Annotated in this window: 59 protein-coding genes (2 of these 59 running past the window's edge); 30 read left to right on the top strand and 29 right to left on the bottom strand. The window is 68.1% G+C overall.

What is annotated here, in order from left to right; all coding sequences use genetic code 11:
- Window position 1, bottom strand: a 1-nt sliver of a protein-coding gene (locus SKC41_RS24200; RefSeq protein ID WP_330980236.1) for an acyl-CoA dehydrogenase family protein. Its footprint begins 1265 nt before the window's first position; just 1 of its 1266 coding nucleotides falls inside the window; the start codon is cut by the window's left edge — 1 of its three bases falls inside, at window position 1; its stop codon lies off the left edge, out of view.
- A 37-nt stretch (window positions 2–38) separates the two neighbouring features.
- Window positions 39–1229, bottom strand: a complete 1191-nt coding sequence (locus SKC41_RS24195) for a lipid-transfer protein (RefSeq protein WP_330980235.1) — start codon at window positions 1227–1229, stop codon at window positions 39–41.
- Between the two features lie 176 nt (window positions 1230–1405).
- Here SKC41_RS24195 and SKC41_RS24190 point away from each other — a divergent pair, with 176 nt between their 5' ends.
- On the top strand, window positions 1406–2206 hold the full coding sequence (locus tag SKC41_RS24190) for an SHOCT domain-containing protein (protein ID WP_330980234.1): 801 nt from the start codon (window positions 1406–1408) through the stop codon (window positions 2204–2206).
- 45 nt (window positions 2207–2251) lie between these two features.
- Here the strand turns inward: SKC41_RS24190 and truB are convergent, their stop codons facing one another.
- The 3 genes from truB to SKC41_RS24175 are packed head-to-tail and all read right to left on the bottom strand — an operon-like array spanning window position 2252 to window position 4829.
- Window positions 2252–3160, bottom strand: coding sequence for a tRNA pseudouridine(55) synthase TruB (gene truB, locus SKC41_RS24185; protein ID WP_330980233.1), 909 nt, complete (start codon window positions 3158–3160; stop codon window positions 2252–2254).
- On the bottom strand, window positions 3157–3843 hold the full coding sequence (pptT, locus tag SKC41_RS24180; protein ID WP_330980232.1) for a 4'-phosphopantetheinyl transferase PptT: 687 nt from the start codon (window positions 3841–3843) through the stop codon (window positions 3157–3159). The genes truB and pptT overlap by 4 nt, the downstream gene beginning before the upstream one ends.
- Complete coding sequence (locus tag SKC41_RS24175) at window positions 3840–4829, bottom strand: metallophosphoesterase family protein (RefSeq protein WP_330980231.1); 990 nt, start codon at window positions 4827–4829, stop codon at window positions 3840–3842. Before SKC41_RS24175 ends, pptT begins: the two co-directional genes overlap by 4 nt.
- 183 nt (window positions 4830–5012) lie before the next feature.
- Between SKC41_RS24175 and SKC41_RS24170 the strand changes: the two genes are divergently transcribed.
- Window positions 5013–5591, top strand: a complete 579-nt coding sequence (locus SKC41_RS24170) for a DUF3558 domain-containing protein (RefSeq protein WP_330980230.1) — start codon at window positions 5013–5015, stop codon at window positions 5589–5591.
- Between the two features lie 94 nt (window positions 5592–5685).
- Window positions 5686–7401: a CocE/NonD family hydrolase gene (locus SKC41_RS24165; RefSeq protein WP_330980229.1), complete on the top strand. Its 1716-nt coding sequence runs from the start codon at window positions 5686–5688 to the stop codon at window positions 7399–7401.
- On the opposite strand, the gene SKC41_RS24160 is transcribed toward SKC41_RS24165, so the two are convergent.
- Both SKC41_RS24160 and SKC41_RS24155 read right to left on the bottom strand, forming a co-directional pair.
- Window positions 7360–7932 carry a DUF1802 family protein gene (locus SKC41_RS24160; protein ID WP_330980228.1) on the bottom strand — a complete coding sequence of 191 codons (573 nt, stop codon included), beginning with the start codon at window positions 7930–7932 and terminating at the stop codon, window positions 7360–7362. The genes SKC41_RS24165 and SKC41_RS24160 overlap by 42 nt on opposite strands.
- 7 nt (window positions 7933–7939) lie before the next feature.
- Window positions 7940–8209, bottom strand: coding sequence for a DUF2277 domain-containing protein (locus SKC41_RS24155; RefSeq protein WP_330980227.1), 270 nt, complete (start codon window positions 8207–8209; stop codon window positions 7940–7942).
- A 43-nt stretch (window positions 8210–8252) separates the two neighbouring features.
- Between SKC41_RS24155 and SKC41_RS24150 the strand changes: the two genes are divergently transcribed.
- Genes SKC41_RS24150 through SKC41_RS24140 form a run of 3 tightly spaced genes read left to right on the top strand, consistent with a single transcriptional unit; the run spans window position 8253 to window position 9786 of the window.
- The gene (locus SKC41_RS24150; protein ID WP_330980226.1) at window positions 8253–9002 is read left to right on the top strand and encodes an enoyl-CoA hydratase; all 750 of its coding nucleotides are present in this window, start codon (window positions 8253–8255) and stop codon (window positions 9000–9002) included.
- Window positions 9003–9009: 7 nt separating this feature from the next.
- Window positions 9010–9150: a hypothetical protein gene (locus tag SKC41_RS24145; protein ID WP_330980225.1), complete on the top strand. Its 141-nt coding sequence runs from the start codon at window positions 9010–9012 to the stop codon at window positions 9148–9150.
- 54 nt (window positions 9151–9204) lie between these two features.
- The gene (locus SKC41_RS24140) at window positions 9205–9786 is read left to right on the top strand and encodes a hypothetical protein (RefSeq protein WP_330980224.1); all 582 of its coding nucleotides are present in this window, start codon (window positions 9205–9207) and stop codon (window positions 9784–9786) included.
- Between the two features lie 7 nt (window positions 9787–9793).
- Here the strand turns inward: SKC41_RS24140 and SKC41_RS24135 are convergent, their stop codons facing one another.
- The 6 genes from SKC41_RS24135 to rimP form a co-directional block, all read right to left on the bottom strand.
- Window positions 9794–10804, bottom strand: coding sequence for a DHH family phosphoesterase (locus tag SKC41_RS24135; RefSeq protein ID WP_330980223.1), 1011 nt, complete (start codon window positions 10802–10804; stop codon window positions 9794–9796).
- Window positions 10779–11267, bottom strand: coding sequence for a 30S ribosome-binding factor RbfA (gene rbfA, locus SKC41_RS24130; protein WP_330980222.1), 489 nt, complete (start codon window positions 11265–11267; stop codon window positions 10779–10781). The genes SKC41_RS24135 and rbfA overlap by 26 nt, the downstream gene beginning before the upstream one ends.
- Window positions 11267–14086, bottom strand: coding sequence for a translation initiation factor IF-2 (gene infB / locus SKC41_RS24125; protein WP_330980221.1), 2820 nt, complete (start codon window positions 14084–14086; stop codon window positions 11267–11269). Before infB ends, rbfA begins: the two co-directional genes overlap by 1 nt.
- Window positions 14087–14149: 63 nt before the next feature.
- Complete coding sequence (locus SKC41_RS24120; RefSeq protein ID WP_442931774.1) at window positions 14150–14398, bottom strand: YlxR family protein; 249 nt, start codon at window positions 14396–14398, stop codon at window positions 14150–14152.
- A gap of 186 nt (window positions 14399–14584) precedes the next feature.
- On the bottom strand, window positions 14585–15640 hold the full coding sequence (nusA, locus tag SKC41_RS24115; RefSeq protein ID WP_330980219.1) for a transcription termination factor NusA: 1056 nt from the start codon (window positions 15638–15640) through the stop codon (window positions 14585–14587).
- Window positions 15637–16170: a ribosome maturation factor RimP gene (rimP, locus tag SKC41_RS24110; RefSeq protein ID WP_330980218.1), complete on the bottom strand. Its 534-nt coding sequence runs from the start codon at window positions 16168–16170 to the stop codon at window positions 15637–15639. Before rimP ends, nusA begins: the two co-directional genes overlap by 4 nt.
- 202 nt (window positions 16171–16372) lie before the next feature.
- On the opposite strand from rimP, the gene SKC41_RS24105 reads away from it, so the two are divergent.
- Together SKC41_RS24105 and SKC41_RS24100 are read left to right on the top strand one after the other, a co-directional pair.
- Window positions 16373–16912 carry a hypothetical protein gene (locus SKC41_RS24105; protein WP_330980217.1) on the top strand — a complete coding sequence of 180 codons (540 nt, stop codon included), beginning with the start codon at window positions 16373–16375 and terminating at the stop codon, window positions 16910–16912.
- The gene (locus SKC41_RS24100; protein WP_096286214.1) at window positions 16909–17355 is read left to right on the top strand and encodes a ferritin-like domain-containing protein; all 447 of its coding nucleotides are present in this window, start codon (window positions 16909–16911) and stop codon (window positions 17353–17355) included. Before SKC41_RS24105 ends, SKC41_RS24100 begins: the two co-directional genes overlap by 4 nt.
- A 4-nt stretch (window positions 17356–17359) precedes the next feature.
- Here SKC41_RS24100 and SKC41_RS24095 read toward each other — a convergent pair whose 3' ends face one another.
- From SKC41_RS24095 to mqo, 8 genes are read right to left on the bottom strand one after another with little or no spacing between them, the layout of a single operon-like run.
- Window positions 17360–19108: a proline--tRNA ligase gene (locus tag SKC41_RS24095; RefSeq protein WP_330980216.1), complete on the bottom strand. Its 1749-nt coding sequence runs from the start codon at window positions 19106–19108 to the stop codon at window positions 17360–17362.
- Between the two features lie 58 nt (window positions 19109–19166).
- Window positions 19167–20771, bottom strand: a complete 1605-nt coding sequence (locus SKC41_RS24090) for an MFS transporter (protein ID WP_330980215.1) — start codon at window positions 20769–20771, stop codon at window positions 19167–19169.
- A 33-nt stretch (window positions 20772–20804) separates the two neighbouring features.
- Entirely contained in the window at window positions 20805–22010 is a 1206-nt protein-coding gene (gene cobA / locus SKC41_RS24085; protein ID WP_442931773.1) for a uroporphyrinogen-III C-methyltransferase, read from the bottom strand.
- A gap of 34 nt (window positions 22011–22044) precedes the next feature.
- The gene (locus SKC41_RS24080; RefSeq protein WP_330980214.1) at window positions 22045–23433 is read right to left on the bottom strand and encodes a cobyrinate a,c-diamide synthase; all 1389 of its coding nucleotides are present in this window, start codon (window positions 23431–23433) and stop codon (window positions 22045–22047) included.
- Window positions 23430–24044 carry a cob(I)yrinic acid a,c-diamide adenosyltransferase gene (cobO, locus tag SKC41_RS24075; RefSeq protein WP_330980213.1) on the bottom strand — a complete coding sequence of 205 codons (615 nt, stop codon included), beginning with the start codon at window positions 24042–24044 and terminating at the stop codon, window positions 23430–23432. The genes SKC41_RS24080 and cobO overlap by 4 nt, the downstream gene beginning before the upstream one ends.
- 32 nt (window positions 24045–24076) lie before the next feature.
- Window positions 24077–25915: a magnesium chelatase subunit D family protein gene (locus SKC41_RS24070; protein ID WP_330980212.1), complete on the bottom strand. Its 1839-nt coding sequence runs from the start codon at window positions 25913–25915 to the stop codon at window positions 24077–24079.
- Window positions 25912–26382 carry a GNAT family N-acetyltransferase gene (locus SKC41_RS24065; RefSeq protein WP_330980211.1) on the bottom strand — a complete coding sequence of 157 codons (471 nt, stop codon included), beginning with the start codon at window positions 26380–26382 and terminating at the stop codon, window positions 25912–25914. The genes SKC41_RS24070 and SKC41_RS24065 overlap by 4 nt, the downstream gene beginning before the upstream one ends.
- 48 nt (window positions 26383–26430) lie before the next feature.
- Window positions 26431–27867, bottom strand: a complete 1437-nt coding sequence (mqo, locus tag SKC41_RS24060) for a malate dehydrogenase (quinone) (RefSeq protein ID WP_442931800.1) — start codon at window positions 27865–27867, stop codon at window positions 26431–26433.
- Window positions 27868–28076: 209 nt separating this feature from the next.
- Between mqo and SKC41_RS24055 the strand changes: the two genes are divergently transcribed.
- Complete coding sequence (locus SKC41_RS24055; protein ID WP_330980209.1) at window positions 28077–29096, top strand: alpha/beta hydrolase; 1020 nt, start codon at window positions 28077–28079, stop codon at window positions 29094–29096.
- 4 nt (window positions 29097–29100) lie between these two features.
- Window positions 29101–30480 carry a mycothione reductase gene (gene mtr, locus SKC41_RS24050; protein WP_330980208.1) on the top strand — a complete coding sequence of 460 codons (1380 nt, stop codon included), beginning with the start codon at window positions 29101–29103 and terminating at the stop codon, window positions 30478–30480.
- Between the two features lie 2 nt (window positions 30481–30482).
- Here the strand turns inward: mtr and SKC41_RS24045 are convergent, their stop codons facing one another.
- Entirely contained in the window at window positions 30483–30965 is a 483-nt protein-coding gene (locus tag SKC41_RS24045; protein ID WP_330980207.1) for a Fur family transcriptional regulator, read from the bottom strand.
- Between the two features lie 114 nt (window positions 30966–31079).
- Between SKC41_RS24045 and SKC41_RS24040 the strand changes: the two genes are divergently transcribed.
- The 20 genes from SKC41_RS24040 (at window position 31080) to SKC41_RS23950 (ending at window position 49427) form a co-directional block, all read left to right on the top strand.
- Complete coding sequence (locus SKC41_RS24040; RefSeq protein WP_330980206.1) at window positions 31080–32210, top strand: HoxN/HupN/NixA family nickel/cobalt transporter; 1131 nt, start codon at window positions 31080–31082, stop codon at window positions 32208–32210.
- Between the two features lie 74 nt (window positions 32211–32284).
- Entirely contained in the window at window positions 32285–32620 is a 336-nt protein-coding gene (locus SKC41_RS24035; RefSeq protein WP_330980205.1) for a hydrogenase maturation nickel metallochaperone HypA, read from the top strand.
- A gap of 48 nt (window positions 32621–32668) precedes the next feature.
- On the top strand, window positions 32669–33445 hold the full coding sequence (gene hypB / locus SKC41_RS24030) for a hydrogenase nickel incorporation protein HypB (protein WP_330980204.1): 777 nt from the start codon (window positions 32669–32671) through the stop codon (window positions 33443–33445).
- A gap of 302 nt (window positions 33446–33747) precedes the next feature.
- Window positions 33748–34803, top strand: a complete 1056-nt coding sequence (locus SKC41_RS24025; protein WP_330980203.1) for a hydrogenase expression protein HypE — start codon at window positions 33748–33750, stop codon at window positions 34801–34803.
- Window positions 34804–34875: 72 nt separating this feature from the next.
- Window positions 34876–36675: a nickel-dependent hydrogenase large subunit gene (locus tag SKC41_RS24020; protein ID WP_330980202.1), complete on the top strand. Its 1800-nt coding sequence runs from the start codon at window positions 34876–34878 to the stop codon at window positions 36673–36675.
- Between the two features lie 110 nt (window positions 36676–36785).
- Window positions 36786–37712, top strand: a complete 927-nt coding sequence (locus SKC41_RS24015; RefSeq protein WP_330980201.1) for a NifU family protein — start codon at window positions 36786–36788, stop codon at window positions 37710–37712.
- On the top strand, window positions 37709–38344 hold the full coding sequence (locus tag SKC41_RS24010; RefSeq protein ID WP_330980200.1) for a DUF5947 family protein: 636 nt from the start codon (window positions 37709–37711) through the stop codon (window positions 38342–38344). Before SKC41_RS24015 ends, SKC41_RS24010 begins: the two co-directional genes overlap by 4 nt.
- Window positions 38341–38982, top strand: a complete 642-nt coding sequence (locus tag SKC41_RS24005) for a DUF6084 family protein (protein ID WP_330980199.1) — start codon at window positions 38341–38343, stop codon at window positions 38980–38982. The genes SKC41_RS24010 and SKC41_RS24005 overlap by 4 nt, the downstream gene beginning before the upstream one ends.
- The gene (locus SKC41_RS24000) at window positions 38979–40334 is read left to right on the top strand and encodes a hypothetical protein (RefSeq protein WP_330980198.1); all 1356 of its coding nucleotides are present in this window, start codon (window positions 38979–38981) and stop codon (window positions 40332–40334) included. The genes SKC41_RS24005 and SKC41_RS24000 overlap by 4 nt, the downstream gene beginning before the upstream one ends.
- Window positions 40322–40441, top strand: coding sequence for a DUF6893 family small protein (locus SKC41_RS31890; protein ID WP_090601214.1), 120 nt, complete (start codon window positions 40322–40324; stop codon window positions 40439–40441). The genes SKC41_RS24000 and SKC41_RS31890 overlap by 13 nt, the downstream gene beginning before the upstream one ends.
- 17 nt (window positions 40442–40458) lie before the next feature.
- Window positions 40459–40956 (top strand): hydrogenase maturation protease, encoded by a 498-nt coding sequence (locus SKC41_RS23995; protein ID WP_330980197.1) that lies wholly within the window; start codon window positions 40459–40461, stop codon window positions 40954–40956.
- Between the two features lies 1 nt (window position 40957).
- Window positions 40958–41221: a HypC/HybG/HupF family hydrogenase formation chaperone gene (locus SKC41_RS23990; protein ID WP_330980196.1), complete on the top strand. Its 264-nt coding sequence runs from the start codon at window positions 40958–40960 to the stop codon at window positions 41219–41221.
- A gap of 1 nt (window position 41222) precedes the next feature.
- Window positions 41223–43571 (top strand): carbamoyltransferase HypF, encoded by a 2349-nt coding sequence (gene hypF / locus SKC41_RS23985; RefSeq protein WP_330980195.1) that lies wholly within the window; start codon window positions 41223–41225, stop codon window positions 43569–43571.
- On the top strand, window positions 43568–44308 hold the full coding sequence (locus SKC41_RS23980) for a HypC/HybG/HupF family hydrogenase formation chaperone (protein ID WP_330980194.1): 741 nt from the start codon (window positions 43568–43570) through the stop codon (window positions 44306–44308). The genes hypF and SKC41_RS23980 overlap by 4 nt, the downstream gene beginning before the upstream one ends.
- Window positions 44308–44976 carry a D-sedoheptulose-7-phosphate isomerase gene (locus SKC41_RS23975; protein WP_330980193.1) on the top strand — a complete coding sequence of 223 codons (669 nt, stop codon included), beginning with the start codon at window positions 44308–44310 and terminating at the stop codon, window positions 44974–44976. The genes SKC41_RS23980 and SKC41_RS23975 overlap by 1 nt, the downstream gene beginning before the upstream one ends.
- Entirely contained in the window at window positions 44973–46073 is a 1101-nt protein-coding gene (gene hypE, locus SKC41_RS23970) for a hydrogenase expression/formation protein HypE (protein ID WP_330980192.1), read from the top strand. The genes SKC41_RS23975 and hypE overlap by 4 nt, the downstream gene beginning before the upstream one ends.
- A gap of 20 nt (window positions 46074–46093) precedes the next feature.
- On the top strand, window positions 46094–46366 hold the full coding sequence (locus tag SKC41_RS23965) for a HypC/HybG/HupF family hydrogenase formation chaperone (RefSeq protein ID WP_330980191.1): 273 nt from the start codon (window positions 46094–46096) through the stop codon (window positions 46364–46366).
- Between the two features lie 12 nt (window positions 46367–46378).
- Window positions 46379–47521 (top strand): hydrogenase formation protein HypD, encoded by a 1143-nt coding sequence (gene hypD / locus SKC41_RS23960; RefSeq protein ID WP_330980190.1) that lies wholly within the window; start codon window positions 46379–46381, stop codon window positions 47519–47521.
- Complete coding sequence (locus tag SKC41_RS23955) at window positions 47518–48264, top strand: DUF6390 family protein (protein ID WP_330980189.1); 747 nt, start codon at window positions 47518–47520, stop codon at window positions 48262–48264. The genes hypD and SKC41_RS23955 overlap by 4 nt, the downstream gene beginning before the upstream one ends.
- 17 nt (window positions 48265–48281) lie before the next feature.
- Complete coding sequence (locus tag SKC41_RS23950) at window positions 48282–49427, top strand: alkaline phosphatase family protein (RefSeq protein WP_330980188.1); 1146 nt, start codon at window positions 48282–48284, stop codon at window positions 49425–49427.
- A 70-nt stretch (window positions 49428–49497) separates the two neighbouring features.
- On the opposite strand, the gene SKC41_RS23945 is transcribed toward SKC41_RS23950, so the two are convergent.
- From SKC41_RS23945 to SKC41_RS23915, 7 genes are all read right to left on the bottom strand, one after another.
- Entirely contained in the window at window positions 49498–50244 is a 747-nt protein-coding gene (locus tag SKC41_RS23945) for a gamma-glutamyl-gamma-aminobutyrate hydrolase family protein (protein ID WP_330980187.1), read from the bottom strand.
- Window positions 50245–50310: 66 nt separating this feature from the next.
- Window positions 50311–50865 carry an alpha/beta hydrolase gene (locus SKC41_RS23940; RefSeq protein ID WP_330980591.1) on the bottom strand — a complete coding sequence of 185 codons (555 nt, stop codon included), beginning with the start codon at window positions 50863–50865 and terminating at the stop codon, window positions 50311–50313.
- Window positions 50866–50942: 77 nt separating this feature from the next.
- Window positions 50943–52442, bottom strand: a complete 1500-nt coding sequence (locus SKC41_RS23935) for a cobyric acid synthase (protein WP_330980186.1) — start codon at window positions 52440–52442, stop codon at window positions 50943–50945.
- Between the two features lie 13 nt (window positions 52443–52455).
- Window positions 52456–53313 carry a type I methionyl aminopeptidase gene (gene map / locus SKC41_RS23930; RefSeq protein WP_330980185.1) on the bottom strand — a complete coding sequence of 286 codons (858 nt, stop codon included), beginning with the start codon at window positions 53311–53313 and terminating at the stop codon, window positions 52456–52458.
- 143 nt (window positions 53314–53456) lie between these two features.
- Entirely contained in the window at window positions 53457–54041 is a 585-nt protein-coding gene (locus tag SKC41_RS23925; protein WP_330980184.1) for a DUF1707 SHOCT-like domain-containing protein, read from the bottom strand.
- A gap of 42 nt (window positions 54042–54083) precedes the next feature.
- Window positions 54084–55913, bottom strand: coding sequence for a penicillin-binding transpeptidase domain-containing protein (locus SKC41_RS23920; protein ID WP_330980183.1), 1830 nt, complete (start codon window positions 55911–55913; stop codon window positions 54084–54086).
- A gap of 149 nt (window positions 55914–56062) precedes the next feature.
- Window positions 56063–56417, bottom strand: partial view of a GNAT family N-acetyltransferase gene (locus SKC41_RS23915; protein WP_330980182.1) — the 3' end only. Its footprint extends 500 nt past the window's final position; only the last 355 of its 855 coding nucleotides appear in the window; the start codon falls outside the window, past its right edge; the stop codon is at window positions 56063–56065.

Here is a 56417-nt window from a genome sequence, read left to right as displayed (position 1 = left end):
CGGCTTGTCCCCCTGGGCCGGCCCGCCCGCTGCGCCGCTCAGCGCTCGGCCCGCTGGTATGCGGTGACGACGGCGGCGCCACCCAGCCCGATGTTGTGTTGCAGTGCGGCACTGACGTTGTCGACCTGACGCTTGTCGGCCTGGCCGCGCAGCTGCCAGTTCAGCTCGGCGCACTGCGCCAGCCCGGTCGCGCCCAGCGGATGGCCCTTGGAGATCAGGCCGCCGGACGGGTTGACCACCCAGCGTCCGCCGTAGGTGGTGTCGCCGTTGTCGATCAGCTTCGGCGCTTCGCCCGGTCCGCATAGCCCGAGGGCTTCGTAGAGCAGCAGCTCGTTGGCCGAGAAGCAGTCGTGCAGCTCGATCACCTGGAAGTCCTCCGGGCCAAGCCCGGACTGCTGGTAAACCCGTTGTGCCGCTTGCACATTCATGTCGTAGCCGATCAGGCCCTTGGCACTGCCGTCGAAGGTGGACTTGAAGTCGGTGGTCATCGCCTGCCCGACGATCTCGACCGCCTGGCCGGCCAGCTCGTGGCGGTCGACGAACCCCTCCGAGGCCAGGATCGCCGCGCCCGAGCCGTCCGAGGTCGGCGAGCACTGCAGCTTGGTCAGCGGGTCATAGATCATCTTGGCGGCCAGGATGTCGTCGAGGGTGTACTCGTCCTGGAACTGCGCGAACGGGTTGTTCACCGAGTGCTTGTGGTTCTTGTAGCCGATCTTGGCGAAGTGCTCGGCGGTGCTGCCGTATTGCAACATGTGCTCGCGGCCCGCCGCGCCGAACATCCACGGCGCCGCCGGGAAGGCGAACTCGCTGATCTCGGCCATCGCCTTGACGTGCTTGTCCATCGGGTTGGTCCGGTCTTCGTAGGTCGTCCCCAGCGACCCGGGCTTCATCTTCTCGAACCCCAGCGCGATCGTGCAGTCCGCCAGCCCGCCGCGAATCGCCTGCGCCGCCAAGAACAGCGCGGTGGAGCCGGTCGAACAGTTGTTGTTTACGTTGACGATCGGAATACCGGTCAGGCCCAATTCGTAGAGGGCTCGTTGCCCCGAGGTCGACTCGCCGTACACATAGCCGACGTAGCCCTGCTCGATCTCGCTGTAGTCGATGCCCGCGTCGGTCAGCGCGTTGGTTCCCGACTCGCGCGCCATGTCCGGGTAGTCCCAGCCCTCACGGCGGCCCGGCTTCTCGAACTTCGTCATGCCGACGCCGACGACGTAAACCTTGTTGGACATCACTGTCCCCTTCCGCCCGGTCTGGGTTCTTGACACCTGTCTAGTCGGCAGCTTAGCCGCGTGGGGTTGCCGCTTGAAGCCCCGGGCGCAGACGACCGCCCCGGATTCGTGCCAAGCTCATCGCCCGCGGCTTGCGTAGGCTCGAACCAATACCGAACGACGAAAGAATCATGACCATGAACGCAGCGGTTACCCCCGAAGCCGCCGGCGCCGTCGTCGACATCGCGCAGCGCCACGGCCTGTCCCAAGAAGCAGTGCTGTCCATGCTGTTCGCCCTGCGCGCCGGCGGCGGCACGATGGCTCAGTTCGACATCCCCGAGCTCGGCGGGAGCGGGCAATGGATGCGGGGCGGAATGACGATGGTCGGCAACATGTTCGACAACGCGCTCAAGGCGCGCGTCGACGCGCTGTGCAACGACTTGGTTCAGCTGCTCGCGACCACCACGGTATTCCCACCCGCGACCGCGCACACCCAGCTGGATATCGGCGCGAACAACTGGTGGCCTGCCGACCTCGGCGTCCCGAGCTCGTCGGGCGCGCAGAACGACGTGCGCTACGCGTTCTTCCCCGGCACCCGGCGACTGGCAATCCAGATCGGCGGTGTGACAAGGGTTTTCGATACCGGGGAGCATCACATCGGCGGCGTGCAACAGCAGCAGGGCGGTGGATACGGCTCGGTGGTCTTCACCAGCCAACTCGGCACCTTCGGTGTGTCGAGTTTGCGTGACCTCGGTTCCGCGCCGGCGCCCGAAGCTCATGTCGCGGCGCCGGGAACGCAGTCCCAGTCGCAGTACCAGCATCCCCCGCAGCCGCGGTCGGCACCGGAGACGCCGGCGCCCAAGCCCCCTTCCGCCGCGTCCGGGGGTTCGGCGGAGATCGTCGCCGCCATCGAATCGCTGGCCGGGTTGCACGAGCGGGGCATCCTCTCCGACGAGGAATTCGCCAACAAGAAGGCCGAACTGCTCAGCCGGCTCTGACGGGCTACAGCGTCGCGGGACGCCGTCTGATTGCCCGACTCCTCGTCAGAGCGTGCCGTTCTGCATCGTCGCGGGACGGATCACCACGACCGACTTGGTCCGCGAACCCTCGTCGCGCAGCAGCGCGATCACCCGGCCGGCGTCGTCGCTGGCGGCATAGACGCCGTCGATTCCGGTCGGCGACAACGGCCGGCCGTGACTGCTCGCCTCGGCCTCCTCGGGCGTCAGGACGCGGCGCGGGAACACCAGCAGGCACGCCTCGTCCAACGTCCAGCTCAGCCGTGGCCGCTCGGCGAGTTCGTCGAGCGTAAGCGCCTGGTCCAGCTCGAAGCGCCCGACCCGGCTGCGCCGCAACGCCGTCAGGTGCCCGCCCACCCCGAGCGCCGTGCCGAGGTCGCGGGCCAGCGCGCGGATGTAGGTTCCCGATGAGCAGTCGACGTCGACGTCGAGATCGATCACGTCGCCGCGGCGCCGGGTCGCCGACACCTCGAACCGGTCGATGCGCACCGGGCGGGCCTTGAGCTCCACGGCCTCGCCCTCGCGGACCCGTTGGTATGCGCGCTTGCCGTCGACCTTGATTGCGCTGACCGCCGATGGCACTTGCTCGATGTCGCCACGCAGCCCGGCGATCGCTTCAGCGACGGCCTGGTCCGTCACATGTGAGGCCGAAATAGTTTGCAGCAGTTCGCCTTCGGCGTCCTCGGTGGAGGTGGTCTGACCCAGGCGGATGGTGGCCGCATACGACTTCTCCGATGCAGTCAGCAGGCCGAGGATTTTGGTGGCGCGGTCGACTCCGATCACCAGCACACCGGTGGCCATCGGGTCCAGGGTCCCCGCGTGGCCCACCCGCCGGGTGGAAAAGATTCGTCGGCAGCGCCCCACCACGTCGTGACTGGTCATTCCGGCGGGCTTGTCGACGACGACCAATCCCGGACCGGTGGGGCTTTCGGTCATAGCACGATCGCGGTCAGCACGAGTTCGCGGTCGACCGACCAACGGCCCCGCAGCGCGGTCAGCGGCGGACCCGACAGCGCCCCAGGATCGATCAGGATCTGCGAGACGAACGTGCCGGCCGCCGGGCCGTCGGCCTCGAAGCTGATGTGGGCGTCTTCAAAACCCAGCCATCGCTTGGTCAGCGGGAACCACGCCTTGTACGTTGCTTCCTTGGCGCAGAACAGGATTCGATCCCAATGCAGACCATCCGGCATCGCCTGCGGAATTTCGGCGCGCTCCTCGGCCAGGCTGATCGCGTCCAGCACGCCATTGGGCAACACGTCGTGCGGCTCGGCGTCGATGCCCACCGAGCGCACCGCGGCACTGCGCCCCACCACCGCACCGCGATACCCCGTGCAGTGCGTGAGGCTGCCGACCACGCCCTCGGGCCAGCAGGGTTCGCCCTTGTCGCCCTTGAGGATTGGCGCCGGCGCCACGCCCAGCTCGCTCAGCGCGATCCGCGCACAGTACCTGACGGTGATGAACTCGTTGCGCCGCTTGGCCACCGACTTGGCGATCAGCGGCTCTTCTTCGGGTAGCGGGGTCAGGCCGGGCGGGTCGGAGTACACCTCCGAGTACGCCATCGCATGCGCCGTCTGCGAGGTCGCCGGCAACACCGACGACACCAACATGTCTGCGGTCATCGTGACTGTCGCTGCCGCAACTTTTCCCGGAACTGTTCGGACTGCGCCTTCATCTCGGGGGTGATCGTGAAGTGACCGCCGAAGTCGTTGAGGTAGCCGGGCGCGTATTTCGGATCGGGAAGGATCTGGCGCAGCCAGCTGTACGGCTTGCGGCGCCGCCACTCTCGCGGGTAGCCGACCGAGACTTCCTCGAAGCGCACGTCGTCGTACCACGTGGTCCGCGGGATGTGCAGGTGGCCGTAGACCGAGCAGACGGCGTTGTAACGGGTGTGCCAGTCGGCGGTCTTGGTGGTCCCGCACCACAGCGAGAACTCCGGATAGAACAACGCGTCGCACGGGTCGCGCACCAACGGGAAGTGGTTCACCAGAACGGTCGGTGTCATCCAGTCGAGTTGCTCCAGGCGGGCCCGGGTGATGTCCACCCGCTCCCGACACCACGCGTCGCGGCTGGGGTACGGCTCGCAGGAGAGCAGGAATTCATCGGTGGCCACCACGTTTTGCTGACGCGCGATTTCCAGGCCTTGGGCTTTGCTCAGCGCCCCCTCGGGCAAGAAGGTGTAGTCGTAGAGCAAGAACATCGGCACGATCGTCGCCGGGCCGCCGCGTTCGGTCCACACCGGGAAGGGATGTTCCGGCGTGATCACGCCCATCTCGTCGCACATGTTGACCAGGTAGTCGTAGCGGGCCTTGCCGAAGACCTGGTTGGGATCGCGATTGGTGGTCCACAGCTCGTGGTTGCCCGGCACCCAGATCACCTTGGCGAACCGGCGTCGCAGCAGGTCAAGGGCCCAACGGATCTCGTCGGTGCGCTCGGCGACGTCGCCGGCGACAATCAGCCAGTCATCCGGCGACGACGGATGCAGCGATTCGGTGACCGGCTTATTGCCCATGTGGCCGGTGTGCAAGTCGGAGACCGCCCACAGCGTCGGTTGGGGGGTCGGCTGTCCCCCATTAGTCGAGTCCTGCCCCGATTCTTTCCCTACCACGACTAACCAGCCTAACGACCCGGCGCGGCGGCCCCTGTCCCACTGCGGCTTTCGGCCCCGTTTCCGGCCCTGCTTCCGCCCTTTGCCACCTGCCGATTAGAACAAGTTCAGGTTTGGCTGTGACCTCTCGCACGTGACTTGTAAACTCCCCGCAAAAGGGACGGCCGAGGGGTAGGGGGTGTCATGTTTACCAAGGTGCGCCTGCTCGGGGCGCTCGGTGCGGTGATGACAGCGGTCGTGCTGGGCTGGCACGGCGCGCCGCCCGCACCCACCGGCGGCGGCAAGACCGTCGATCTGCGGTCGACGGCGCAGCCGATGGAAACCACGATGAAGAGCCCGATCATCGCCACCACCGACCCGAGCCCGTTCGATCCGTGCCGGGACATCCCGTTCGACGCGCTGCAGCGGCTCGGGCTGGCGTTCACCCCGCCCGAGCCCCAGGACGGCCTGCGCTGCCAATTCGACGCCGGCAACTATCAGCTGGCCGTCGAGCCCATCATCTGGCGCACCTACGAGCAGTCCCTGCCCCCCGACGCCCTCGAGACCACGATCCAGGGGCACCGCGCCGCGACCTACTGGGTGCTGAAACCGACCTACCACAACAGCTACTGGTTCTTCTCCTGCATGGTGGCGTTCAAGACCAGCTACGGCGTGCTGCAGCAGGCGCTGTTCTACTCGACCGTCTACTCCAACCCCGAGGTCGACTGCCCGTCGACCAACCTGCAGCGGGCCAACGACCTGATGCCGTACTACAAGTTCTAGCCGCGCCGTCCGCCGCTGAACAAGATGTTTTGTGGCTGAAATGAATTCGCGTCGGCGTCAATAACCACTGCCGGTCGGCCTTAACCTGATGAGCGTGAGCATGACATCGACTCGACGAGCCGAACCCGCGCTGCACAGCCTGACCGAGGCCGGCGTCAACGCCGCGGGGCGGCTGCTCGGTCTGCGGCCGGCCACCACCGGTTACCGCGTGAACCGAGTCGAAGTCCCGATGCGCGACGGGGTGCGGCTGGTCGCCGATCACTACGCACCGGCCACCTCCAGCCCGGCCGGCACCGTGCTGGTGCGCGGACCCTACGGGCGTGGATTTCCGTTCTCGCTGTTGTTCGCCCGGCCGTATGCCGCGCGCGGCTACCACGTGGTGCTGCAAAGTGTGCGCGGGACGTTCGGCTCCGCCGGCGTATTCGAGCCGATGGTCAACGAGGCCACCGACGGCGCCGACACGGTCGCCTGGTTGGTCGAGCAGCCGTGGTTCACCGGCAGCTTTGCCACGATCGGACCGTCCTATCTGGGCTTCACCCAATGGGCGATATTGCAGAAGCCACCGCCCCAGCTGGCCGCGGCGGTGATCACCGCGGGCCCGCACGATTTCGCGGACTCGGTCTACGGCACCGGGTCGTTTGCGGTCAGCGACTTTCTGGGCTGGAGCGATCTCGTTGCCCATCAGGAAGACCCGATCCGCCTCAAGTCGGGCATCCGGCAACTGCGGGCGCCGCGACGGGTCGCCAAGGCGGTCGCCGGGGCGCCGTTCGGCGCGTCGGCCCGTCGGATGCTGGGCGCCGGGGCGCCGTGGTTCGAGTCGTGGGTGGAAAATCCCGACCCGGACCACCCATTCTGGGAACGGCTGCGGTTCGGCTCCTCACTGGATCGCGTGCAGGTGCCGGTGCTGTTGCTCGGTGGCTGGCAGGACATCTTCGTACGGCAAACGATGCAGCAATACGGCCGCCTGCGCCGCCGCGGCATCGACGTCGCGATGACGATCGGCCCCTGGACACACACCGAGCTGCTCACCAAGGGGCTGGGCACCAGCCTGCGCGAAACACTGGACTGGCTGGACACCCATCTGGCGGGCACCGCGTCGCTCGGCCGCCCCGGCAGGGTCCGCGTTTGCGTCACCGGCCAGGGCTGGCGCAACCTGCCGGACTGGCCGCCCGCCACCTCGCAACGCGCGCTGTACCTGCGGCCCGGCCGCTACCTGGACGACACGTCGCCCACCGACCTGCCGAAGCTGCCGCCGGCGACCTTCCGCTACGACCCCGCCAATCCGACGCCGACCATCGGCGGTGCGCTGCTATCTCCGATCGGCGGCTACCGCGACGACAGTCGCCTCGCGTTGCGCGACGACGTGCTGACCTTCACCAGCGCCACCCTGCTGCACGATCTGTGCGTATACGGGAACCCGGTCGTCGAGCTGGCGCACCGCTCGAACAATCCGAACGTCGACCTGTTCGTTCGGGTCAGCGAGGTCTTCGATATCGGGGCCAAGGGCCGGTCGCGCAACGTCAGCGATGGCTACCGGCGGCTGTCCGCGCCGGCGAAGACCGTCAAGATCGAACTCGACCCGATCGCGCACCGCTTCCGCGCCGGCTCGCGGATCCGGCTGCTTATCACCGGCAGCTGGTCGCCCCGCTACGCGCGCAACCTGGGCACCGGCGAGCCGACGCTGACGGCGCGGCATCTGAAACCGGCTACCCACAGCATCACCTACGGGCGCTCCCGGCTGCTGCTTCCGATCGGGCCGCTCGACCTGTCAGCCAACGGCGTCGCGAATCCGGGCGGCGACGTCGGCTAGTACGGCTTGGTCATGAACGGAGTCGTGGGTCGGCGCCGCGAAGGCCGGCCGCACGGGCAGCTGCACCCAGCTGGTGCAGCCGCCGTACTCGGGAGTGCGGGTCAGGCGTATCGGCTCGACCAGCGGGCTGACCGACACCACCAGCGCGGCGAGTTTGTGCTTGGGCCGGAAATCGAGCCGGTCGGCACGCACCGACTCGGCGGTCCAGATGTGCAGATCCTCGATCTCCGGCAGCTGCTCTGGCCGGTTAACCTCCAGTGCCGCAACCACTTTCGCCGCCGCACGGATCACCAGCCGATCCTCGGTACTATCGGTCGCCGCGGCGGCCAGCAGGTCGCGATGCTCGGGCCGCACCCGCTCGGCGTGGCTGTGCGCAACCGTCGGAAACAGCAAGAACTCCGAAGATGCGACTTCGAACCGCTTCTCCCCGATGCCGCCCTTGCGTAACAGCACGTACTGACGACCCTGCAGCAGAGCATGCACGGCCGCGCTCCACTCCTTGAGCGCGGGCGTCGTTGCGGTCAGCGTCATTTCAGCATCATTTCGACGCGGCGAGGCGGGCGACGACCTCGGGTCGGCGCAACGGGGGCACCGTCTTGGGCGGCTGGCGCCGCGGCGGCAGCGACTCCAGCAAGCGCGTCGTCGTCTGCGTGACCTCGGCGACCGCGGCCTCGAACGCCTCGACGTTGGCGGCCGATGGGCGCGTGATGCCACTGACTTTGCGCACATACTGGCGCGCCGCCGCGGCAATCTCCTCGGCGGTGGCCGACGGCTGCAAACCGCGCAGTTCGGTGATGTTCCGGCACATCCCTCAACGATAGGCGCAGCGAGTGACCCTCTACGGTGATGCCATGAGCGACGACATCCTGCTGATCTCCACCGACGAGCGGGTGCGCACCCTGACCCTGAACCGGCCGCAGTCCCGCAATGCGCTGTCCTCGGCGCTGCGGGATCGGTTCTTCGGGGCGCTGACGGAGGCCGAAACCGATGACGACGTCGACGTGGTGATCCTCACCGGCGCCGATCCGGTGTTCTGCGCCGGGCTGGATCTCAAGGAGCTGGGCGATTCGACGGCACTGCCCGACATTTCGCCGCGATGGCCATCGATGACCAAGCCGGTGATCGGCGCGATCAACGGAGCCGCGGTCACCGGCGGGCTGGAGCTGGTGCTGTACTGCGACATCGTGATCGCGTCGGAGCAGGCCCGCTTCGCCGACACCCACGCCCGGGTCGGCCTGCTGCCGACCTGGGGCCTGTCTGTTCGGCTGCCCCAGAAGGTGGGCGTGGGTCTGGCCCGGCGGATGAGCATGACCGGTGATTACCTGTCCGCTTTCGACGCGCTGCGCGCCGGGCTGGCCACCGAGGTGGTGCCGCACGACCGGCTGCTGCCCACGGCACGCCAGGTGGCCGCGTCGATCGTCGGCAACAACCAGAACGCCGTGCGCGCGCTGCTGGCCTCCTACCACCGCATCGACGAGTCGCAGACCAGCGAGGGCCTGTGGCTGGAAGCCATGGCGGCCAGGCAGTTTCGGACCACCGGCGACGACATCGCCGCCAACCGGGAGGCCGTGCTGCAACGCGGGCGGGCTCAGGTGCGGTAGTGGCGGTATGCGCGATCATCGCGACGGCGTAATTGCCTGCTTCGGGCAAATCGAATTGAACGCCTTCGGCTCGGTGATCCCCCACAATTTCGCTTTATCTGCCGTTGGCCGGACCGGCGAAATTTTTGATCGCCAGGCGCGCCAATAGCCAATACGATCCCAACAAACGACCCGAAACAATTCGGCACTGCAGGAGGAATCGATGCGCATGATCGTCGACCTCACCATGCGGGTTCTCGGCGTCTCGGCACTGGTCATCGCATCGGCGATCGCGTCCGGACAGCACGCGGCCGCACAGCCGCCGCCGCGATTTCCCAATCTCGACGCATTCACCGCGGTTCCGGCCGACGGATATGTCTCCACATCGTTGCCCGGAAACGCACCCCGGATAATCTTTTCGGCGCCGAACTCGGTGGTGTGCGACTTCTACGGCGGCCCGGCGCCCGCGCCGCAACCCTCACAAGACATCAAGTGCAATGGCGAAGTGCCCGGAATAGACGACGTTCTCTTTCCCGGCGGCGGCCACCCGAGACCGGGCGACTGTGTGCAGGGCTCGGTCAGTTTCAAGGGACCCGGCTACGAATTGAGCCGGATGACCTACGGCGGATGCGGCGGCAACCCGGCCGCATTGCCCTACGCCGGTAAGCCATTGGCCGCCGGGCAGAAATTGTCCCATCTCAACGTCACCTGCGCGGTGGGCGCCGACAACATGATCGCCTGTCTGGATACCACCAGTGGGGACCACGGATTCGTCCTGCAGTCGGTGGGAAGCTGGGCGTTCTAGCCCAGCTCTAACCAAGCGCCGCCCGCAGCGAGGCCACCACCTCGTCGATCGGGCCGGAGGTCGAATAGCCGGCGGCGAGCCGGTGGCCACCGCCACCGAACACCGACGCGACGGCGGCCAGGTCCACCTCGGCCTTCGCCCGCATCGACACCGACCACTGTTGCGGGTCAATTTCTTTGAACACCGCGGCGACCTCGGCCTGCTGCGTGGTGCGCACGATATCGACGATGCTCTCGACTTCCTCCGGACGTGAACTGGTCCAGTCCTGGTTGTCGACGACCGCGTACACCAGCCCACGCCCCTCGACCGCGTCCGGCACCAGTTGCGCCGAGCCGAGCACCCGCGACAGCAGTGGCAGCCACACGAACGGGTGCGTGTCCATCAGCGTCCGGCTGATCTTGGCGTTGTCCACACCGAGCTCGACCAGCCGGGCGGCCAGCCGGAAGGCGCGGGCACTGGCCCAGCGGAACGAGCCGGTGTCGGTGGTCAGTCCGGCGTAGATGCAGTGCGCGACGTCGCGGTCGATCGGCTTGCCCCAGGCGTCGAGCAGTTCGGCCACCAAGAACGTCGTCGAATCCGCGGACGGGTCAACGTAATTCGCGGTACCGAACATCTCGTTGGAGGCGTGGTGATCGATCACCAGCAGCGGCTGGTCCGGGCCGAACGCGTCGCCGAGCGCGCCGAGCCTCTTGCGGCTCGGAACATCCACCGTCACAACCAAATCGACGTCCCGGCGCATCCTGTCCGGGCTCACCAGCAGCTGGCACCCGGGCAGCGAAAGCAGCGACTCCGGCAGCGTGGCCGGTGCGGCGAAGCTCACCTCGACGTCTTTGTCGCTTCGGTCGAGCACCGTGGCCAGCGCCAAGCCTGCACCGATGGTGTCGGCGTCGGGATGGACGTGGCAGATCACCCCGATTGTCGTTGCCGCCGAAAGCAACTCGGCGGCAACCACGGCGTCCACCCGCGCCCCCGCGATCGGGGCGCGGGCCAGCTCAGTCTTCGGGTCGATGGTCGTCACCGCGGTCCTCGCCGTCCGCTGCCCCCGTCGCCGCCCCGCTCTCACGGTAGGGATCGGCCTCCCCGGCCGGCTTGGCCCCCACCCGGACCCGCGCCACGTCGGCGTCGGCCGCACGGGCACGCGCCAGCAGCTCGTCCATCCGCGCCACGGTGTCGGTCGTCGTGTCCCGGGTGAACGTCAGCGTCGGAGTGAAGCGCACACCGGTGCCCGCACCGACCATGGTGCGCAACGTTCCCTTGGCCCGCTCCAGCGCGGCAGCGGCCCCCTCGTAGTCGGGCTCGTCGTCCAGTGTGGGTCCCAGCACGGTGTAGAACACCGTCGCGTCGTGCAGGTCGGCGGTCACCTTCGTGTCGACGATGGTCACCCCATCCAGTCTCGGATCCTTGATCTCGAATTCGATCGCCGAGGCGACGATGGTGTTGATCCTCTTGGCCAGCCGGCGCGCCCGTGCAGGGTCTGCCATCAGGCGCGTTCCTTCTCGACGAGCTCGAAGGACTCGATGACGTCGCCTTCCTTGATGTCGGAATAGGTCAGCGTCATACCGCATTCGAAGCCGTCGCGAACCTCGGTCACGTCGTCCTTCTCGCGGCGCAGCGAGGAGATCGTCAAGTTGTCGGCGACCACGATGTTGTCGCGCAACAACCGGGCCTTGGCGTTGCGTCGCACGACGCCGGAGGTGATCAGGCAGCCGGCGATGACACCGACCTTCGAGGACCGGAAGATCGCGCGGATCTCGGCGCGGCCCAGCTGGTTCTCCTCGTAGATCGGCTTGAGCATGCCGCGCAGGGCCTTCTCGATCTCGTCGATGGCCTGGTAGATCACCGAGTAGTAGCGGATGTCCACGCCTTCACGGTTGGCCAGCTCGGTCGCCTTGCCCTCGGCACGCACGTTGAAGCCGATGATCACCGCGTCCGAGGCCGACGCCAGGTTGACGTTGGTCTCGGTGATGCCACCGACGCCGCGGTCGATGACGCGCAGTTCCACCTCGTCGTCGATCTCGATTCCCAGCAGGGCCTCTTCGAGCGCCTCGACGGTACCGGCGTTGTCGCCCTTGAGGATCAGGTTCAGCTGGCTGGTTTCCTTCAGCGCCGAGTCCAGGTCTTCCAGGCTGATCCGCTTGCGCGAACGTGCCGCGAGCGCGTTGCGCTTGCGCGCGCTGCGCCGGTCGGCGATCTGGCGGGCGATCCGGTCCTCGTCGACGACCAACAGGTTGTCACCGGCGCCGGGCACCGACGTGAAACCGATGACCTGCACCGGCCGCGACGGCAGCGCCTCGTGGACGTCCTCGCCGTGCTCGTCGACCATCCGCCGGACACGGCCGTAGGCGTCGCCGGCGACGATCGAGTCACCGACCCGCAGCGTGCCGCGCTGGATCAGCACGGTGGCGACGGGTCCGCGACCGCGGTCCAGGTGCGCCTCGATCGCCACACCCTGGGCTTCCATGTCGGGGTTGGCCCGCAGGTCCAGGGCGGCATCGGCGGTCAGCAGCACCGCTTCTTCCAGCGCCTCGATATTGGTGCCCTGCTTGGCCGAGATGTCGACGAACATCGTGTCGCCACCGAAATCCTCGGCCACCAAACCGTATTCGGTGAGCTGGCCGCGAATCTTGGCCGGGTCGGCGCCTTCCTTGTCAATCTTGTTGACCGCCACCACAATCGGCACGTCGGCCGCCTGCGCGTGGTTGATCGCCTCCACCGTCTGCGGCATCACGCCGTCGTCGGCGGCGACCACCAGGATCGCGATGTCGGTGGCCTTGGCACCGCGGGCACGCATGGCGGTGAACGCCTCGTGACCCGGGGTGTCGATGAAGGTGATCAGCCGTTCGCTGCCCTCGAAGTCGACCCCGACCTGGTAGGCACCGATGTGCTGGGTGATGCCGCCGGCCTCGCCCTCGCGGACGCTGGCGTTTCGGATGGTGTCCAGCAGTCGGGTTTTACCGTGGTCGACGTGACCCATCACGGTCACCACCGGCGGGCGGGTCTGCAGATCGTCCTCGCCGCCCTCGTCCTCGCCGTAGGTTAGGTCGAACGACTCCAGCAGCTCACGGTCTTCGTCCTCTGGACTGACGACCTGGACGACGTAGTTCATCTCGCTGCCCAGCAGCTCGAGCGTCTCGTCGCCGACCGACTGGGTCGCGGTGACCATCTCGCCGAGGTTGAACAGCGCCTGCACCAGCGAAGCGGGGTTGGCGTTGATCTTGTCGGCGAAGTCGGAGAGCGACGCGCCGCGGGCCAGCCGGATGGTCTCGCCGTTGCCGTGCGGCAACCGCACCCCACCGACGACCGGGGCCTGCATGTTCTCGTACTCGGCGCGTTTCGCCCGCTTCGACTTGCGACCGCGCCGGGGCGCACCACCGGGCCGGCCGAACGCACCGGCCGCACCGCCGCGCTGGCCGGGACGGCCACCGCCGCCACCACCACCGGGACGACCTTGGAAACCGCCGCCACCGCCGGGCGCGGCACCGACGCCGCCACCGCCGCCGCGGTAGTTACCGCCGCCGCCGCCTTCGCGGCCACCGCCGGGACCACCGGGCCGGCCACCGCCGGGACGGGCGCCGCCGCCGGGCCGCGGGCCACGGAACCCACCGCCGGAGGCGCCGCTACCACCACCGGGACGCGGCGGCATGCTGCCCGGCGACGCACCGCCGCCGGGCCGCGGGGCACCGGGCCGGGGCGCACCCGGGCGTGGCGCCTGCGGACGTGGAATGGGCCGGTCGACGGGCTGCGCCGACGAGAACGGGTTGTTGCCGACGCGCGGGGTACGGGCCGCCGGCTTCGGCATCGGGCCGGGCCGCGGGCCGGGCGTCGCACCGGGCGACGGCGGCTGCTGGCCGGGCGCCTGGCCGCCGGGCGACGGCGGTTTCGGCTGCGCGGGCGACGGCGCCGCGGGACGCGCGGGCGGCGGTGCGGGCCGTCGGGGCGCAGGCGTCGGCGCCGCGGACGTTTCGGTCCGCGCCGCCGGGGCGGGCTGGGCGGCCGGGGCAGCCGCTGTGTCAGCGGGCTTCGCCGGGGCGGTCGTCGCCTCACCGTTACCGGAGGGCTTCTGAATCGCCCTGTCCAGTGCCTTGTCGAGCGAGCGGTCCGGGGCCTTCGGGGCGCTCTTGACGCCGGCCGACGGCTTGCCGCCACCGAACGACTCGCGCAGCCGCCGCGCTACCGGCGCTTCTACGGTCGACGATGCGGATTTGACGAATTCGCCCTGTTCATTCAGCCGGGCGAGAACTTCCTTGCTGGTGACACCGAGTTCCTTAGCCAACTCGTGTACGCGGGCCTTACCTGCCACTACATCTCCTGTCTATGAGGCGACAGCAGCGGGCCGCGCCTCGGGTTTAGCTATGACGCATGGTCATCGGGACTTCACGGTGTGCTCATGTTCTTCGCTACCTGTTCTGTTGCCGGGTGAGTCGAGTACCTCTAAGTACTCGACCAACGCGGATGTGTCCGGTGGACGGTCGATGCGCAGCGCCTTGGTGAAAGCCCGCCGCCGGATCGCTTCGGCCGCGCACCGCGGTACGGGATGCAGCCACGCACCCCGCCCCGGCAGGCGGGTCGCCGTGTCAACGATTACGGCGTACTCGCCGTTCCCGCTGGACACTGCCACCACTCGGAGCAATTGGACGGCCAACTCTCGCTTCCGGCACCCGACACACGTCCGCACGGGTCCGCCCGTGTGTGTGCGCGCCGCGGCCGAAGGCTCGCGCTGGATCACGGCTCAGTCTAGCGTCACGGAACCGATGGTCAGAACCACCCGCAACCGCACCGTAACCTGCGCGCCCGATCGCTAGTGATCGTGAGCCATCGGGTGGCTGGTGTCATGTTCGGGCTGGTCCTCCGATGCGCCTGCCGAAGCAGCGGGCGAATCGCCGCGGATGTCGATGCGCCAGCCGGTGAGCCGGGCGGCCAACCGCGCATTCTGCCCTTCCTTGCCGATCGCCAGGGACAGCTGGAAGTCGGGCACCACCACGCGGGCCGCGCGGGCGCTCTGGTCGATCACCGACACCGAGACCACCTTGGCCGGCGACAGGGCGTTGGCGACGAAGCGGGCCGGATCCTCGTCGTAGTCGATGATGTCGATCTTCTCCCCGGACAGCTCGCTCATCACGTTGCGGACCCGCTGCCCCATCGGCCCGATGCACGCGCCCTTGGCGTTCAGGCCCGGCACCTTTGACGCGACGGCGATCTTGGACCGATGGCCCGCCTCGCGCGCCACCGCCACGATCTCCACCGATCCGTCGGCGATCTCGGGCACTTCCAGCGAGAACAGCTTGCGCACCAGGTTGGGATGGGTGCGCGACAACGTGATCACCGGCTCACGGGATCCGCGCGTCACGCCGACCACGTAGCAGCGCACCCGATTGCCGTGTTCGTAGCTCTCGCCGGGCACCTGTTCGGCCGCGGGGATGACGCCCTCAGAGGCCTTGGTTTCGCTGCCCATCCGCACGACGACCAGACCGCGGGCGTTCGCGCGGCTGTCACGCTGAATCACGCCGGCGACGATTTCGCCCTCGCGGGTGGAGAACTCGCCGTAGGTGCGCTCGTTCTCGGCGTCGCGGAAACGCTGCAGCATCACCTGGCGCGCGGTGGTAGCCGCGATCCGCCCGAATCCTTCGGGGGTGTCGTCCCATTCGCTGATGACGTTGCCGTCCTCGTCGACCTCGCGGGCCATCACCTTCACGACGCCGGTCTTGCGGTCGATCTCGATCCGCGCATCGTTCTGGTGGCCCTGGGTGTGCCGGTAGGCGGTCAGCAACGCCGACTTGATCGTCTCGAGCAGTTCATTGACCGAGATGCCCCGGTCCACCTCGATCGCGTGCAGCGCGCCCATGTCGATATTCATGCTCCGGCCTCCGTCCTGTCGGCCTCACGGACACCCGCCAAATCCAGTTCAGCTGCCGATGGCGACGAAAACTCAACCTGGACAACCGCTTTCGCGATCTCGGCGAGCGGGATCTCGCGCACCGCCCAGTCGCGGCCGTCGCGGACCACCAGCGCCACCGCGTCGGCACCGCTCTGTCCCACCCGGCCGGTCAACCGCGATCCGTCCGCCAGCTCCAGCTCGACCTTGCGGCCGCGTGCGCGGCGGAAGTGCTTCTCGTTGGTGAGCGGACGGTCCACCCCGGGCGAGGAGACCTCGAGCACGTAGCTGTCGCCGATGCCGTCCAACCCGTCCAGCAAAGCCGATGCCGACCGTGACAGGGTCGCGACGGTGTCCAAATCCAGAGCGGTGTCGCCGTCGGCAATCACCGTGATACGGGGCGGGCGCACCCGGGGGTCGATGACCACGTCTTCGATTTCATAGCCGGCGCGCGCGAACTCTCCACCGAGTAGCTCGATCACCTGCGTCTGCGACGGTAGCCCGGTGGTCACGGCGAGCTCCTCATCTTGAGTTGTCCGGTCATCTGGCTGATGTCGCCGCCCACCCATCTTCGGGCGGCTTCCGGCGTCTCGGTGGAACCGCTTCGTGTTCCGCGAGAACCGGCTACCAACGATACGCCAGGAATCGCGTATGACGAGGTGATCGCGTAGGTCGAGGTCCTGGCGGCAGGCCTGGCCGCCGCCCAATGGCAGGATGTTGGGCGTGCCTAGCGCTGTACCCGTCACGAGCCGGCGGGGTGTGCTCGCCGGGGGTGCCGCGCTTGCTGCGCTCGGGGTGGTCGTATCCGCCTGCGGTGAGTCCCCGCCGAAACCCCCAGCGGTCGAACAACTGTTGGGTCCGTTAGACCAGGCCAGACACGACAGTGCGCTCGCCGGTGCCGCCGCCGCGGCCGTCGGCGTCGCGCCGCAGGTCGCGGCCGCGCTGTCGGTGGTGGCAAGCCAGCGCGCCGCGCACGCCCGCGCGCTGTCCACCGAGATCGCCCGAGCAGCCGGCAAGCTCAGCGCCTCCACCAGCGAAACCACCGGCGCCGCCCCCAGTCCGGCCGCGCCGGCAGGGCCACCGCCGCCACCCCCGGTGTCCGACGTGATCAATGCGCTGAAGACCTCGGCCGACAACGCCGCCCGCCTGGTGTCGGCCGAGTCCGGCTACCGGGCCGGGCTGCTCGCGTCGATCGCCGCGTCATGCACGGCGTCCTACCTGGTTGCACTGGTGCCCGGGGGGCCGTCGATATGACCTCCGGCAAAGACGCCGACAACCAGGCGCTCTGCGATGCACTGGCCGTCGAGCACTCGACGATCTACGGCTACGGCATCGTGTCCGCGCTCTCGCCGCCCAGCGTCAACAACCTGGTGGTCGAGGCGCTGCTGCAACACCGCCAGCGTCGCGATGACGTGATCGCCATGCTGGCCGCCCGCAAGGTCACCCCACCACCCGCCGCCGCGGGCTATCAGTTGCCGCTGCTGGTGGGCAGTCCGGCCGACGCGGCTCGCCTGGCGGTGCGGATGGAAAACGACGGCGCGACGGCGTGGCGCGCGGTCACCGAGCACGCCGAGACCGCCGACGACCGTGCGTTCGCCTCGACGGCCCTGACCCAGAGCGCGGTGATGAGCGCCCGATGGAGCCGCATCCTGGGCGCCTGGCCGATCACGAGCAGTTTCCCGGGCGGCAACGAATAACCGGCTAGCCGGACATCGCGTTCACGATGGCGGTGGCCAGCGAGACCCCGGCCGCCAGTTCGCGCGTCTGCCCGCCGAAGCGGTCGCGCAGCTCCACGACGCCGTTGGCCCAACCCCGGCCGACCACGACGATCCAGGGCATCCCGAGCAGCTCGGCGTCTTTGAACTTGACCCCGGGCGAGGCGGTGCGGTCGTCCAGCAACACCTCGAGGCCGAGCCGACTCAGGTCGGCGGCCAGCGTCGTGGCGCCTTGGCGGGCCTCGGCATCTTTGTTGGCGATCACCAGGTGCACGTCGAACGGCGCAATCGATGCCGGCCAGCGCAGGCCCAGCTCGTCGTGCTGCTGCTCGGCGACGACGGCGACCAGCCGTGACACCCCGATGCCGTAGGAGCCCATCGTCAGTCGCACCGGCTTGCCGTCCTCGCCGAGCACGTCGACGGCGAACGCGTCGGTGTATTTGCGGCCCAGCTGGAAGATGTGCCCGATCTCGATGCCGCGCGCCATGATCAGCGGGCCGGCACCGTCGGGAGACGGGTCGCCTTCGCGCACTTCGGCGGCCTCGATGGTGCCGTCGGCGGTGAAGTCACGGCCGGCCACCAGCCCGACCACATGTCTCCCCGGCTCGTCGGCACCGGTGATCCAGCTGGTGCCGTCCACCACCCGCGGGTCGACGAGATAGCGAACCCCGTTGTCCCGCAAGGCCTTCGGACCGATATAGCCCTTCACCAGGAACGGGTACTTGGCGAAATCGGCGTCGCCGAGCAATTCGTATTCGGCCGGCTCCAGCGCGGCGCCCAGCCGTTTGTCGTCGACCTCACGGTCCCCGGGCACCCCGATGGCCAGCAGCTCCCACTCGCCGCCCGGCGCGCGGACCTTGACCAGAACGTTCTTCAGCGTGTCGGCCGCGGTGACGGTGCGGCCCAGGCCGGCGCCGTTGGCCCACTGGACCAGCGTGGCGATGGTCGGGGTATCGCCGGTGTCGTGCACGACCGCCTCGGGCAGCCCGTCGACAGGCCTGGCCTCGGGCTGGGCGGTGAGCACCGCTTCGACGTTGGCCGCATACCCGGATTCCACGCACCGGACGAAGGTGTCCTCACCGATCGGGCTCTCGGCCAGGAACTCTTCCGACGCGCTGCCGCCCATCGCGCCCGACACCGCCGACACGATCACGTAGCGAACCTGCAACCGGTCGAAGATGCGCTGGTAGGCCTCCCGGTGCGCGTGGTAGGCCGCCTTGAGCCCGGCGGCGTCGATGTCGAAGGAGTAAGAGTCCTTCATCACGAATTCTCTGGCCCGCAGGATGCCGGCGCGCGGCCGGGCCTCGTCGCGGTACTTGATCTGAATTTGGTACAGGGTCAGCGGGAAATCCTTGTAGGAGCTGTACTCGCCCTTGACGGCCAGGGTGAAGAACTCTTCGTGCGTGGGAGCGAGCATGTAGTCGTTCCCGCGGCGGTCCTGCACCCGGAACACCCCGTCGCCGTACTCGGTCCAGCGATTCGTCGTCTCATACGGCCCGCGCGGGAGCAGCCCGGGGAACAGAATCTCCTGCCCGCCAATCGCATTCATCTCCTCGCGGACAACGCGTTCGATATTGCGCAGCACCCGCAGCCCCAGCGGCAGCCAGCTGTACAGCCCGGGGGCGACCTGCCGGATGTATCCGGCCCGCACCAGCAGTTTGTGGCTGGGCACTTCGGCGTCGGCGGGATCGTCGCGCAGGGTGCGCAGGAACAGCTCGGACATCCGGGTGATCACAGCGGGCCAGCCTAGCGTGACGACTCACGGCGTCCAGCCGTGGGAAAGGACAGACGAGTTACAGCTCGCCGGCGTCGATGGCTTCCTTGACCTCTTGCGCGTGCGCGACCTGCTCCGGGGTGTACCCGATGAACAGGGCGGCAAGGCCGACGATGACGGCCGTGCCGGCCACCCACAGCAATCCGTAGGTGTAGCCGTGGTCAAGCGCCTGCAATTGGGCGTCGTTCATCCCCTTCACCGGGCCGGTGGTGCCGCCCAGGTACAGCGTGCGTGAGGTGATGACGGCCTGGATGACGGCCAGCACCAGCGGGCCGCCCAGGCTTTGCAGCATCAGCGTCATCGCCGACACCGGGCCGATCTGGTCGAAACCGACGCCCGCGATCGCGGCCAGCGTCAGCGGGACGACGACCATGCCGATGCCGATTCCGCCGACGACGATCGGCAGCACCAGGTTCGGGAAGTAAGGGACGCCGCGGTGCATGAACGCCCAGCCGTAGATCATGGCCAGCAGCAGCAGCCAGCCGCCGCCGATGGTCAGCACTCGCGGCGAGAACCGCGACACCAGCTGCGAGGAGATACCCAGACCGATGCCCATCGCGATGACGAACGGGATGAATCCGACCCCGGCGCGCAGCGCGCTGTAGCCCAGGATGTCCTGAACGTAGAGGCCGATGCAGACGGTGAGGCTGAACATCACGCCACCGGCCAGCAGGATCGCGGTGAAGGTGACCAGGCGGTTGCGGTCGCGGAACAACTGGAACGGCACGACGGGATTCTCGGCGGTGCGCTCGACGATGGCGAACGCGATGGCGGCGGCCACGGCGACGACACCCGAACCGAGGGTGATCGCCGATATCCAGCCTTTTTCCGGGCCCATCGAGAAAGCGAACACCGCAGCGGTGCAGGCCAAGGTGGCCAGCATGGCCCCGGTGGCATCGAGCTTCATCCGCTCTCGGTTGGTTTCGCGCAGCGCGGTGCGCGCCAGGTAGATCATCGCCAGCCCGATCGGCACGTTGACCAGGAACGCGAGCCGCCACGACCACTCGGTCAGCGCCCCGCCGACGACCAGGCCCATCACCGAGCCGATCGCGGTCATCGCGGCGAACACCGCGGTGGCCGCGTTGCGCGCCGGGCCCTTGGCAAACGTCGTCGCTACCAGCGCCAGACCGGTCGGCGAGGCGATGGCCGACCCGACACCCTGGGACAGCCGGGCGATGACCAGCGTCGCCTCGTCCCAGGCCACCGCGCACAGGATCGAGGAGATGGTGAACAGCGTGACGCCGACGATGAAGGTGCGTTTGCGGCCGATGGTGTCACCGAGGCGCCCGCCCAGCAGCATCAGCCCGCCGAAGGTGAGCACATAGGCGGTGATCACCCAGCTACGGCCGGCGTCCGACAGGCTCAGCTCGTTCTGAATCTTAGGAAGCGCGACGATCGCGACGGTGCTGTCCATCGTTGCCAGCAGCTGCATGCCGCCGATGGCGATCACCGCGGCGATGAAGCGCCGAGAAGGCAGCCAGGCCGGATAATACCTGCTAGTGCGCGTGGTGGCGGACCCGGCAGTGGTCTCCGACGGGCGCTCGGTGCGCTGCGGAGCCGGACGATCGGGGCGCGTTGCGGACCAGTTTCGGGCCGCGCGCTCAGTGTCGTTGAGGGCCGTCATAACGAGTTACCTTACAGTAATCTTAAGAATCGTTTAAAGCCCGAATGCCGCCACCGGCCCGATCACGATGATCGCGGGAGGTCTGATCCCCTCCGACCGGACCTTTTGCGGCGTGTCGGCCAGGGTGGCCCGCAACGTGTGCTGCGCCGGGGTGGTTCCGTGCTGCACCACCAGGACCGGCGTATCCGCAGGTCGGCCGCCTGCAAGCAGTGCGTCGACGAAGAGTTCGATGCGTTCGACGGCCATCAGTAAAACGATCGTGCCGGACAACGCGGCCAGTGCATTCCAATTCACTAACGATTCGGGATGCCCGGGCGCCAGATGGCCGCTGACCACCACGAACTCGTGATTTATCGCTCGATGAGTGACGGGAACGCCCGCCAGCGCGGGCACCGCTATGGCACTCGTCACACCGGGCACCACGGTGACCGGAATGCCGGCGTCGGCGCACGCGATCACTTCCTCATAACCGCGGGCGAACACGAACGGGTCACCGCCCTTGAGGCGAACCACGAAGCTTCCGGCGCGGGCCCGCTCGATCATGACGTCGTTGATCGCGTCCTGGGCCATGGCCCGCCCGTACGGGATCTTGGCGGCGTCGATGACTTCGACGTGCGGCGCCAGCTCGGCGAGCAATTCGGGCGGGGCCAGGCGATCGGCGACCACGACGTCGGCCTGGGCGAGCAGCCGCCGCCCGCGGACGGTGATCAGCTCGGGGTCGCCGGGACCGCCACCGATCAGCGCCACCCCGCCGCGCACGACGTCGGAGCTCGCGGAACTTTCGGGTGTGATCAGGCCCTGTTGCAGCGCCTCGCGGATGGCCGAGCGGATGGCTGCCGACCGGCGATGCTCGCCACCGGCCAGCACGCCCACCGACAGGCCGGCGTACTCGAACGACGCCGGGGTCACCGCGGTGCCCTCGATGGCGATGTCGGCGCGCACACAGAAGATCTGCCGGCTGTCGGCCTCGGCGACGATGGCCTCGTTGACCGCGGGGTCGTCGGTGGCCGCAATCGCATACCAGGCTCCGTCGAGGTCACCGTCGCGGTATGCGCGCACCGTCAGGGTGATTCCGCTCATCGCCTCGACGGCGGGGGTGGCGGTCCGGCTGATCACGTGCACGTCGGCGCCGCTGGCGATGAGCAGGGGTAGCCGGCGCTGGGCGACCGTGCCTCCGCCGACCACGACGACCTTCTTGCCGGTCAGCCGCAGTCCGACGAGGTAGGGGCTCTCGGTCACGCGGCAAGCCTAATGAAGACGATTGGCGCGGCCGTCACGACGGGCGCGGCGCGGCGCGCGCGACGAAACGCGCCACCGCGTGAGGCACCGCGGCCGGGTGGGTGTGCAGATACGACGCGTGCACCCCGGCGTGCACCACGCCGTCGCGCATCGGCGCCGCGTCCGAGTCCGCGTCGCCGGCACGGTAGACCCAGGCCGGCTGGTAGCTCTCGGTGAAGGTGATCACGGTTCGGTGAAATTCGTGTCCGACCACCCGGGCCCCGGCGGCATACAGCGCCGAATCGGCCACGGCGACCGCGTCGCGATACGCCAGCTTCAGCTGCGGGGTAAACCGCGCCGATCCGCCCAGCACCCCGCACATCGGGTAGCCGTCGAGTTCGGAAGCCAGGTAGATCAGGCCCGCACATTCGGCGTGCACTGGAGCTCCGGCGGCCGCCAAGTCGCGGATCTGTTGTCGCACAACATCATTGGCGGACAAATCGGCGGTGAACTGTTCGGGGAAGCCGCCGGGCAGCAGCACGGCGCCGGTGCCGTCGGGCAGCGTATCGACCAGGGGGTCGAACTCGACCACGTCGGCACCGGCGGCGCTCAACAGCTCGGCGTGTTCGGCGTAGCCGAAGCTGAACGCCTTACCGGCGGCCATTGCGACCGTGGCGCGGCACGGCGCGGTCTCCCCCATCGCCGCCACGGGATCCCACGCTGTGCCGATGTTGCGGCTTGCCGCGTATGCCAGCACCGCGGCCAGGTCGACGTGCCGCGTGATCAGGTCGGTCATCGCCTCGACGGCGAGCCGGGCCCGCCGCCCGTATTCGACCGCGGTGACCAGGCCCAAATACCTTGTCGGCAGCTCCAATTCGGCGGTACGCGGAATGGCACCCAACACCGGGATGCCGGTGTGCTCGCAGGCCTGTCGCAACACCTGCTCGTGCCGGGGTGATCCCACCCGGTTGAGGATCACGCCGGCGATCCGGGTGGCGGTATCGAACGTCGAAAAGCCATGCAGCAGTGCGGCAATGCTGTGGCTCTGGCCACGCGCGTCGACGACCAGGATCACCGGGGCGCCCACCAGCGCGGCGACGTGCGCCGTAGAGCCCGGCGGCGGGGACGCCACTGGATCTTCCCGGGGCCCGATCCGCCCGTCGAACAGCCCCATCACGCCCTCGATCACCGCGATGTCGGCGCCGGCGGCGCCGTGCGCGTAGAGCGGGCCGATCAGCGCTTCGCCCACCATCACCGGGTCGAGGTTGCGTCCGGGCCGGCCCGCGGCCAGGCCGTGGTAGCCGGGGTCGATGAAGTCGGGCCCCACCTTGAACGGCGCGACCGTGTGCCCGGCCCGGCGCAGCGCCCCGATCAAACCCGTTGCGATCGTGGTCTTTCCGCTACCCGACGCGGGTGCGGCGATGACGACCGCGGGGGCGTTCACCACTCGATGCCCTGCTGGCCCTTGCGGCCCGCATCCATTGGATGCTTGACCTTGGTCATCTCGGTGACCAGGTCGGCGACCTCGACCAGTCGCGGCGGGGCGGCGCGTCCGGTGATCACCACATGCTGATGGCCGGGCCTGGCCAGCAATACGTCCACCACCTCGTCGACGTCGACCCAACCCCACTTCAACGGGTAGGTGAACTCGTCGAGCACATAGAAGTCGTGACGCTGCTCGGCCAGCCGGCGCGAGATCTCCGCCCAGCCGTCGGCGGCCGCGGCCGCGTGATCGTCCTCGCTACCGGATTTACGCGTCCAGGACCAGCCGCTGCCCATCTTGTGCCACTGGACCGCTGCACCGATGCCGTGCTCGTCGTGCAACCGGCCCAGCTGCCGAAACACGGCTTCCTCCCCCACTTTCCATTTCGCGCTTTTGACGAACTGAAACACCGCGACGTCGAGGCCGACGTTCCACGCGCGCAACGCCATTCCGAACGCCGCGGTCGACTTGCCCTTGCCGTCGCCGGTGTGCACCGCCAGCACCGGCAGGTTGCGCCGAGCCCGGGTGCTCAGTCCGTCATCCGGGACCTGCAGCGGGGTTCCCTGGGGCATACGGGCACACCTCCTTCGTCGCGGCGTACCGGCTAGGCCGCGCTGCGCACGGCCCGCGTGAGATGGTCGGCGTGCAGTTGCTCCAGCCGGATGGTCGGTGCACCGAGTTGGCGGGCCAGCTGCTGAGCCAACCCCAGTCGCACATAAGATGTTTCGCAGTCCACGACCACCGCCGCGGCACCCTCGGCGACCAGTCGCGACGCTGCGATTCGACTGCGGCCCAAGGGGTCCGGGCCCGCGGTGGCCCTGCCGTCGGTCAGCACCACCACCAGCGGACGGCGCGCCCGATCGCGGGCCCGCTCCCGGACGATCAGCGCACGCGCGGCCAGCAGGCCCTCGGCCAGCGGGGTCCTGCCGCCGGTGTCGAATCGGGCCAGCCGCCGGCCGGCGATGTGGGCCGATGAGGTCGGCGGCAGCAACAGCCGCGCCTCCTGCCGGCGGAAGGTGATCACCGCGACCTTGTCGCGCCGCTGATAGGCGTCGCGCAACAGCGACAGGGTGGCACCGCTGACGGCGGCCATCCGGTCCCGGGCGGCCATCGACCCGGACGCGTCGACGACGAAGATCACCAGGTTGCCTTCGCGCCCCTCGCGGACCGCGCGGCGTATGTCGTCGGGCCGCGGGCGCAGCGGCCCCGCTCCGGCCTGCTCGGCGGCCGACAGCAGGGTGGCGAACAGGTGCAGACCATGGGCGCCCGGGGCGTTGGCCTCGGCGGCGGCCACGACGCTGCCCGACAGGTTGCGGGCCCGCGAGCGGCGGCCGGGCGCCCCGTCACCGACGCCGGGAACCGTCAACGCCCGAGTGCGAAACGTCTTCGACGGCGGGGCGCTGGGTCGTGTCTGGGGCGGCTGCGGTTTCGCGTCTGAAGACGAATCTTGTTGTGCAGCTCCGTCATTGGCGGACTGGCCGCCGCCGGGCGGGTCGGGATCGGGCTCTAGATCATTACGGGCCGCCTGCAGAGCCTCGTCCAGCTGCTCGCGATCGATGCCCGGGTCGTCGAACGGGTCGCGGCGGCGCCGATGCGGCAGCGCCAGTTCGGCGGCCACCCGGATGTCCTGCTCGGCCACGGTTGTCGCGCCCCGCCAGGCGGCGTGCGCGACGGCGGTGCGGGCCACCACCAGGTCGGCGCGCATCCCGTCGACGTCGAACGCCGCGCACAGCGCCGCGATGCGTCGTAATTCGTTGTCCGGCAACACCACATCGTCGACCAACGCGCGGGCCGCGGCGATGCGCTGGGCCAGCTCGGCGTCGTCGGCGGCGTAGCGCGTGGCGAACCCATCCGGGTCGGCCTCATAGGCCATCCGCTGCCGGATCACCTCCGCGCGCACCTCGACGTCGCGCGAGGCGTGCACCTCGACCGTCAGCCCGAACCGGTCGAGCAGCTGCGGGCGCAGTTCGCCTTCCTCTGGATTCATCGTGCCGATCAGCACGAAACGGGCCTCATGCGAATGCGAGATGCCGTCGCGTTCGATGTGCACCCGGCCCATCGCCGCGGCGTCGAGCAGCACGTCGACCAAATGATCGTGCAGCAGGTTGACCTCGTCGACGTACAGCACGCCGCCGTGGGCACGCGCGAGCAACCCGGGCGAGAAAGCATGCTCGCCGTCGCGCAGCACCCGCTGCAGATCCAGCGAACCGATAACCCGGTCTTCGGTTGCGCCGAGCGGCATTTCGACCAGGCCGGACCCGGCGCCATTGTTTGCGGTCGCCGCGGACAACAGCGCGGCAAGCCCGCGCACGGCCGTCGATTTGGCGGTGCCCTTCTCGCCACGGATCAGCGCCCCACCGATTTCCGGGCGCACCGCACACAGCAGGAGCGCCAGCCGCAACTGGTCGTGGCCGACGATCGCGCTGAACGGATACGGCTTCACGGCTTGGCCGTCTGGCCGGAACCGGGCCGCAGCATCGGGACGTGCGGCACGCCGTCGTCGACGAAATCGTCGCCGTCGCGCACAAAACCATGGTGGGCGTACATCTCGGCGAGGTAGGTCTGCGCGTTGATCCGGCACGGGTAGTCGCCGACCTCGGCCAGCGCGGCGCGCAACAGGCGGGTGGTGTGGCCCTGTCCGCGTGCGCTGCGTTTGGTGCACAGCCGGCCGATCCGGAACACCTTCTCGCCCCCGGCGTGCTCCTCCATCAGCCGCAGCGTGCAGATCACGTCGCCGTCCGGGGTTTCCAGCCAGAAGTGCCGGGTCTCGGCGAGCAGGTCGCGTCCGTCCAGCTCCGGATACGGGATAGCCTGCTCGACGACGAACACCTCGACGCGCAGCTTGAGCAGCTCGTAAAGGGTTTGCGCGTCAAGGTCTTTGGCCCAGATGCGGCGTAGCGCTTCACTCATTGGGCGCCGCTCCTCCTCATCACTTTTCACTTCGCTCGCCGGTGCGGTTCATGAGCCGTTCAACTGTAATATCTTGGCACTCCACGCGCGCACCTCGTCGTAGAGCGCCGGTTCGTCGGATAGCCGGGTTCCCAGCGAGGGCACCATCTCCTGGAGCCTGGGCAGCCAGGACTGGTAGCGGTCGGCAAAGCAGCTCGCCAGTACGTCGAGCATGATCGGCACGGCGGTCGAGGCGCCGGGCGAGCCACCGAGCAGACCCGCAATGCTGCCGTCGGCCGAACCCACCACGGTGGTGCCGAACTCGAGCGCCCCGCCTTTGCCCGCGGCCCGCCGGATCACCTGCACGCGCTGGCCGGCCACCGTCAGCTGCCAATCCGAATCCCGCGCGCTGGGGGCGAATTCGCGCAGCACATCCAGCCGGTCGCGTTCGGTGAGCCGCAGTTGGCGGATCAAGTAATTGACCAGCGTCGTCTCAGAGATGCCGACCCCCAGCATCGACACCACGTTGTCCCGCCGGACCGAACGGGGCAAGTCGCTGACGTGGCCTTGCTTCAAGAACTTAGGCGACCAGCCGGCATACGGCCCGAAGACCAGCCACGACTTGCCGTTGACGAACCGCAGGTCCAGATGCAGCGCCCCGAGCGGCGGGGCGCCGGGCGCCGGGACGCCGTAGACCTTGGCCCGGTGCGCGGCGGTCAACGCCGGGTTGTCGGTGCGCAGGAACCGGCCGCCGATCGGGAAGCCGGCGAAGCCCTTGACCTCTGCAATGCCGGACTTCTGTAACAGCGGCAGTGCGTCACCACCGCCGCCGACGAACACGAATTTCGCGTCCAGCTTGCGCTTTTCGCCGGTGCGCCGATTTCCGATCTGCAGCGTCCAACCACCGTCCGGGCGGCGGGTCAGGTTGCGCACCTCGTGGCCGAACAGCGCCGTGGCACCGTTGCGCACGCAATAGCCGATGAGCTGCTTGGTCAGCGCGCCGAAGTCGACGTCGGTGCCGTCGGCGGCCCAGTTGAGCGCAATCGGTTCGGAGAAGTCACGTTCGGCGGCCATGAACGGCAGCCGGCGGGCGAACTCGTCCGGGTCGTCGACCAGTTCCGTCCCGGCGAACAGCGGGTTCGGCGCCAGCGCCTGCTGGCGGCGCCGCAGATAGTCGACGTGCCTCGCGCCGTGCACGAAGCTGACATGAGGGACGGGGTTGACGAAGCGCCGATCGGTGAGGATGCCGTTCTCGACGGCATAGGCCCAGAACTGACGCGTCACCTGGAATTGCTCGTTGATCGACACGGCTTTGGTGATGTCGATCGACCCCTGAGAACCCGGGCGCTCGGGTGTGTAGTTCATCTCGCACAGCCCGGCGTGCCCGGTGCCGGCGTTGTTCCACGGGCTGCTGCTCTCCGCGGCAACCGCATCGAGCCGCTCGACCACGGTGATCGACCAGTCCGGCTCCAGCCGCCGCAGCAATGCGGCCAGGGTGGCGCTCATGATCCCGGCGCCGACCAGCACGACGTCGGTGCGCACCGTTGTGTCTGACACCGAAACGCTGGCCCTTCCTAGTTCTTGTCGAGGTTCTTGTCGAGGTTCTTGTCGAGGTTCTTTTCTGGCCGGTCATCCAGGCTATCCCGGCCGGCGCGGCCACACCGACCCGAACCTGCCGCGACCAGCAAAAAGATTCGCCACGCTAAGCTGACCTGGTGACTGGCTGGGTGCCCGATGTCCTGCCTGGCTATTGGCAGTACACCATCGCATTGGGACCCGATCCCGCCGGCGAGGGCGACATCTTCGCAACCCTGATTCGGCGCGGCCCCGGCGGTGGCAGCGGTCTCGAGCACGCGGTTCTGACGGTGCACGGTTACACCGACTACTTCTTCAACACCGCGCTGGCCGATCACTTCGCCAGCCGCGGTTTCACCTTCTACGCATTGGACCTGCAGAAGTGCGGACGGTCGCGGCGCGACGGCCAGACCCCGCATTTCATCACCGATCTCGCGCACTACGACACCGAACTCGAACACGCCCTGACCGTCATCGGCGAACAGGCCCCCGACGTCCGGGTCCTGATGTACGGCCATTCCGCCGGCGGCCTGATCGTGCCGCTGTGGCTGGACCGGTTGCGGCGCCGAAACGCCAAGGCGCACGCCCGCATCGGCGGCTTGGTGCTCAACAGCCCCTTCCTGGATCTGCACGGCCCGGCGGTGCTGCGCCTGGGAATGACGGCGGCGATGATCGGCGGCCTGTCGCGAGTGCGTTCGAAAGTCGTGTTGCGGGGCACCAGCAAGGGCGGCTACGGCACCACGCTGCACCGCGACTACGACGGCGAGTTCGACTACAACCTGGAGTGGAAACCGTTGGGCGGCTTCCCTATTACCGCGGGATGGCTGAACGCCGTGCGCCGCGGCCAGGCCCGCCTACACCGCGGCCTCGACGTCGGGGTGCCGAACCTGATCCTGCGCTCGGACCACAGCGTGGCCGAATCCGCCGACGCGATGGCGATGCAACGTGGCGACGCGGTCCTCGACGTCACCCAGATCGCCCGGCGGGCGGGCTGCATCGGCAACCGCAGCACCATCGTTCCGGTGACCGACGCCAAACACGACGTGTTCCTGTCCCTGCAGGGTCCGCGCGAGGTCGCCTATCGGCAACTGGATCTGTGGCTGGACGGCTACCTGCACACCACCAACACCGACGCCTCGGCATCATTCGGAAAGGGGTGACGGCGTGCAGACCTACGACGTCGCGATCATCGGAACCGGCTCGGGCAACACCGTTCTCGATGACCGCTTCGCCGACAAGCGCGTTGCGATCTGCGAGCAGGGCACCTTCGGGGGCACCTGCCTCAACGTCGGCTGCATCCCGACCAAGATGTTCGTCTACGCCGCCGAGGTCGCCCAAACCATCCGCGAGGCATCGCGTTACGGCATCGACGCACGCATCGACCGGGTGCGCTGGGACGACATCGTCTCGCGCGTCTTCGGGCGCATCGATCCGATCGGGGTCGGCGGTGAGGACTATCGCGGCTCGGCGCCCAACATCGACGTGTACAAGCAGCACACCCGATTCGGTCCGGTCCGGGCCGACGGGGGCTATCTGCTGCGCACCGAGGCCGGCGACGAGTTCACCGCCGAGCAGGTGGTGATCGCCGCGGGCGCTCGGGCCGTGGTTCCCCCGGCGATCCTCGACTGCGGCGCGCAGTACTACACCAGCGACACGATCATGCGAATCGCCGATTTCCCAGAACATCTGGTGATCGTCGGGGGTGGTTTCGTGTCCGCCGAATTCGCCCATATCTTCTCGTCGCTGGGCTCGCGGGTCACCCTGGTGGTCCGTGGCTCCGCCCTGCTGCGGCACTGCGATGACACCCTGTGTAAACGCTTCACCCGCATCGCGTCGAACAAATGGGAACTGCACACGCACTGCAATGTCGTGAGCGCCGAGAACCGGGGCCCGGGCGTCGCGGTGCACCTCGACAACGGCCACACCATCAACGCCGATGCACTGCTGGTCGCGACCGGCCGGGTTTCCAACGCCGATCAACTCGACCTCGAGCAGGCCGGCATCGCCGTCGAGGACGGCCTTGTCGTCGTCGATGAGCACCAAAGAACCACGGCCCGTGGGGTTTTCGCTCTCGGCGACGTCTCCTCGAAGTATCAACTCAAGCACGTCGCCAACCACGAGGCACGCGTGGTGCAGCACAATCTGCTGTGCGACTGGGACGACACCGCGGCGATGGCGGTCAGCGACCATCGCTTCGTGCCGTCCGCGGTGTTCACCGATCCCCAGATCGCCTACGTCGGACTAACTGAAAACGAGGCCATTGCACAGGGTTTCAAGATCTCGGTGAAGATCCAGAATTACGGCGACGTCGCCTACGGCTGGGCGATGGAGGACACCACCGGGTTCGTCAAGCTGATCGGCGAGTGCGGCACCGGGCGTCTGCTGGGGGCCCACATCATGGGTCATCAGGCCTCGTCGATCATCCAGCCCTTGATCCAGGCGGTGAGCTTCGGGCTGACCGCCCCGGAGATGGCCCGCGGGCAGTACTGGATCCACCCGGCGCTGCCCGAAGTGGTGGAGAACGCGCTGCTGGGCCTGCGCTGACCTCAGCGCCGGGCCGCAGGCTCGCCCTGCTGGCATTGCGGGCACAGGCCCCGCAGCGTCAGCCCGGCCCGTTCCGACAGGGCGAACGCACTACCCTCCATCGCGTGCTCGAGCGCTGAGCTGAGCTGACCCGCGGGCACCTCGATGATCGAGCCGCACTGCGTGCATACCGCGTGGTGATGCGGGGCGGTCGCCAATCCGTAGGTCGTGATCCCGCCGTCGAGGGTGAGCGCGTGCAACACCGCCTGCTCGACCAGCGTGGTCACCGTGCGGTAGATGGTGGCCACATCGGGCGGCTGGGCGCCCGCGGGCAGGCTGGCCCGCACCCGCTGGTGAATCTCGGCGACGCAGAGGTGTCCGTGCACGGGTTCGAGCACCGCCAGTACCTGGATCCGCGAGGTCATCCGCCGCAAGCCGCGGGCACGCAGGAAGTCGCCGATGCGTTCGGTGACCGCGGGATCAAGCGACGACGGGTTGGACGTCACCCGCCCAGTCTGGCGCCGGATATCCCGGATTGCCAGTCCGGGGCGCCGCACAGTCGCCGCTGCCTCCTGCAACTCGCTTGCATCCAGTTCGCGCCCGACCCTAGTGTGGATCGAATGCCGGGTTCGGAGCTCGCCGCGCCGCGCACCAGGTTAGCCAGGCTGTCCGGCTTGCTGACGACGGCGGAGTGGGCGCGCCTGGGGGTCATGCTCGCGGTGATCGTCGCGCTGCATCTCATCGGCTGGTTCACCCTGCTGCTGATCGTTGAGCCGGCGCGACTAAGCGTGGGCGGCAAGGCCTTTGGCATCGGCGTCGGGCTGACGGCCTACGCCCTCGGTCTGCGGCACGCCTTCGACGCCGACCACATCGCCGCCATCGACAACACCACCCGCAAGCTGATGAGCGACGGCCGGCGCCCCCTGGCCGTCGGGTTCTTCTTCTCGCTGGGCCACTCCACCGTGGTGTTCTTCCTGGCGATGCTGCTGGCGATCGGGGCCAAGGCGATCGTCGGGCCGGTCCGGGACGACTCCTCGGCGCTGCATCACTACACCGGACTGATCGGCACCGGCGTCTCGGGCGTGTTCCTCTACCTAATCGCCATCCTCAACCTCATCGTGCTGGTCGAAATCCTGCGGGTGATGCTGCGCTTGCGCCGCGGCGAATACGACCCGCAAACCGATGCCGCCGAACTGGAACGGCACTTGGACAACCGCGGATTTCTCAACCGCTTTCTGGGCGGGTTGACCCACTCGATCACCAAGACCTGGCACATGTATCCGATCGGCCTGCTGTTCGGCCTGGGCTTCGACACCGCCACCGAGGTCGCCCTGCTGGTGCTGGCCGGCACCAGCGCCGCGGCCGGGCTGCCCTGGTACGCGATCCTGTGTTTGCCGGTGTTGTTCGCCGCCGGCATGTGTCTGCTCGACACCGTCGACGGCTCGTTCATGAACTTCGCCTACGGCTGGGCGTTTTCCAACCCGGTGCGCAAGATCTACTACAACATCACCATCACCGGTTTGTCGGTCGTCGTGGCGTGGGTGATCGGCAGCATCGAACTGCTCAACCTGTTCACCGAGCAGCTGCAATGGCGGGGCCCCTTCTGGGACTGGCTCGCCGGCCTCGACCTCAACACCGTCGGCTTCGTCGTCGTCGGCATCTTCGCGGCCACCTGGGCGGTGGCACTGCTCGTCTGGCGCTATGGCCGCATCGAGGACAGGTGGACCACCCCCGCCGACAGCACGCCCTGAATTCACCGGGTGTCCGCGGCCGCACGGGTGTAGAAACGAATTCATGGCCGCGCGCCCGATACCGGTGACCGGCGATGCATGAGCTTTCGCTGTGCGAGGCGATCGCCGGCGTGGTCAAAACACATGCCGACGGTCGGCACGTCGACGTGGTCCGCGTCCGGATCGGCGCGCTGCGCCAGGTGGTCCCCGATTCGTTGTCGTTCTGCTGGACCCTGGTCAGGGAATCGGAGAACATGCCGGACGCCGAGCTGGAACTCGAATGCGTCGGCGCGCAGGTGCGCTGCCGCGCGTGCGGCCGTCAGTCGGAGATCACCTCGGCCTGGTCGATTTGGTGTCCACACTGCGACAGCTCCGACGTCGAGGTCGTGTGCGGCAACGAGTTCCTGGTGACGTCGCTGGACGTCTCGTGAGAAGGGGTCCGTGGCAGCGTCGGATGCCACATCGAAAGGTGTTGAGCGATGGGTAGATTTCATCGGCACGACGACGGCACCGGGCACACGCACGGACACGATCACGTTCGGCATGAGCACGACCACGGCGATCACCGTCACTACGAGACCGGCAAGCAACGCATCGACGTGCTGGAGGCGATCTTCGCCGAGAACGATGTTCGCGCCGGCGCCAACCGGGCGGCCTTCGAGAGCAACGGCATCCGCGCGCTCAACCTGATGAGCTCGCCGGGCTCGGGAAAAACGACCGTCCTTGCGGCAACACTCGACGAGCTCGCCGGCCAGTTGGCGATCGGGGTGATCGAGGGCGACATCGCCACCGACCTCGACGCGGCCAAGCTCAGCGGTCGCGGCGCCCAGGTGTCACTGCTGAACACCAGTAACGGCTTTGGCGGTGAATGCCACCTCGACGCACCCATGGTCAATCGCGCGCTGCCCGGCCTCGACCTCCCCGGACTGGACCTGGTGATCATCGAGAACGTCGGCAACCTGGTCTGCCCGGCGGAGTTCGACGTCGGCGAGCACGCCAAGGCCATGGTCTACTCCGTCACCGAGGGCGAGGACAAGCCACTGAAGTATCCAGTGATGTTCAGGTCGGTGGATGTGGTGTTGCTCAACAAGATTGACCTGATCCCCCACCTGGACGTGGAGGTGGACCGCTACATTGCGCACGTCCGCGAGGTCAATGCGACCGCGACCATTCTGCCGGTGAGCGCGCGCACCGGCGCCGGCATGGGCGCCTGGTTCGGTTGGCTGAGACGGTTCGCCGACGGCGTCGTGGACTGACCGGTGAACGTCTTGCAAACCATTCGCAGGACAATGCCATTCCCGATGCCTACTCAACCTCGTAGTATTTAGCTAAGCTCACCGGTTCGAGACGTTGGCGGCCGGTTGCCGAAATTGGCTGCCGCACAGCGCAAATCAACCACTCCGCGTCGTCTCTAACACACGTGTTCAGCTGCCCGAAAAAGAGGAACCGTTGACAACCCCAGAGGGCGGGAGTAGACCCAAAAACAGCGCTGCGCAAGTGGGCCGACGGTCGACTCCGGCGGCGCAGGGGCCTCAGCCCGGCCCCGGAAAGCTGCAGCATGCCAACGGAAGCAGCAGTCAAAGCAGAAGAGACGCTGATCCATGTTCTATGGATCAACGCGGGCCTCAGTTGTGACGGTGATTCGGTGGCGTTGACTGCCGCTACCCAACCCAGCGTCGAGGAGATCGCTCTCGGAGCTCTGCCCGGTCTCCCCAAAGTCGCCGTGCACTGGCCCCTGATCGATTTCGAATGCGGACCCAACGGGGGCGCGGACGACTTCCTCGAGTGGTTCTTCAAGGCCGACCGCGGTGAATTAGAACCTTTCGTGCTTGTCGTCGAGGGATCCATTCCCAACGAGAAGATCAAGGACGAGGGCTACTGGTGTGGGTTCGGCAACGACCCCGCCACCGGCCAGCCGATGACCACCAGCGAGTGGCTCGACCGGCTGGCGCCCAAGGCCACCGCGATCGTCGCGGTCGGGACCTGCGCCACCTACGGCGGCATCCACGCGATGGCCGGCAATCCGACCGGAGCGATGGGCGTACCCGACTACCTCGGCTGGGGATGGAAAAGCAAGGCCGGCATCCCGATCGTGTGCGTGCCCGGCTGCCCGATCCATCCGGACAACCTGTCCGAGACCCTGACCTACCTGCTGTACATGGCCACCGATCAGGCGCCGATGATCCCGCTCGACGACGCGCTGCGCCCCAAGTGGTTATTCGGCAACACGGTGCACGAGGGGTGTGACCGGGCCGGCTACTACGAGCAGGGCGATTTCGCGACGGAGTACGGATCACCGAAATGCATTGTCAAACTTGGCTGTTGGGGCCCGGTGGTGAAATGCAATGTGCCCAAGCGCGGATGGATCAACGGAATCGGTGGTTGCCCGAACGTCGGTGGAATCTGCATCGGGTGCACGATGCCGGGGTTCCCCGACAAGTTCATGCCGTTCATGGACGAACCGCCGGGCGGCAAGCTCTCCAGCACTGCGTCAGGGTTATACGGGTCCGTGATTCGTAGTTTGAGGGGTATCACGGCCCGAACCGTCGACAAGGAACCGCGCTGGCGCCACAAGGGCACCGAGCTCGTCAGTGGGGCACGCCGCACCTGGTAGGTCGCGGCGCGCTCGTCTTGTTTTTCAGCGATCGTCACGCCACAAGCCCTTGGGGCAGAGAGCAGTAATGCGATGACAACCATCATTCCCAAGCCGACAGAGGAAAAGAAGGAACCGGGTCAGCTCGTCGAGATGGCGTGGGACCCGATCACCAGGATCGTCGGCAGCCTTGGCATTTACACCAAAATCGATTTCGAGAACAAGGAAGTCGTCGAGTGCCACAGCACATCGTCGATCTTCCGCGGCTACTCGATTTTCATGAAGGGCAAGGATCCGCGCGACGCCCATTTCATCACCAGCCGGATCTGCGGCATCTGCGGCGACAACCACGCCACCTGCTCCTGTTACGCGCAGAACATGGCCTACGGCGTCAAGCCACCACACCTCGGCGAGTGGATCGTCAACCTGGGTGAGGCCGCGGAATACATGTTCGACCACAACATCTTCCAGGAGAATCTGGTCGGCGTTGACTTCTGCGAGAAGATGGTCGCGGAGACCAATCCGAGCGTGCTTTCCCTGGCCGAGAAAACGCAAGCACCGCACGCGGATGCACACGGCTACCGCACGATCGCCGACATCATGCGCTCGCTCAATCCGTTCAGCGGCGAGTTCTACCGTGAGGCGCTGGCGGTGAGCCGGTGGACGCGAGAGATGTTCTGCCTCATGGAAGGTCGCCACGTGCACCCGTCCACGCTGTACCCGGGCGGGGTCGGCACGGTCGCGACGATTCAGCTGATGACGGACTACATGACGCGGCTGATGCGCTATGTCGAGTTCATGAAGAAGGTCGTGCCGATGCACGACGACCTGTTCGACTTCTTCTACGACGCGCTGCCCGGCTACGAGAAGGTCGGGCTGCGCCGGACCCTGCTCGGATGCTGGGGCTCCTTCCAGGACCCCGAGGTGTGCAACTTCGATTACAAGGACATGGAGCGCTGGGGCAACGCGATGTTCGTGACTCCGGGTGTGGTGGTCGACGGCAAGCTGGTCACCCACTCGCTGGTCGACATCAACCTCGGCATCCGGATCCTGTTGGGCAGCTCGTATTACGACGACTGGACCGACCAGGAGATGTTCGTCAAGACCGATCCGCTGGGCAACCCGGTGGACCGGCGTCACCCGTGGAACCAGCACACCAACCCGCATCCGCAGAAGCGTGACATGGAGGGCGGCAAGTACAGCTGGGTGATGTCGCCGCGCTGGTTCGACGGCAAGGACCACCTGGCGCTGGACACCGGCGGCGGCCCGCTGGCCCGGCTGTGGTCGACGGCGCTGGCCGGCCTGGTCGACATCGGCTACGTCAAGGCGACCGGCAACAGCGTCAAGATCAACCTGCCCAAGACCGCGCTCAAGGGCCCGGTCGAGTTCGAGTGGAAGATCCCGCAGCACGGCAGCAACACGATCGAACGCGACCGGGCGCGCACCTACTTCCAGGCCTACGCGGCGGCATGCGCGCTGCACTTCGCCGAGAAGGCGCTGGCCGAGATCCGCGCCGGACGCACCAAGACGTGGGAGCGCTTCGAGGTGCCCGACGAGGGCATCGGCTGCGGCTTCACCGAGGCGGTGCGCGGTGTGCTGAGCCACCACCTGGTGATCCGGGACGGCAAGATCGCGAATTACCACCCGTACCCGCCGACCCCGTGGAATGCCAACCCGCGCGACAGCTTTGGCACGCCGGGCCCCTACGAGGACGCGGTCCAGGGTCAGCCGATTTTCGAGGAGAACAATCGGGAGAACTTCAAGGGCATCGACGTCATGCGCACCGTGCGCAGCTTCGACCCCTGCCTGCCGTGCGGTGTGCACATGTATCTGGGAAAGGGCAAGACCCTGGAGAGAGTGCACACACCAACGCAATCACCCGCCGGGGAGTGACGATCGCAAGCGCGGCGAAGCCGGGCGAAGCGGGTCGTCACCATATGGGAGTGACGATCGCAAGCGCGGCGAAGCCGGGCGAAGCGGGTCGTCACGATATGGGAGGACACATGGCGGATCGCCCGGAGCAACCCCGAGAAGCCTCCGAAAGCGAAGTGCAATGGCGTACTGCGGGCGATCGGATCCAGATACTCCTGGATTCCTGCGCGGCAGGTGGCACGGCAGCGTATGAGCGCGCACAGCAGCTGGTCCGTGAGGTAGTCGGGCTCTACGGAGCCGGGCTCGAGCGGATCATGCAATTGGGTGATCCCGACCTGACCGAGCGGCTGGCCACCGACGACCTGGTGGCCAGCCTGCTCCTTGTGCACGGCTTGCACCCACACGATCTGCATCGCCGGGTCTCCGACGCGCTGGACCGGGTGCGCCCGTATCTGGGTTCACACGGCGGCGACGTCGATCTGCTGGAGATCGTCCCCGTCGCAGCGACGGGAGAAAGCACCGTGCGGCTGGCTTTCACCGGCAGCTGCAAGAGCTGCCCGTCGTCGGCGGTGACGCTGGAGCTCGCCGTCGAGGACGCCGTTCGCGCTGCGGCGCCGGAGATTTCGGCGATCGAGGTGGTGACCGCCCAGCCCTCGGCCGAACCGTCCGTGATTCCCGCGGAAGCACTTCTAGCGCATGTGCGTTCGAACGGTTCGACGGTGCATTCGAACGGCTCCAGCTGGCACGCGGTGCCCGAACTGGCCGAGTTGGCGCCCGGCGAGGTTGCCGGATTCCGGATTTCGGACGCCACGATCGTGGTGTGCCGGGTGGGCGACCTGCCGCTGGCCTACGTCGACCATTGCCCGGTCTGCGACGACACATTGGCGGGAGCCCAACTGCAAGAGACGCTGCTGGGTTGCCCGCGCTGCGGCACGCAATTCGACATCGTGCACGCGGGCGCCGGCCCCGACGGCACTCACCTCGACCCGCTGCCCCTGCTGCTGCGTGACGGGGTGCCGTCGGTAGCACTGGCCGAACCGATGGGGGCCGGCGCATGACAACTCCGTATGACGTGCTGGCCCGTATCAAGAGCGGCCGCGCGACTCCCGAGCAGACCGGCGAGCGCTGCGAAATGTGCTCGGAGAGCATCGCCGACGAACATCAGCACGTCGTGAATGTCGGAGGCCGGCAATTGATGTGCGTGTGCCGCGCCTGCTATCTGCTGTTCACCGACGCGCACGCCGATTTGCGCTACCGCGCGGTGCCGGACAGGTACCTCGCATTCCCGAATTTCGCGTTGGACCGGCGCGGCTGGGACGCACTTCAGATTCCGGTCGGCGTGGCCTTCTTCTTCACCAACTCCGAGCTGTCGCGCACGGTGGCGTTCTATCCCGGCCCCGCCGGGGCCTGCGAGTCCGAGCTGGACCTCGACGCCTGGAACGCCATCCGCGCGGCCGATCCGCGGGTGGGCCTGCTCACCCCCGACGTGGAGGCACTGCTGGTCCGGGTGCCGGAGAGCAGCGAATCCGCGCGGCCGCAAAGCTATCTCGTCCCGATCGACGCCTGCTACGAATTCGTCGGCCGCCTGCGCATGATGTGGCGCGGCTTCGACGGCGGCCAGGAGGCACGGCGGTTCATCGAGGAGTTCTTCGCCGCGATCGCGGCCCGTGCGGTGGAGACGCCGCCATGAGCGCCGAGGTGACCTACAACATTCTCGACGTCGCGCCCGAACCGTACGCGGTCAGCCCGGTGCTGACCGCCCGCGTCGGCGTCGTGGCCGACGGGGACGACCCGGTGCACGCCATCGCGCTGCGCTGTCAGGTGCGCATCGAGCCGCCGCGCCGGTCGTACTCCGATGAGGAGGCGGCCGGGCTGATCGACTTGTTCGGGCCACGCGAGCGCTGGGCGAGCACCCAACACGGCTTCCTCTGGCAGCACTGCACCGCGATGGTGCCCGGATTCGCCGGACACACCACGGTGCAGCTTGCGCTGGATTGCACCTACGACTTCGAGGTCACGGCTTCTAAGTATCTGCACGCGCTGCGCGACGGCGCGGTGCCGCTGCAATTCCTGTTCAGCGGAACCATATTCGTCAAATCCGAGCGCGGCTTCTCGGTGCAGCAGGTGCCGTGGGACCGCGAGCACCGTTACGACATGCCGGTGCAGGCGTGGCGGGCGCTGATCGCGCAGCACTATCCCAACACCGGCTGGGTCCGGTTGAATCACGAGACGATCGCCGCACTGGCCAATTACAAGTCGGTACAGGGCATGCTCGACCTCGACCAGGCGGTCACCTCGCTATTGGATTCGGAACGGACGACGGCATGACGACGTCGAGCCGGGACCGGGCCCGCGCCGTCGCCGACGCGGTGCTCTACGAGGGTTATCTGCTCTATCCGTACCGCGGCACGTCGAGCAAGAACCAATCACGTTGGCAGTTCGGTGTTCTGGGACCGCCCGGCGCGGCGCAGGCAGGCCTGGGCGAAGACGACGGGTTGGCGGCGCAGTTCCTGGTCGAGGGAACCGGGACGCTCACGCTGGTGGTCCGGTTCCTGCAGTTGCAGCACCGGCGGGCCGAACGCGCGGCCGCGGACGATCTATACGAACCGGTTGCCAAGCTCACCACGCCGGCCGGCTCCTGGCTGACCTGGGACGAAGCCGTGGAGTGCGAGAGGTCCTTCGGCCCTATTGCGTTCGACGACCCACCGTGGACACTGCCGATTGTGGCAGAAGCGGCGACCGACATCGAACGCCTCGAAGGCGGCCGCCTGGTCCGTGAACGCAAGCAGATCCGCGGCGAGCTGTCCGTCTCCAGCGATCCCGACGGCGCGATGCGCCGAATCTCGGTGCGGCTGAACAATATCGGTGACGCCGCAGCGGACAAGGATGACGCGATCGCGCGGTCCATGATCGGCAGCCACCTGATCGCCGAAGTCATTGGTGGCCGATTCGTCTCGATGCTCGAGCCACCGCCGGCGGCGGCCGAGGCAGTGTCGCGGTGCACCCAGCACCGCTGCTTCCCCGTGCTGGCCGGTCCGCCCGGCAGCCAAGACATGCTGCTGATCTCACCCATCATTCTCTACGACCACCCCGAGGTCGCCGAGCAGAGCAACACCGCGCTGTATGACTGCACCGAGATCGACGAGATCCTGACGCTGCGCGTGATGACGATGACCGACGACGAGAAAGCGCAGGCCCGGGCCACGGATCCGCGGGCCGCACGGATCATCGAGGCGTGCGACACGATGTCGCCCGACGCGATGACGCGCCTGCACGGCGTGCTGCGCGATCCGCACCGGCTCGACATTCCCGCGGGCCTGGTCCCGGAGATTCCCGACGGCGTCGACTGGTGGGATCCATTGGCGGACACTGCTGTTCGGCCCGAGATCGACGCGGTGCTGGTGAACGGTACCCCGGTCGCGCGGGGCAGCCGGGTCCGGTTGCGGCCGCTGCGCAACGCCGACGCCCAGGACATCTTCGTCGCCGGCAAGACCGCCCGTGTCACGTCGGTGCACGAGGACGTCGAGGGCAACAAGCATGTCGGTGTCGTGGTCGAGGACGACCCGGCCGCCGAACTGCATGACTGGTACGGCCGTTACCTGTACTTCTCCCCCGACGAAATCGAGCCTCTGGAGACGGAAAGCAACACCCATGAAAGGAGTTCGACATGGAAGTCCTAGGTTGGATCTTCATCGCCGTCATCGCCCTGGTGGTCGGGATCGCGGTGGTGCTGGGAGTGGTGTCGCTGCCCGACGCCCGCCGCTACCTGAAATTGAGGCGGATGTAGCCGCGTCGGAGACGGCAATGACCACGCGCATCCTGGTGGCCGGGATCGGCAACATCTTCCTGAGCGATGACGGATTCGGCTCCGAAGTCATCCGCAGCGCCGCGCTGCCACACGGCAATCCGAGTGTCCGCGTGACCGACTACGGCATCGCGGGCATGCACCTCGCGTATGACCTGCTCGAGGACTGGGACACGCTGGTCCTCGTCGACGCGGTACCCAGCCGCGGCAACCCGGGCACCCTGCACGTGTTCCAGGCCGATCATGACTCCGGTTGTGCCACCGTCGGTTTCGATGGCCACAGCATGGACCCGGCCGCGGTGTTCGCCAGCCTGCGGGCGCTCGGCGGCAATCCGCCCTACACGGTTGTGGTCGGGTGTGAGGCCGGCTGCGTCGAGGAAGGCATCGGTCTCACCGAACCGGTCGCCAAAGCCGTGCCGCGGGCCGTGCACGCGATCGAGGAGATCGTCGCCGCGCTGCAGACTCCGACGGCCTGCGCAGTGCGCGAGGAGTGCTGAGATGTGTTTGGGGATACCCGGTCAGGTGATCAGGATGCTGGACGGTTACGAGGGCCAGCTGGCACTGGTCGACGTCACCGGCGCGCACCGTAAGGTCAACGTCGGCATGCTGCCGGAAGAGACATTCGAGCGCGGTGATTGGGTGATCATCCACATGGGCTTCGTGGTCGAGAAGACCGATCGCGCGGGCGCCGAGCAGGCGATGGCCGGTCTCGAACTGATGGGCCGGGGCGGCATCGATCCCACCCTCCCGGCGGACGGTTGAGATGACCGGGCTCTCCTCGTCGGGGCCGCTGCTGCTTCGGTCCGACTTCTCCTACCCGCAGGTGCGACAGCGCATCATTGTGACCGGTGTCGTTCAGGGGGTTGGCTTTCGACCGTTCGTGCACCGGATCGCCGGCGAGCTCGGCCTGGCCGGGTTCGTCGGTAATGACTCCGGCGCGGTCTTTCTCGAGGTGCAGGGCGAGCCGGCACGCGTGGCGGAGTTCGGTCGCCGGTTACGTGCGCAGGCTCCGCCGCTGGCCCGCATCGCCTCTGTCAGCGTGGTGGACCTGACCGCGGATACCCGTTGTCGACACGAGTTCCGGATCGTGGCGAGCCAGACGATCGCCGGCGCCACCACACCGATTCCGCCCGACATCGCGGTGTGCGACGACTGTGTCGCCGAGCTGTTCGACCCGCACAATCGGCGCTACCGCCATCCGTTCGTCACGTGCACCAACTGCGGACCGCGGTTCACCATCATCCGCGAATTGCCTTATGACCGCCCGGCCACCACGATGTCGGCGTTCGGCATGTGCGCGCGATGTGCGGCCGAATACCACGATCCCGGCAATCGCCGGTTCCACGCCCAGCCGATCGCCTGCCCCGAATGCGGTCCCTCACTGTGGTTCTGCTCGCAGGACGGGCGGGTCGCGGGATCGGATGCGGCTCTGGCGGCCGCGCAACGAATGCTGACGGCGGGCGCGGTGGTCGCGATCAAGGGCATCGGCGGCTACCACCTGGCGTGTGCCGTCGACGACGAAACGGCCGTCGGGGCATTGCGGTCGCGAAAAGCGCGTGGCGCCAAGCCTTTTGCCATGCTGGTGCGCGACTTGGACGTGGCGCGCCGCTACGCCGAGATCGACGACGCAGAGGCCGCGGTGTTGTCGAGTCCCGCGCGCCCGATCGTGTTGTTGCGGCGCCGCCCCAGCGCCCCGGTCGCCGCGGCGGTTGCCCCCGGCAGCCCGCTGCTGGGGTTGATGCTGCCGTACTCCCCCGTGCACCACCTGCTGCTGACACCCGCTCCCGATGCGCTGGTGTTCACCAGCGCCAACCGAACCGAGGAACCGATCTGCTTCACCGACGACGATGTCGCGTCCAGGCTTCCGGGACTGTGCGACGCGATCCTCGATCACGATCGGCCCATTCACGTGCCGTGCGACGACTCGGTGGTGCGCGTGGTCGCAGACCAGCAAGGGGCCCGGGAGCTTCCGATCCGCCGCTCGCGCGGTTATGCCCCACTGCCGGTCGATCTGGGGCGCAGCGGCCCGGCGGTGCTCGCGGTGGGCGGCGAGCTGAAGAACACCTTCTGCCTCACCGACGGTTCGCGCGCATACCTGTCCGGTCACATCGGCGACATGGCCAGCTGGGAGACGCTGCGGGCGTTCGAGCGTGCGGTGCGCCAACTCAGCGAAATCCGTGGTGAGCCGGCCAGATTGGCCGCCGACCTGCACCCGGGGTATCACACCCGCAGCTGGGCCGAGCGTCGCGCCGGTGATCGACCGCTGGATCTCGTCCAGCACCATCACGCGCATGTGGTGTCGCTGTTGGCCGAACACGGCCGCATCGGTGCACCCGTGGTCGGCGTCTCCTTCGACGGCACCGGCTACGGCTGTGACGACACGATCTGGGGCGGGGAGATCCTCGTCCTCGGCCACGACAGCCACCGCTTCGTGCGGGCCGGGCATCTGCTGCCGGTGCCACTGCCGGGCGGCGACGCCGCCGTTCGCAACCCGTGGCGGATGGCGCTGTCCCAGTTGTGGATGGCCGGCGTCGACTGGACCCCGCAGCTGGCGCCGGTTGCCGCGGCTTCGGTCGAGGAATTGCGGCTCACCCGTTCGCAATTGGAGAGCGGCACCGGATGTGTGCCGTGTTCCAGCATGGGCCGGTTGTTCGACGCGATCGCCTCGCTATTGGGGGTGCGGCACCGCATCGACTACGAAGGCCAGGCCGCCATCGAACTCGAGGCGCTGGCCGAGCGCGCCGCCGGCCCGGGTCCGTCGCTGCCGCTGACCGTGCGGCCCGACGGGGTGATCGACCCGGCCACCTGCGTGCAAACCACGGTGTCGGCGCTCTACGCGGGCACGCCACCGGAGCTGCTGGCGGCCGCGTTCCACCGGGCGGTCGCGATCGCGGTCGCAAAGGTGGTTACGCAGGTGGCCGGCCCGATCCGGCTGGTCGGCCTGACCGGCGGCGTCTTCCAGAACGTGCTGCTCTTGCGCGCCTGTCGCGAGCTGCTGCAGCGCAACGGTTTTGAGGTGCTGACCCATCACACCGTTCCGCCCAACGACGGCGGGCTGGCGTTGGGCCAGGCGGCGATCTCGACGCTCACCGCACTCGAGGAGATGTCATGACGACGTTCACGGCGATCGACCGCGGGCTCGGCGCCGAACTGGCCTCGGATCTAGCCACCGACTTGGCCGCCACGGCCTTCACGTTGGCCAAGCGGTTCGCCGCCGGCGCCACCATGTGGTCCATCGCCCCGTCCTGGGAGCCGCATGCGCTGCACATCGCGGTCGAATTCGTCCATCCGGTGGTCGTGGGGAAACGAGCATTGCCCGCTGTCGCACTCACCGGACCCGATTTGGTTGATCTGGTTCGGGTTTCGGTGCGCCCCGGCGACATCGTGATCGCGGTGTCCGGCGCGGACGACACCGACGTGCGCTCGGTGATGCGACGAAGCCCCGCATGGGGTGCCACCACGATTTGGATCGGCAGCGGCGACCGACCAGAGGCAGGGATGGCCGATCACGTGCTGTGGCTGGACGACCCGGATCCGCGCGTGCCCGCAACCGGTGGCTTCGTGTTGTTCTATCACCTGCTGTGGGAGCTCACGCACGTCTGCTTCGAGCACTCCGGGCTGCTCAAACCCGGCTCGTCGCAGTGCGACACAACGGACGCAGTTTGCGTGACGTGCAGCGACGAGGGCCGCCTGGGCGAGGTGACGGCCGACACCGCCGGCGAGACCGCCACCGTGCGCACCGCACGCGGCATGGAGAACGTCGTGACCACGCTCGTCGGCCCCGTTGCCACAGGTGATTTGGTGCTCGTGCACGCCGGCACCGCGATCAGCCGAATCGAGGATGCTTGATGAGCCACGACGAACCCACCAACTTTCTCTATCCGTTCATCGACGCCGAGGAGGACGACCCCACCTCGCTACTCGCCGATCTGGCCGCCTCGGCGCGGGCGAAAGCGGCCGAAAGCCTGGCATTGCGGCGCGCCACGCTGGACGCCAACGCCGACCTGCTGGACGCGGCCGCCACCGAGACGGCGCGCCGCTTCGCCGCGGGCGGGCGGATGTTCACCTTCGGAAACGGCGGCAGCTGCACGGATTCCACTACCCTTGCCACCTTGTTCGCCCGGCCGCCGATCGGCACGTCGCTGCCGGCCTGGTCGTTGACCGCCGACCAGGCAATCGTGACCGCGCTGGGCAACGATGTCGGGTTCGAGCTGGTATTCGCCCGGCAGTTGATCGCCCGCGCGAAGGCCGGTGACATCGCCATCGCGATGTCGACGAGCGGCAACTCGCCGAATCTACTCACCGCGCTCGCCGAGGCGCACCAACGCGGTCTGTACACCATCGGCTTCGCCGGTTACGACGGCGGCGCCTTCGCGAACAATCCAAATGTGGACATTTGCTTCGTCGTTCGATCGCAAAGTGTGCACCGGATCCAGGAATCCCAAGCGCTGCTCGGCTATCAGCTGTGGCTGGCGGTTCACGAACGATCCGGCGACCGAGGTTTGGGGGCCGCGTGAACAACTATCTTTCGTCGGGACCGCGCTTCGCCGAGGGCGAGGTCATCGAGCGGATCGAGTCGTTCCGGCGGCGCCGCCCCCGGTTGCTCGACGACCATGTGACGCTGGCGCATGGCGCCGGCGGCAAAGCGTCGGCGGCACTGATGGACGCGGTGTTCATGGAGGCGTTTCGCAACCCGGCGCTGGAGTCACTCGGCGACGGCGCGGTGCTCACGTTGCCCAGCGGCGAGCGACTGGCGATGTCCACCGACTCGTTTGTGGTGCAGCCCAGGCGTTTTCCGGGTGGTTCGGTCGGTGAACTCGCCGTCTATGGCACCTGCAACGACCTGGCGATGACCGGGGCCGTACCGGCCTGGATATCGGCGGCGTTCGTGCTCGAGGAGGGCTTCGCGATCGCCGAGTTGAAAGAGATCGTCGCCGATATGGCCGCGGCCGCCGCGACGGCGGGTGTGCAGATCGTCACCGGCGACACCAAGGTGGTGCCCAGGGGCGCCGCCGACGGGCTGTTCATCACCACGGCGGGCGCCGGTGTCATCCCGGCCGGGCGCACACTGTCCGCGGATTCGGTGCGCGTCGGCGACAAACTGTTGCTGTCCGGGTCGATGGGCGATCACGGCATGGCCGTCATGCTGGCCCGCGGCGACCTGGCGATCGAGGCCGACATCGCTTCCGACACGGCCTGCGTCAGCCCGCTGGTCGAATTGCTGATGGCCGCGGCGCCATCCACCCGCTGGCTGCGCGATGCGACCCGCGGCGGCGTCGGCACGGTGTGCAACGAGCTGGCCCAGGCCTGCGGTCTCGGGGTGGTGCTCGACGAGGAGCGACTTCCGGTGCAGGCACAGGTGAATGGGGCGTGCGAATTGCTCGGCATCGATCCGCTCTATGTCGCCAACGAGGGCAAGTTCGTCGCCGTCGTCGCACCGGAGGAAGCCGAGTCCGGACTGGCCGCACTGCGGTCGCATCCGCTGGGCGCGCAGGCGGCCGAGGTCGGGGAAATCGTCACCGAACCCGCGGAAAGCGTGGTACTGCGCACCGGATTCGGCGGTACCCGGATCGTCGACATGCTCGTCGGGGATCCGCTACCAAGAATCTGCTGACGAAAAGGAGATGCGCTGACATGTGCCTTGGAATTCCGGGCCGGATCGTTGAAATCACCGACCCTGCAAACTATTTGGCGAAGGTCGACGTCAGCGGCGTGCAGCGCACGATCAGCGTGCGCCTGCTGGAAGACGACATGCCCGAGCCCGACGAGTGGGTGCTGGTCCACGTCGGGTTCGCGATGGCCAAGATCGACGAGACCGAGGCGCTGCTCACCTTGGCCGCGATCAAAAGACTCGGCGAGGCCTACACCGCCGAAATGGAAGCCTTCGACTCGTCGGCCATCGTCTAAAGGGGGACGGCAATGAAATTCGTTGACGAATTCCGCGATCCCGCCGCGGCCCGCAAGCTGCTCGTCGCGATCGAGCACCTGGCCGGGAGCGGCGCCTGCCAAGAAGGCGAACAGTTCAAGTTCATGGAGGTGTGCGGCGGGCACACCCACACCATCTATCGGCACGGCATCGAGCATCTGCTGCCCGACAACGTCGAATTGGTGCACGGCCCGGGCTGCCCGGTCTGCGTGATCCCGATGGGCCGCATCGACGACGCGATGTGGCTGGCCGGTCAGCCCGACGTGATCTTCACCTGCTTCGGCGACATGATGCGGGTGCCCGGTTCGAACGGAAGCCTGTTGGACGCCAAGGCCCGGGGCGCCGACGTGCGTTTCGTGTATTCGCCGCTGGATGCGTGCAAGATCGCGATGGACAACCCGGACAAGCACGTCGTGTTCTTCGCGATCGGCTTCGAAACCACCGCACCGTCCACCGCGGTCACGCTGGTGCGGGCACGCGAGCTTGGACTGCCGAATTTCAGCGTGTTCTGCAACCACGTCACGATCGTGCCGCCGATCAAGGCGATTCTGGAGTCGCCGGATCTGCGGCTGTCGGGGTTCATCGGTCCCGGGCACGTGTCGACCGTGGTCGGCAACCGGCCGTATCGATTCGTCCCCGGTGTGTATCGAAAGCCGTTGGTGGTGGCCGGATTCGAGCCGCTGGACATCCTGGCCTCGGTCGCGATGCTGCTGCGCCAGATCCGCGAGGGCCGGTGCGAGGTGGAGAACCAGTACAAGCGGGTGGTGCCCGAGCACGGCAACCCGGCCGCGCTGGCGTTGATGGGCAAGGTGTTCGCGCTGCGTCCGCACTTCGAATGGCGCGGCCTGGGCTTCATTTCGCAAAGCGCGCTGCGGCTGCACGACGACTTCGCCGAGTTCGACGCCGAGCTGCGGTTCGCGATGCCCGGTGTGCGGGTCGCCGACCCGAAGGCATGTCAATGCGGCGAGGTGCTCAAGGGTGTGCTGAAGCCCTGGGAGTGCAAGGTTTTCGGCACCGCGTGCACGCCGGAGACGCCGATCGGCACGTGCATGGTGTCGCCCGAAGGGGCATGCGCGGCCTATTACAACTTCGGCCGCCTGCACCGCGACGCGGCCAAACTGGTGGCGCGCAGTTGACCGATATCCGCGGCGCAGAGATGTTCGCCCGCTACGCGTATGCGCCCAACGCGCTGGGCTACTGCGGACCCCCGCTGGGCGCGACCCTGCGTGACGGCTCCGTCGACGATGTGCGCAGGGCGGCGACGAAGTTCTCCGGGGCCTGGCCGTATCTGCGGGTGCTGTCCGCGCTGACAGGTATCGCCGACCCGCTCGATCATCGCCTGGTCGAATCGTATTGGCTCGGCGGCGGGATCGGCGCCGGCATCGATCCCCGGGACTTCTTCGACGCGTTGCTGGCGATCATCGGCCCGCAGGCCGGCCACTACTGGTCACACCTGACTTCGGAGCTGGCGCGCGAAGCGGCCGGCAACCACTGCTTCCACGTGTTCGGCGTGTACCCGTGGACACGGTTCTTAGGCGGCGGAGGCCGCAAGATCAATGCCGAACATCCGATCGGTGTGCTGGACAACTGCCGAATCACCTGGGGCACAGTCGTTTCCCGAACCGGTGACGACGTCGAGGTGAGGTGCCGGCGGCTGGTGTGCGATGGGCAGGTGCTCACACTGGGCGAGCCGTCGGTGCGATTGCTCGACATCTGGGCCGACGGGTACAGCGCGGTGCCCGACGTGGCCGCCGGCGACGAGGTCGCGGTGCACTGGGGCCGGTTGTGTGGCCGGCTGGACCCGCGGCAGGTGCGTGCGCTGGCCGAGAGCACCGACCGGCAACTGCGGGTGACCAGCCAACGGCTGGCACACGTCTAGCCGTGCCAGACTGGGGCATGTCCGGTCCAGCGCTTGGTTCCCTGTGCGATGTGCTTCCAGCGGCGGCCGCACTGCTCGGCGTGCCGGATGCCGTCGACCGGTTGGGGGTCACGGAATCGGTTGCCGAGCAGGTTGATCGGGTCGCCGTCGTGCTGGTGGACGGACTGGGCTGGCACCTGTTACCCGAGTTGGCGGGCAGCGCGCCGCTGCTGGCCTCGGTGCTGGCCGGCGGCGCGGGGCGGATGACCCAACTCACGTGCACCTTCCCGTCGACCACGCCGAGCAGCCTGGTGTCGCTGGGCACCGGCGCGCAGCCGGGCGAGCACGGCATCCTCGGCTTCACGCTCAACGTCCCCGGCACCGACAGGGTGCTGACCCACATCTATTGGCGCTCGGACTCACCCTGGGCCCCGCCGCCGGCGCAGTGGCAGCCGTTGCCGACCTGGTTCGGGCGGCTGCAGCGATGCGGGGTCGGTGCGCGGGCGGTGCTGCCGGCGTTGTTCATGGGCAGCGGACTGACGGATGCGGCGTATCGCGGCGCCGACTTTCGCCCGAGCAACCCCGACGACGACTACGCCCAGCTGGTCATCGACGAGCTGCGCGCGGCACCCGGCCTGGTGTACGGCTACACCGCCGACCTGGACACCGCCGCGCACGTGTTCGGCATCGGATCGCCGCACTGGCACGCGGCGGCCGCCCGGGTCGACGCACTGCTGACTCGCCTCCTCGACGCCCTCCCGGCGCACGCGGCGCTGCTGGTGACCGCCGATCACGGCGGCCTCAACGTGGCGCCGCAGGCCCGCGTCGACCTGGACACCGACGCCCGGCTGAGCGCGGGAATCCGGGTGGTCGCGGGTGAACCGCGGGTGCGCTACCTGCACACCGAACCGGGCGCCGCGGTCGATGTGCAGGCGACGTGGAGCGCGCTGCTGGACGGGCGGGCCCGGGTTTACAGTCGCGACCAGGCGGTGGCCACCGGGATGTTCGGGCCGGTCGATCCGGGACATCTGGCGCGCATCGGCGACGTCGTCGTGATCTGCACCGGCGACACCGCGGTGCTGGCCACCAAGCGCGAGCCCCCGGAAGCGGCCCGCCTCATCGGGTTTCACGGCGGGGCCAGCGCGGCCGAAATGGCGATACCGCTCATCGTCTTCGCGGCGTGAGCGCGTGTCGCAGGGCAGTGCTGGACCCGAGTCATGTTGTCCCGCTTACCGAACCGCGGTCGCTCAGCCGTTAGGCGACCCGGGTGCCGGACGCGTAAGAGCTCGCGGCGTCGACGATCGCCTGGAACAGCCGCAGGTCCTCGAGGAACTGCTCGGGATGCCACTGCACGGAGACGACGAAGTTGTCCCCGGGTACTTCCAGGCCCTCGACGACGCCGTCGGCGTCCCAGGCGCTGACGATCAGGCCGTCACCGACCTTGTCGACGGCCTGGTGGTGATAGCACCAGGCGTCGGCGGACTCGCCGAGTAACTCGGCGAGCCTGGTCCCCGCGACCGTGGTGACCGGCAACTTGGTGAAGCGCCCGTAACCCGCATGATGGCCGCGATGGCCGAGAACATCGGGCAGATGCTGATGCAGGGTTCCGCCGAATGCGACATTGAGCATCTGCGTGCCGCGGCAGATGCCCAGCACCGGGAGGCCGCGGCCCAGCGCGGCCCGCAACAGCGCGAACTCGAACTCGTCGCGGACCGTGCGGGGCGGGTCGGTCTTCGGATGCGGTTGCTGGCCGTAGGCGGCCGGGTCGACGTCATATCCACCGGTGATGATCAGCCCGTCGAGGTGGTCGAGCACGCTCTCGGCGACGTCGGGATCCGCCGGCTGGGGCGGCAGCAGCACCGCGATGCCGCCCGCCTTGATGACACCCTCGAAGTAGTTGGCACCCAGATATCCCGCCGGGATGTCCCAACCGTCGGACTGCACTTGCTCGAGATAGCTGGTCAGGCCGATGACCGGCCGACGCGTTCCGGAGGCGTTCACGCCGCAGGCATCCTTTCCTTGACTGCGCGACCACGCTGTCGCCAAACGTATGCCGGCCGAGCAGTCCTACCAGGTGCTGGTGCGCAACACGATCTCGGCCGCCAATTGGGCGGTCGACTCCTGGGCGTTGCGCCGTCCGAGCATGTCCACGCTGCGGTAGTCGGCGTAGACGAACCGCTGGCTGTTGCGGGCGACCGTCCGTCCGCCCGGCGTACTGACCAGCACGGTGGTGCCGATCTCGACCGGGGGGCAGTGGTCGTCGCGGACCACGCCGTTGACGTCGGCCACGCATGGGTGTCCGCGGTCGACGACGACCAGGCCGACGAACCGGCCCAGCTTGGTCGCCGCGAGTTCCCAGGCGATGTCGCCGCCGGCGCGGTCGCCGACCACGACGGCCCAACTGATACCCAGGCCGTCGAGGATGCCGATCACCGACTTCGGGGTCAGCCGCGGGTCGAGGCCGATGACGATGGTGCGAAGCGATGCGGTGTGGAGGCGCTCACAGACCGCGTCATAAGCGGCTAATTCCCGCTGTTCATCGCCGAGGATGACGACGACGACACCGTTCTCAGGACCGGACACGCCCACCGGGACGGGAAAGCCGTCGAGCGTGGTCATCATCGAGGGCACTTACGCACGCTACAGCCAATATTGACACCGCGCGAGGTTTGTCCCGGGGGTCGCGCGAGCCGCCGGCGCTACGCCTCCAGCCGGGTTGCGAGGTGTGGCCGCGGCGGCGGGCCGTCGAGCAGGCCGAGGACGGCGTCCATGTCGAGGTGAGACGCCAGCAGTTCGGCGGCCACGTCCAGTTGGGCGTCGCGTCGCGCCGCGACGTTGGTGTCGTCGGCGACAACGAACTTTGTCCGTCCGGCCGCCGCGGCCACCTCGGTCAGCCAGTCGCGGCGAAAGCCGTCGTTGTCCAGCAGGCCGTGCCAATGCGTGCCGAAGACCGCGCCGTGGGCGAGGCCGTGCAGGTCGTCGCCCGCCTGGAACCACGGCTCGTTGATGTAGCGGGCAAGCCGACCGTGGTGGATTTCGTATCCGCGCAGCGGTCGCTCCCACCGCCGCAGCACCTTGTCCTCGGCGAAGACGATGTCGGCATCCAGCAGCCCGAGCCCCGCCACTTCCCCGCTTCCCGATTCCACCGTGTCCTCGATCCGCCGGCACAGCATCTGGAAGCCCCCACAGATCCCCAACACCGGCTTGCCGGCCCCGGCGTGGCCGGTGACCGCGGCGGCCAGGCCCTGGTCGCGCAGCCAGCACAGGTCGGCGACGGTCGCCTTGCTGCCCGGCAGCACCACCAGGTCGGCGTCGGCCAGCTCGGCCGGGTCGCTGATCCAGCGCACCAGCACACCGGGCTCGCAGGCCAGGGCCTCGATGTCGGTCGAGTTGGAGATTCGCGGCAGCCGGATGGCGGCGACCTTCAGCCACTCGCCACCCAGCGGCGGGGCAGGCCTGCCGACGACGCGGTGCGCGAGGACCGACAGCGAGTCCTCGGCATCCAGCCACAGCTCGTCGGCGTAGGGCAGCACGCCATAGGTTGGGCGGCCGGTCATTTCGAGGAGTTGGCTCAGCCCGGGCGCCAGCAGCGCGGGGTCACCGCGAAACTTGTTGACGATGAAACCCGCGATCAGTGCCTGGTCGTCGGGGTCGAGCACGGCTACCGTGCCGAACAGATGCGCAAGCAGGCCGCCGCGGTCGATGTCGCCGACCAGGACCACCGGCAGGTTCGCGGCCCTAGCCAATCCCATGTTGGCCAAATCCGTGGCTCGCAAGTTGATTTCGGCCGGCGAGCCGGCCCCTTCACAGATCACCACATCGAATTCGTCACGCAGCGAAGCCAACTCGTCGGCAACCACTTCTGCGAGCCGGTCGCGATGCTCGAAATAGCTTGCCGCGCTAACTGAGTCGGTGACTCGACCCCGGACTACCAGCTGCGACGTCCGGTCGCTGCCCGGTTTGAGCAGGATCGGATTGAACCGCACGCTGGGCTCCAGCCCCGCCGCCCGGGCCTGAATGGCCTGAGCCCGGCCGATTTCGCCGCCCTCGATGGTGACCGCGGAGTTGTTGGACATGTTCTGCGCCTTGAACGGCGCGACCCTGACTCCGTTGCGCGCCAGCAGCCGGCACAGGCCCGCCACCAGAACCGATTTCCCGGCATCGGAGCTGGTGCCCGCGACCAGCAGAGCGCCGTTCACGCTGACGCGCGGCTCAGGCGACGGTGAGGATCTCGGCGCCGGTGTCGGTGACCAGCAGGGTGTGCTCGAACTGTGCGGTCCACTTGCGGTCCCTGGTGACCACGGTCCAGCCGTCGTCCCAGATTTCGTAGTCCAGCGACCCGAGATTGATCATCGGTTCGATCGTGAACGTCATTCCCGGTTGGATCTCGGTGGTGACCGACGGCTGGTCGTAGTGCAGCACGACCAGCCCGTTGTGAAACGTGGTGCCGATTCCATGGCCGGTGAAGTCGCGAACCACGTTGTACCCGAACCGATTTGCGTAGGCCTCGATGACGCGGCCCACGACCGAAAGCGCGCGTCCGGGTTTGACGGCGTTGATCGCCCGCATCGTCGCCTCACGCGTCCGCTCGACGAGCAGCCGGTGTTCCTCGGACACATCGCCGGCCAGAAACGTCGCGTTGGTGTCACCGTGCACGCCGTCGATGTAGGCGGTGACGTCGATGTTGACGATGTCGCCGTCTTCGACCACCGTCGAGTCGGGGATGCCGTGGCAGATCACCTCGTTGAGCGACGTGCAGCAGGACTTCGGGTAGCCCTTGTAGCCCAGGGTCGACGGGTAGGCGCCGTTGTCCACCATGTACTCGTGGGCGATGCGGTCCAGCTCGTCGGTGGTCACGCCGGGCGCGACCGCCTTGCCCGCCTCTTCCAGCGCACCGGCCGCAATCCGGCCCGCGACGCGCATCTTCTCGATCACCTCGGGCGTCTGCACCCACGGCTCGGTGCCCTCCTTGGCGGTGGGCTTCCACGCATACTCGGGGCGCGGGATGCGGTTGGGCACCGGCAGAGTCGGGGACAACACTCCGGGCGAAAGCGCGGTGCGAACAGGCATGCTCGCTAGCTTAATCGCGCCTTTCGGCTGCGTGCCGGGCATCGCTGGTGCATCAGTGGCGTTGAGTGTGTCTGCAGGGCGGCATTTCGCCCGTTTTCCCGCCCTCAACGCACACTCGAACCCGATAGCCCCCCGGGCGCGCGTCAGGCCTTGCGGCGATGCAGAAGCGAGCGGCGGGGTCCGTGGATGGTCACCGAGCCGCACACCACCCGGCCGGTCAGCACCACATGCGGCCTGCCCTCGCCGGGGGCATCCTTGCGGCGGTCGCGAGCACTGCCGACGTAGACCTCGACGTCGTCGATCGAGGCGCTGGCGCCATCCGGCAGCCAGATGTCGACCGAGCCGAACCGCACGTCGAGCTCGACGACCACCACCGGGCCGGCGAACCGGGCCTTGGTGAGCTCGAGTTTGACCGAACCCAGCCGTCGTACCAGCGCCAACCGGGTGGGCACCGTCCATTCGCCGTGCCGCCGCAGCGAGCCGGCCCAGCCACGCAGCTCGATCCGATCCGCCGCCGAGGTGACGATCGCGCCCGGCCCGGGCAGGTCACCGACCAGGCCGTCCAGCTCGCCCTGGGTGCGCGCGTAGGACACCCGCGACGAGCGCTGCTCGAATTCGCCGATATCGATCAGGCCGAGCGCAACCGCGTTGTGCAGCCGCCGCATCGTGCCGTTGCGGTCCGCATCGGAGACGCGCAGCGTCACCATGTCCCCGCCGCTATCCGTCATGCTCGCAATTTACGCCGTTACGGGTCCCCGGACCGAAAAGCCTCAGGTCAGATAGCCCGGCGGCAGCGACTCGAACATGAATTTGGTCATCCGGACCGCCCATTCCGAGCTGCCGCCCCCGACGATCAGCGCCGCGAAGGCCAGATCGCCGCGGTACCCGGCGAACCAGGAGTGCGAGCCGCCCGGGAACTCGGCCTCACCCGTCTTCCCGTAGATCTCACCGCAGCCGTTGATCTCCTTGGCGGTCCCATTGGTCACCACCAGCCGCATCATCGGGCGCAGCGCGTCGATCATCTTCGGGCTGATCGGGGTGCTGTCACCCTCGACCGTCGTCGGGCGGCCCGCGATCAATTGCGGCACAGGGGTTTTCCCCGCGGCGACGGTCGCCGCCACCAGCGCCATGCCGAACGGGCTGGCCAGGACCCGGCCCTGGCCGAAGCCGTCTTCGGTGCGCTCGGCCAGGTCGACCGTCGGCGGCACGGACCCGGTCACGGTGCTGATGCCGTCCACCGTGTAGTCGAGCCCGATCCCGTACTGGGAGGCCGTCTGCGTCAGGCCCCGCGGCGGCATCCTGCTGCTCAACTCGGCAAACGTGGTGTTGCAGGAACTGGCGAACGCGCGGGACATCGACACCACGCCGAGGTCGAAGCCGCCGTAGTTGGGGATGGTGCGGTGCCCGATGTCGAGATGGCCCGGGCAGCCGACCATCGAGTTGGGTGTGGCCAAATCGCGGTCGACGGCGGCGCCGGCGGTGACCATCTTGAACGTCGACCCGGGCGGGAACAGGCCGTTGGTGGCGGGCAGGCCGTCGGCGTCGGCCGCGCCGTTCTGCGCGATCGCGAGGATCTCGCCCGTCGACGGCTTGATCGCGACGATCATCGCCTTGCCGCCCTTGTTGTCCACCGCGCGCTGAGCGGCGTTCTGCACGATCCGGTCCAAGGTGATCGACACCGACGGGGCCGGCGCCCCGTCGACCTCATGCAGCACCGCGACGTCGACGTTGTTCTGGTTGACGCTGACCACCCGCCAGCCCGCCTGACCGTCGAGTTGGTCGATCACGGCCTTCTTGACCTCGCCGACGACGGCGGGCGCGAAATGTGGGTCGGTCGCCAGCATGTCGGCCTGCGGGGTGACCACGATCCCGGGCAGCCGGCCGATCACCGGAAACACCTTGTCGTTGTCGGCGGGAAGCAGCGTGACGCCCAGGTCCACCTGGTTGGGCGTCGAGCTGGCCCGCTCGGCGAGCAGCTGCGGGTCGGTCAGCGTGTCGTTGAACGGCCGCAGCACGTCGACGATCGAATGGGTGGTGAAGCTCAACGACTGCGGCGGTCCGGCCTTGTTGGCGTCCAGCGTGTAGTGATAGCGGTAGCCCGGCGCCAGCACATCGCTACCGCCGAGTTCGTTCACCGAGGCGCGCCGCGGCGCGTCGGCGCGCAACGCGAACGTCTGGTGCTCCCCCAGCTTGGGGTGCAGCCCGTTGGGCGCCCACCGGACCTCCCACCGGCCCTCGTCGCGGGCCATCTTCAGCTGGCCGTCATAGCTCCACACCCGGTTCTTCGGCAGATGCCAGCTGAACCGATAGCTGACCGTGCCGGTGTCCTCGGCGTACTTCGAGCTGAGGATCTGCGCGTCCAGATGGGTGGCCTGCAGCCCGGCCCAGGCCGCGTTGAGCGCATCGCGAGCCTCGTTGGGGTTGTCGCTGAGTTGGGCGGCCGTCGCGGTGTCGCCAATGGCCAAGGCGCGGAAGAACTTTTCCGCGGCGGGGCCCGGACCGTCGGGCCGCGGCGTGCATCCAGACAGCGCCGCAGCCGCGACGAGCAGCAAGACCGCAGCCGCCGATACAACTGATACTGATGAGGTTTTTGTGGCCATCGTTACTGATGTTAAGAACAGTGGCGGGTGCACGGCCGCCGACACACCGAGATCGCACCGTTATGTCGGGCAGTGCACGTCCGTCGTGTCGAATACCCGACCAGCCGGGCGTGCGGCCGGCCGCTCCGGCAACTCCAGCAGCAGCTCGGCTAGTCCAGCAGGACCGTGGCGAAGGTGCCGACCTCGGCGAAACCCACCCGGGCGTAGGCGGCGCGCGCCACCTCGTTGAAGTCGTTCACGTACAGGCTGGCGATGCGCCCGCTGCCGACGATCACGGCGGCCAGCATCGCGGTACCCCGGGCACCGAGCCCCAGGCCGCGCCACTCCGGATGCACCCAGACGCCCTGGATCTGCCCGACCGCAGGCGATTGCGATCCGACCTCGGCCTTGAAGACGACCTGACCGTGCTCGAACCGGGCCCAGGCACGCCCGGCGGCGATCAGGCTGGCCACCCGGCGGCGGTAGCCGCGGCCGCCGTCGCCCAGGCGCGGGTCGATGCCGACC

It is taken from the genome of Mycobacterium sp. 050128 (assembly GCF_036409155.1).
Classification (GTDB): domain Bacteria; phylum Actinomycetota; class Actinomycetes; order Mycobacteriales; family Mycobacteriaceae; genus Mycobacterium.
The sequence above is the reverse complement of the archived record's forward strand: the minus strand, read 5'-3'. Positions and strand labels throughout refer to the sequence as shown.

Excerpts from the sequence above, each read along its gene's own strand:
- SKC41_RS23925 (WP_330980184.1), bottom strand. The coding sequence starts at position 54,041 with ATGACGGATAGCGGCGGGGACATGGTGACGCTGCGCGTCTCCGATGCG.
- hypD (WP_330980190.1), top strand. The coding sequence starts at position 46,379 with ATGAAATTCGTTGACGAATTCCGCGATCCCGCCGCGGCCCGCAAGCTG.
- SKC41_RS24190 (WP_330980234.1), top strand. The coding sequence starts at position 1,406 with ATGAACGCAGCGGTTACCCCCGAAGCCGCCGGCGCCGTCGTCGACATC.
- rbfA (WP_330980222.1), bottom strand. The coding sequence starts at position 11,267 with ATGGCAGACCCTGCACGGGCGCGCCGGCTGGCCAAGAGGATCAACACC.
- SKC41_RS23950 (WP_330980188.1), top strand. The coding sequence starts at position 48,282 with ATGTCCGGTCCAGCGCTTGGTTCCCTGTGCGATGTGCTTCCAGCGGCG.
- SKC41_RS24170 (WP_330980230.1), top strand. The coding sequence starts at position 5,013 with ATGTTTACCAAGGTGCGCCTGCTCGGGGCGCTCGGTGCGGTGATGACA.
- SKC41_RS24015 (WP_330980201.1), top strand. The coding sequence starts at position 36,786 with ATGGCGGATCGCCCGGAGCAACCCCGAGAAGCCTCCGAAAGCGAAGTG.
- SKC41_RS24000 (WP_330980198.1), top strand. The coding sequence starts at position 38,979 with ATGACGACGTCGAGCCGGGACCGGGCCCGCGCCGTCGCCGACGCGGTG.
- truB (WP_330980233.1), bottom strand. The coding sequence starts at position 3,160 with ATGACCGAAAGCCCCACCGGTCCGGGATTGGTCGTCGTCGACAAGCCC.
- SKC41_RS23990 (WP_330980196.1), top strand. The coding sequence starts at position 40,958 with ATGTGTTTGGGGATACCCGGTCAGGTGATCAGGATGCTGGACGGTTAC.
- SKC41_RS24145 (WP_330980225.1), top strand. The coding sequence starts at position 9,010 with ATGCGCGATCATCGCGACGGCGTAATTGCCTGCTTCGGGCAAATCGAA.
- SKC41_RS23980 (WP_330980194.1), top strand. The coding sequence starts at position 43,568 with ATGACGACGTTCACGGCGATCGACCGCGGGCTCGGCGCCGAACTGGCC.
- SKC41_RS24150 (WP_330980226.1), top strand. The coding sequence starts at position 8,253 with ATGAGCGACGACATCCTGCTGATCTCCACCGACGAGCGGGTGCGCACC.
- cobO (WP_330980213.1), bottom strand. The coding sequence starts at position 24,044 with ATGCCCCAGGGAACCCCGCTGCAGGTCCCGGATGACGGACTGAGCACC.
- SKC41_RS23995 (WP_330980197.1), top strand. The coding sequence starts at position 40,459 with ATGACCACGCGCATCCTGGTGGCCGGGATCGGCAACATCTTCCTGAGC.
- SKC41_RS24065 (WP_330980211.1), bottom strand. The coding sequence starts at position 26,382 with ATGAGTGAAGCGCTACGCCGCATCTGGGCCAAAGACCTTGACGCGCAA.
- SKC41_RS24020 (WP_330980202.1), top strand. The coding sequence starts at position 34,876 with ATGACAACCATCATTCCCAAGCCGACAGAGGAAAAGAAGGAACCGGGT.
- SKC41_RS24155 (WP_330980227.1), bottom strand. The coding sequence starts at position 8,209 with ATGTGCCGGAACATCACCGAACTGCGCGGTTTGCAGCCGTCGGCCACC.
- SKC41_RS24005 (WP_330980199.1), top strand. The coding sequence starts at position 38,341 with ATGAGCGCCGAGGTGACCTACAACATTCTCGACGTCGCGCCCGAACCG.
- hypF (WP_330980195.1), top strand. The coding sequence starts at position 41,223 with ATGACCGGGCTCTCCTCGTCGGGGCCGCTGCTGCTTCGGTCCGACTTC.
- pptT (WP_330980232.1), bottom strand. The coding sequence starts at position 3,843 with ATGACCGCAGACATGTTGGTGTCGTCGGTGTTGCCGGCGACCTCGCAG.
- SKC41_RS23975 (WP_330980193.1), top strand. The coding sequence starts at position 44,308 with ATGAGCCACGACGAACCCACCAACTTTCTCTATCCGTTCATCGACGCC.
- map (WP_330980185.1), bottom strand. The coding sequence starts at position 53,313 with ATGCCTGTTCGCACCGCGCTTTCGCCCGGAGTGTTGTCCCCGACTCTG.
- SKC41_RS24100 (WP_096286214.1), top strand. The coding sequence starts at position 16,909 with ATGACCTCCGGCAAAGACGCCGACAACCAGGCGCTCTGCGATGCACTG.
- SKC41_RS24160 (WP_330980228.1), bottom strand. The coding sequence starts at position 7,932 with ATGACGCTGACCGCAACGACGCCCGCGCTCAAGGAGTGGAGCGCGGCC.
- SKC41_RS24025 (WP_330980203.1), top strand. The coding sequence starts at position 33,748 with ATGCCAACGGAAGCAGCAGTCAAAGCAGAAGAGACGCTGATCCATGTT.
- SKC41_RS23940 (WP_330980591.1), bottom strand. The coding sequence starts at position 50,865 with ATGATGACCACGCTCGACGGCTTTCCCGTCCCGGTGGGCGTGTCCGGT.
- SKC41_RS24195 (WP_330980235.1), bottom strand. The coding sequence starts at position 1,229 with ATGTCCAACAAGGTTTACGTCGTCGGCGTCGGCATGACGAAGTTCGAG.
- SKC41_RS23920 (WP_330980183.1), bottom strand. The coding sequence starts at position 55,913 with ATGGCCACAAAAACCTCATCAGTATCAGTTGTATCGGCGGCTGCGGTC.
- SKC41_RS24140 (WP_330980224.1), top strand. The coding sequence starts at position 9,205 with ATGCGCATGATCGTCGACCTCACCATGCGGGTTCTCGGCGTCTCGGCA.
- SKC41_RS24040 (WP_330980206.1), top strand. The coding sequence starts at position 31,080 with ATGCCGGGTTCGGAGCTCGCCGCGCCGCGCACCAGGTTAGCCAGGCTG.
- mqo (WP_442931800.1), bottom strand. The coding sequence starts at position 27,867 with ATGAGCGCCACCCTGGCCGCATTGCTGCGGCGGCTGGAGCCGGACTGG.
- nusA (WP_330980219.1), bottom strand. The coding sequence starts at position 15,640 with ATGAATATCGACATGGGCGCGCTGCACGCGATCGAGGTGGACCGGGGC.
- hypB (WP_330980204.1), top strand. The coding sequence starts at position 32,669 with ATGGGTAGATTTCATCGGCACGACGACGGCACCGGGCACACGCACGGA.
- SKC41_RS23965 (WP_330980191.1), top strand. The coding sequence starts at position 46,094 with ATGTGCCTTGGAATTCCGGGCCGGATCGTTGAAATCACCGACCCTGCA.
- SKC41_RS24090 (WP_330980215.1), bottom strand. The coding sequence starts at position 20,771 with ATGACGGCCCTCAACGACACTGAGCGCGCGGCCCGAAACTGGTCCGCA.
- SKC41_RS24035 (WP_330980205.1), top strand. The coding sequence starts at position 32,285 with ATGCATGAGCTTTCGCTGTGCGAGGCGATCGCCGGCGTGGTCAAAACA.
- SKC41_RS24010 (WP_330980200.1), top strand. The coding sequence starts at position 37,709 with ATGACAACTCCGTATGACGTGCTGGCCCGTATCAAGAGCGGCCGCGCG.
- SKC41_RS31890 (WP_090601214.1), top strand. The coding sequence starts at position 40,322 with ATGGAAGTCCTAGGTTGGATCTTCATCGCCGTCATCGCCCTGGTGGTC.
- SKC41_RS24105 (WP_330980217.1), top strand. The coding sequence starts at position 16,373 with ATGTTGGGCGTGCCTAGCGCTGTACCCGTCACGAGCCGGCGGGGTGTG.